The sequence below is a fragment of the Sulfurimonas sp. genome (assembly GCF_029027405.1).
Classification (GTDB): domain Bacteria; phylum Campylobacterota; class Campylobacteria; order Campylobacterales; family Sulfurimonadaceae; genus Sulfurimonas.
Map to the genome: position 1 here is coordinate 461372 of NZ_CP093396.1, position 57671 is coordinate 519042.

Genomic DNA, 57671 nt, shown 5'->3' on the forward strand with positions numbered 1-57671 from the left:
TTAAAGCCGAGGCAAAAAAGTTAGCTAAAGAATTTGGTTTTAACTCACTTAGATTTCATTCAGCAAACTCGGCATCTCTACTTAGAACTTTAGATTTTAATGAAGATATGGCAAGGGTTGGCATCGCTGTTTATGGTTGTCTAGATGCTAATGAAGAATTATTACCTGTTCTTTGTTTGTACGCAGATAAAATATCTTCAAGAGATGTCAAAAAAGGTCAAAAAGTCGGCTATGGAGCAACTAAGATAATTGAAAAAGATTGTACCGTTTCAAACTATAACTTTGGTTATGCTGATGGATTTTTTAGAACACTCTCAAACAACTTTACAACTCCAGATGCAAAAGAGTTAGTTGGAAGAATATCTATGGATAATAGTTCATTTATTAGTGAAGATGAAAAACTTTTAATTTTTAATGATGCACGAGTTGTTGCTCCATTGGTAGGAACTATATCTTATGAAATATTAACATCTTTAAAAGCAGATTTAAAAAGAGAGATAACTTAAGGTAAAATCCTGCTACTCTGCCTTGTTAGCAGTTTATATTTCAATGTCTAGTACAATTTTAACTTGTTTATCTATCTCAAGTATCTCTTGATAAGTAAGTTTAGTAAGGAAACCTTCCAAGATTCTTTGATTATCTAAAGCTCTTATTTGGTCACATAGGACATCACTTGTTTTATCTAACTTATCTCTTTTAGTAATTCTATATCTTAAAGGGTAAGCATTATCTATTAAAACAGTTGAAATTGGTAAAATAATAGTTGTAGGGTGTTCACACTCATTTAAAATATTTGTTTGATAAATTAAAACAGGTCTTATTTTGCCAACTTCATTCCCTTTTTTAGGGTTAAGTTTAGCTAGATATATTTCACCTTTTTGAAACATTATAGACCATCATTTACAGTAGGTTCAAATTCCTGAGAGATTTTTAAACTCTCTTCTCTTACTTTAAAAGAAGCATTTTTTATTTGTTCTTTAAGTCTTTCTTTTTCTAAGGCATCTTTATAGTAAACAACTGCTTTTCTAATTAAATCACTCTTCGTTGTATGTAAAGTCTTAACCATATCTTCTAATGTGTTATAGAATGTATCATCGGATTTTAAAGTAATTGTATGCATAATTCATCCTTTTTCTCTTATTATAGAACAAATTATCTTAAAGTAATATTTTAGTAATACCGTAGTGCTAACGGTTGAGAACAAAAAAATGTTCCTTTATTAAGATTTTCTAAACATTGCTCAATTTCACTAGCTGGTTGATTACGACAGTTATATTCTGCCCCATATTGTCCACTCTGTTTTGTTATATCTTTTGTATTTTACACCTTAAAAGTAGAGATTCGTTCATAAGGGTGGCAATTCATGTTCATCATTAGCAATTTTGATGGCTAATTTTTTATTTTCAATACTTATATTAATATGTTCCATTAGTTTGTGAACAAGTACTTTTCTATTTTTAGAATTTTCTTTTTGTATTTTAATAGCTATTAAATCTTTACCTTGGCAAGTTTTCTTTAAAGCCTTCCAAGTGTTTATATTATCATTATTAATCACACTTGCTAATAATAAGGAAGCTTTCTTTTCATTTAAAGAAGCTAATGTTATTTTGTTTATTTTCATATCTGAATCATGATTATCTTTGCTAATGTGCGATACTCTTTCTTGTTCTGTAGTTAAAGATTTCTTATATAAAAAAATAAATTTATTTATCTCTTTACGTATTTTATTAAATTTAGTCTGATTGCATTCAAGTGCAAATAAGTTTGTAGATATTAGTGCTATTATTAAGAGAGAGAGTGTTTTTATTTTTAAGTTCATATATTTCCTTGTATTTTTATAAATAGGCTTATTAAAACTTCCAAATAATGTAGCCTTTTGGATATAACGGCAGGGGCTGAGCTCTAAACGAGCAACCAACCAATTGTAGTATTCCGCTACGCTACATACAACAATTGGCAGGAACCCACACTAAGCCATCATCCAGAAATCCATAAGTGGATTTATGAAGTATGACTTACTGGAGCTCAGCCCCTGCCGTTGTACGTTTCCGTTCCGCGGGAACATACAACTACTTAATCAACAAACACTATAGCGAAAGTAGACTTAATATAGAAAAACAAAGGAACACCTAGAGTGTTCTATTTAAAATCAAAGTTAATCAATTCTATGATAAATTGCCATATTTTTAAAGTTTGTTGATATTTTTTATTACTGAATTGTCAATTATTTGGACATTAGTGTAGATTGATTTATTAAATTTAAGAATTAAAGATATAGATATAGATTTGGATTTGATAAAGCGTATGTTTGGGATTCTAAATCGTTAAAAGAGAGATAGTTTAAAAGATGTCACTAAGGTAAAATCCTTCTACTTTGCCAATATCTACTCTTCCAATACGGATTGCTCATACTAGAAATGCTAACTCCATTTTTTTGTGAAGTATGCATAAACTTGCCTTTTTCTATAACTATACCAGCATGGCGTGAGTTATAGCCTGTTTTAAAAAAAACTAAATCTCCTTCTTTAGTGGTATTTTTACTAATAAGATAACCTTTTTTTACTTGATCTTTTGTGGTTCTAGGAAGTCTTATGCTAAAAGCATCTCTATATACTATTTGAATAAGAGAAGAACAGTCTAAGCCATTTTTATTAATTCCACCATATTTGTATGGCGTGTGGTACCACTTTTTATACTCATGATATAGAGCAGTTGTTATCCAGTTTTGTTTTTTAGGTTTGTATTTTGGTTGTTCTTTATTCTTTATAATTTTTGAGGAAGTTGCTGGCTGTGAGTGTTGTCTCAGTGTTCGTGAAGAGCATCCACTAAAAAGAAGAAGGATAGATGCTATGAGTAAAAGTCGTAGCATCTCAAGAGTTTATCTTAACTATTGCATTGGAAAATATAACTCCATCTACTCCAATAATTGCTAATTCTTCTAACTCACTTTCATCTTCTACCTGAATTAATATTTTTGCATCAAAGAGGTAGTCATTGGCGATATTTTGAGCTGTTTTTGCTAACTCTTTAGGGATTACAATAAAGGAAGTTCCTAAAGAGGAAGCATATATAATTTGAGTTATATTTTTTACTCCAAGAGCTAAAGTTATTTCATTGCTTGTAGCATGATTGATAGTTTCTAAATTATCTTCACTAAAATTAAGAAATATAGTTGAGTTAGGAGGTGTTTTAGATATAGCATCTATGTTTGTTACATGGTAAAAAATATCGCTTTGTATAAATCTATGTCCATATATCAACATTATGATTTCTCCACGCACTCTTTTGAGCAATAGTATTTGTTGTTACTCAAAATTGTATCATCAAGCTCGCAGTAGATGCCACACTCTTTACACTCTATCATGTCATTACTCTGTTTATCTTCTTTCTTGCGAGTTTCTTTTTTTTGTGCTACTTTAGGTTTTTTCTTAATAAAAACAAAGTAAACAAAGGCTATTACTCCTATTACAACTAGATATTTTATCATTATATATTTTCTCCAATAAGTAAGTAGTGTCTATTTTTAGTTTTTATAATTTTATGTTTAATGCTATCATTAATTTCATCATAAACTTTTTCGCCTTTATAAAAAAGGAGTTTAGAATTTTCATCTCTGAAGTTTTTACTTAAATCTAGCAGCATATTTGTATCAGTTACTGCTCTTGATGTGATAAGCTCAAAGATTTCACTCTCCATTTCCTCAACTTTCATTTTTACAACTCTAACATTTTTAAGACCTAAGTCAGCTTTTATAAATTGCAAAAAACCAGCTCTTTTTTTTAGAGGTTCTACTAAAGTAACTTCTGTTTGGGGCATAGCCATTGCAAGTATCATTCCTGGAAAACCAGCACCAGTTCCAATATCTAAAAGATTTTTTGTTTTCTCTAAAAAAGTAAGAGGAAAAATAGCATCATAGATAAATTCATCTATAGTTGATTCATCTTTAGCACCTGTTAGGTTATGAATTTTGTTCCATTTAAAAAGATGTTCTTTGTACTTTTGAATATTATAAAAAAAGTCATCTGGTAGTTCTATGTTTTCTTGTTCGATAGTAGTTTTTAGGTTCAATTTATTGCCTTAAAATTATGAAAATATACTTTTAAGTGATTTAAATAAACCACCTTCTTCAACTAACTCTTTTATAAATTCATCATAAGTTATTTTGTTTCTATCTAAAAATCCTTGAAAATATTTCAGCGAATCATGTGTTCCATCTCTTTTTTCTATCTCTAGAAGTTTTTCATAAACAAGAGTCATTTTATCTATTGCTTTTTGTGGAGGTGCTTTTCTAAAAGATGAAAAAGCAATGATTTTATCTGTTTTATGATCTCTTATCATCTCAAAATCTGCAACAACCCAATAGTAGCGTCCATCTTTGGCCAGATTTTTAACAACAGCAGTAATGCCTTTACCTTTTAAAAGTCTATCCCACAGCATTGTAAATACTGCTTTTGGCATGTCAGGATGTCTTAGGATGTTATGTGATTGACCTATAAGCTCAGACTCTTTATAGCCAGATACTTTCATGAAATAATCATTAACTTCTATAATGATACCTTTTTTATCTGTTTTAGAGATTATGTATTTTTTTGTACTAAATTTTATTTCAGTATTGATCGGTGTTGGTCGTGTCAAAGTAGGTCTCCTGAAAAAATTTAGATTATTATATACTTTTTTAAATAAAATTATGTAATAATATGAACAAAATAAAATAAATGTGAATATAATGGATAAAGAAAAAACAGTAGAATCATTTCAAAATGCTAAAAAAGTATATGAGGAACAGATGGAAAAACTTGAAGTTGCAATGGATGGATCAAATATAAAAATACCAACAGCAGCCTTGCAAACAGCCTATGTTTTTGGTAAATGGCTTTACCTTGGAAATGATGATTTAAGGTCAATATTAGGCTCACTTTTTTATGATAAAATTGAAATACTTCATGTCAGATGGCATGAAGAATATATAAAGACATTTGATATTTTTTTTCAAAAACAAAAAAAAGGTTTCTTTCAAAACGCATTTGGAAATTCAAAAGTAAGTGGAATGGAACTAGAAAAAGCAAATAGTTACTATAAAGAACTTAAAGTAATTACCAAAGAACTTATAAAAACAATAGATTCTTCTGAGCGAAGATTAGGTGCTTTAGCTGAGTCTAAATTTAACTAAAATTACAGTAGATGCCCAAGTTCATCTTTTTTTATATTTAAATAATCTTCATTGTGAGTATTTGATTTCATAATTATAGGAACTCTTTGTACAATCTCAATATCACTAATAGAACTAATTTTATCTGGATTATTTGTAAGTAATTTTATTTTTTTTATGCCAAAGTGATGAAGTATATATGTAACCATCTCATAAGTTCTCTCATCAGTACGAAAGCCTAGTTGATGATTTGCTTCTACTGTATTTAGTCCATCATCTTGAAGAGCATAAGCATTTATTTTGTTTAAAAGACCAATATTGCGTCCCTCTTGTCGTAAATAAATAACCATTCCATTGGTTTTATTTGCCAGATTTAGTGCGTATTCAAGTTGTTCTCCGCAATCACACTTTAAACTACCTATAGCATCTCCTGTTAAACATTCTGAATGAACCCTAACTATAGGCACTTCATCTAAGTTGTCTTTATATATTACAAGATGTTCTTTTGCCCCTTCTTTAAAGGCTTTTACTTTGAAGTGACCAAATTTTGATGGTAAGTTTGCTATTTGTGAAATCTCTATATTCAATTAATGTACCCTAATTTAAACATTCAACCCAAATTATGCGAATAGAAGATTAAAACTTTACCTATCATTGCACACTAGGCACATTCATTGAAAATTTACACCACCAATAAGGTGGCTTAAAATTTTCACTAAACACCCCTAGCATACAAGCATAGGCAAATTTTATAAATCTCTATTGCATAATCTGGGTTAAAACGATAAAATAAATTTTTCAAAATTATAGCTAAAAAAGGTTTATTATGTTTCAAAGATTTCGTAGAACTCGTTTAAATAATCATCTTCGTGCCTTAGTAAGAGAAACAAATGTGAGTGTCAATGACTTTATTTACCCACTTTTTGTTCGTTCTGGTGAGAATATTAAAACAGAAGTAGCATCTATGCCTGGAGTATTTCAGATGAGCTTAGATGAAATTTTAAAAGAGTGTGGGGAGTTGAAAAAGTTAGGGCTTTATTCTATTATTTTATTTGGCATTCCTGATGTAAAAGATTCTATTGGTTCTGATTCTCTTTGTGAACATGGAATTATTGCTTGTGCAATTCGTGCTATAAAAAAAGAACATCCAGAGATGTTTGTTGTTACAGACCTTTGTTTTTGTGAATATACAGACCATGGACATTGTGGAATTATAGATGCTGAAAATGAAACAGTAAATAATGACGCGACTTTAGAAATATCAGCACAGCAAGCTCTTATACACGCAAAAGCTGGAGCAGATATGATAGCACCTTCGGGAATGATGGATGGAATCATACAAACGCTTAGAAGTGCGCTAGATGCTAATGGTTATGAAAACTTGCCAATAATGGCATACTCTACAAAATTTGCATCTGGATATTATGGACCATTTAGAGATGTTGCAGAATCTACTCCATCTTTTGGAGATAGAAGCTCTTATCAAATGGATCCAGCCAACAGAAGAGAAGCTATAAGTGAATCTATTTCAGATGAGGTACAGGGAGCAGATATACTTATGGTAAAACCTGCTCTTGCTTACTTAGACATAGTTCGTGAAATCAAAGATAATACTTCACTTCCAATGGCTGTTTATAATGTAAGTGGCGAATATGCCATGCTGAAAATAGCAGGGTTAAATGACCTGATTGATTATGATAGAGTTGTAATGGAAACCATGGTTTCTTTTAAAAGAGCAGGAGCAGATATAATTATCTCTTATCATGCAAAAGAAGTTGCTAAAATGCTTCAAAAGCAAAATTAGGGTATAATAAATGCTTTTTTTAAAAAAGAATTTTAGTCAAAGGATTTTCATTGCGACATTTTTTAACATTACAAGATTTTACTAAAGAAGAGATATTAGAAATTATTGATATTTCCCTTGATATAAAGAAAAATCTAAAATCTAAAATTTATAAAAAAGAGTTAGAAAATCAAACACTTGCAATGATTTTTGAAAAAAGTTCAACAAGAACTAGAGTTAGTTTTGAAACAGGTATGTCACAGCTAGGTGGTCATGCTCTGTTTTTATCAAACCGTGATATTCATTTAGGTCGTGGAGAACCTATCAAAGATACAGCAAGAGTAATCAGTTCTATGTGCGATATGGTAATGATTAGAACTTTTGAGCAATCAATGATAGAAGAGTTCGCAAAATTCTCAAAAGTACCAGTTATAAATGGTTTGACAGATTCTTTTCATCCTGTACAACTTTTAGCAGATTATATGACTTTAGTGGAATATGAATCTAGTGAAGATATTGTTTGTGCTTATATTGGTGATGGAAATAATATGACTCATTCTTGGATGATACTTGCTGCAAAACTTGGTTTTGAGCTAAGAATAGCAACCCCAAAAGGTTATGAAGTTGATGAAAATATCTTACAAGTTGCACTTCTTTTAGCAAAAGAAAGTGGAGCTGTTATAAAAACTATGCATGATCCTTGTGAAGCAGTTAAGGGTGCTAGTGTTGTTACAACAGACACTTGGACTTCAATGGGAAAAGAAGAAGAAAAAGAGGATCGTATAAATATTTTTAAAGGTTTTATGGTAAATGATAAGATGATGCTCTTAGCAAAAAAAGATGCTAAGTTGTTGCACTGTTTACCGGCATATAGAGGATTAGAAGTTAGTGAGAAAACTTTTGAAGAACATTCAAAAATTATTTTTGATGAAGCAGAAAATAGACTTCATGCTCAAAAAGGATTAATGGTTTGGTTGGATAAACAAAGATAAACTCTTTGTTTAAATCCATCCTTTTGAATCTTCTAAAATCACCTTATTATTTATGTTATAAACTTCAATAAGTTGTGAAATTAAGCTTGTCCCTTGATTGAAGTAATTATTTGTATTTAAATTAATATTTTTTTCCTCTAAAACATCTTTTTTTGTTAAAGATATATAAGTTTTAGTCGCTTGTTCAATTTGAGCAAGTTTGATAGAAATATTTGTATTAAATTTTTTGCCATTTTTTGATAATACATTTTGCATATCTGCCAGTAGAGTTGAGCTTAAGATTTGTATCTCATTTATAATAGCTAGCATCTGAGCATTTTGTTTTGGAGTAATTTTTCTTTTTGCAACAATTCCAGAACCCATTCCTCTCATTTGTCCAACATACTCAGTAAAAGGTAAAATCACTTCCATCATAATAGTTGATAGTTCCTGACCTAAAGGATTTAACTCATTTGAACCACGCTTAGAAACACTTTGTGCAAGCATTAAAGTTTGTTCTATTAATTCTGTATATTTGCTAAATACACCAGCAGGTTCTCTATTAAATGCTACTCTATTAAGTGATATTAATGATTGAGATATTGAAGTTGCTCTAGAGTTTATAATAGGGTCAGCAGCTAATGGAAGTGACTCCATTATTCCGATTGCTTTCTTCATATCTTTTCTTGTTCCATAGACTAAGAGCATAGAGGTTGTATTACCATTTAGGTAATTGTTTGTTAAACCTCTTGTTTTTTGAGTTGCTATTACTAAGTCTTTAAGAGCACCAATGTATTTTGAGTTTTCTTTTTGCCCAGAATTACTAAATAAAGATTTTGCATTTAGTGTAAATATCAAAGTCATTACTAGAAGAAGTATACGCATGATTTTATCCTTAGTCGTTTAAATGCCACATTGTATCACTTTTTTTTGTTAGTAACTAATTCCGGTCACATTTCTTATTGTTTCTATCATTGGAGAGGCTATTTCTTTGGCTTTTTTTGAGCCAAGATTTAAAATGTCTCTAACTTCATCTTGATTTTTTTCATAGTAAGAGCGTTTTTCTCTAAATTCTGCAAAATATTCCCACATTACTTCCCCAAGATATAGCTTGAAATGCCCATGACCTTCTTTACCATTCTTGTATCTATTTTGAAGTTCTACAAGTTCATTTTGATTTAAAAATAGTTTTGCCATATTGTAAACATTACAATTTTTATATTCTTTTGGCTCTTCCATGGCTACATTTTCAGTTACAATTTTTTTGATAGTTTTTAATTGCTTTTTTTGCTCACCAAAAATATTTACAATATTTCCATAACTCTTTGACATCTTTTGTCCATCAATACCTGGAACAGTTTGTACTTCTTCTTGAACTCTAAACTCTGGAACTGTTAAAATATCTCCATATTTATTGTTAAACTTTATTGCCACATCTCTAGCGATTTCAACATGTTGAATTTGGTCTTTTCCAACAGGAACTATCTCAGAACCAAAGATTAAAATATCTGCTGCCATAAGAACAGGGTATGAAAACAATGAGTGATTTGTAGCTTGTCCTCTGGCAGTTTTGTCTTTGTAACTATGCGCTCTCTCAAGCAATCCCATTGGAGTGAATGAAGATAAAACCCAGTATAACTCAAGTACTTCTTTTACATCTGACTGAACCCAGAAGGTTGATTTATTTGGGTCTATACCAAGTGCTAAAAAATCAGTTGCACACTGCATGGTAAGTTCACTTAATCTTTTTCCGTCATTTATACTAGTTTGCGCATGATAGTTTGCTATAAAGGCAAAAGTATCATTATCCTTTTGCGCATCTACCATCTGTTTTATAGAGCCAAAATAGTTTCCAATATGTAAATCACCAGATGGTTGAATACCAGTTAAAACTCTTTTCATATTTTAAAATCCTAAATTAATTTCTTGTATTATACCAATCTCAGCTTTATTCTGTTATTATAAAAGTATATATATAGTGGCTATGAGCTACTAAATAAAGGATTTATTATGAATGTACAAATTCGCGCAAAAGATATTACTCTTAGTGCTAACAACAAAGCACACATCGAGTCTGCTATTGAAGGTTTTTCAAAATATACACTGGATATAACTACGGTCAATGTTAATGTTAAAGCTGAAAAAAAAGGTATTTCTATTGAGTTTGATATTCATATCGCTCATGCTTCACCTGTTGTAATAAACCAAGCAGATGATAACCTAGATGCTGCTATAGATTTAGCAATTGACAGAACTTCAAAAGCTCTTCGTCGTTTACACACAAAGGTTATTGAGCATTCTAATGCATCTATAAAAGATTTAGAAACTCTTGACACCTAGTTTATTATTTAGGAATCATATTTGAAATATTTAGTTTTATTATTTTTATTTTTAAGTTTGAGTGCAGATAAAGATTATTCTCTTAGATTTGCTCATGGTAAAGTTACAGATAGTACCTTCGGAGAAGTTCTATTTTTAGATATAAAGCCATATCCCGAGGATTTAAAAGTAACTGCCTTAGATGGCGGTTATGCTTTAAAAAAACGGGCTTTTGATTTACCTTTTGATATTTATGCAAGAGCAGGTTTCGCTCAGTTTGATGAAGCAGGTTTACAAGATGATATATACGAAGGAACTCTTTATCTAAAAGCTTATTGGAATATAGATTTTTTAAAAAATCGAGTTAGAATAGGTTTAGGTGAGGGTGTTTCATATACAAGCGGAATCCTTTATGTAGAAAAAAAAGAGGCAATAGACAATAATGACAATAATTCTAAAATCTTAAACTATATGGAAGTAAGTGTTGATTTTGATTTAGCAAAACTTATACGCTATAAGCCTTTAGATGAACTATACCTAGGTTTTACCCTAAAACATCGTTCAGGTGTCTTTGGTTTAATAAATGATGTTGAAAAAGGTGGTTCTAATTATTATACTTTTTCAATAGAGAAGAATTTTTAATTAGATGAATATTATGGATTATTATTTATGGATAGTTGTATTTCATATTATGGCAGTTATGTCATGGATGGCAATGCTTTTTTATCAACCAAGATTATATGTATATCACACAGAGCATAAAAACAAACCAGATTTTGTAGAAGTTATAAAAATTCAAGAATATAAAATGTACAAGTACATAGGACTTCCTGCAATGTGGGCAACGGTAATTAGTGGAATTTGGATGCTATTTCTTAGACCTGATTTATTAGAAGGGGATATATGGATGTACGCTAAAATCTTAGTAGTAATTTCCCTAATGGCATATTCATTTTCTTTAGAATATTATAGAGTAGAGCTAGAAAAAGAAAACTATTCTAAAAGTGGAAACTTCTTTAGAGCTTATAATGAAGTACCAACTGTATTGTCTTTGTTAATTGTAGGGTATGTAGTTACTAAAACATTTTCTTTTGCTTTTACTTTTATAACATTGGCAATTGGGGCTTTTGTGATTTACAGAGTGATAAAACAAACACCTAAAGATGCATAGAAGGAACTATTTTCCTTCTACTTCTCACCTTTCTTTTTAGCTTTAAAAAGAACTGGTGTTCCAGTAAAGTTAAAAGCTTCTCGTAGTTTATTTGTTAAGTACCTTCTATATGTAAAGTGAAGACCACTTGGTTTGTTCATAATAATTGCAATTTTTGGTGGTCTTGTTTCATACTGCGTTGCGTAGTAAATTCTTATAACTTGCCCACTCACACTTGGTAGAGTATGTCGTCTTAGAGCTTTTTCTACAACTTCATTTATTTTTGAAGTGGAGATGCGTTGAGAGTAGTTTTCATTTATCTCTAAAATCATCTCATGCAGTTTATCAACTCGTTGGTGTGAAAGAGCAGATAAAGTGATAATAGGTGCATAAGCTAAAAATTTAAATCTATCTCTAACTTCTTTTAGGATTTTATCATGTTCCTCTTTTTTAGAAATGTCCCATTTATTTAAAACGATGATAGATGCTAATCTGTTGCTATCAACTAAACCAGCAATCTTTTCATCTAAATCTAAAAATGGCTCACTAGCATCTAGAACAATCAGAGCCATATTCGCACTTTCTAGCATCTCTGTTGTTCTCATCAGAGCGTACTTTTCAATGCCTAAAATCTTACCTCTTCTTCTTAAACCTGCTGTATCAACAAAGGTTATTTGTTTGTCTTTATAATTTACAGTTTCGTCAATTGGGTCAATAGTAGTTCCTGCAACACTACTTACAACAGAGCGTTCTTCTCCTAAAAGGGCATTTAAAAGTGAACTTTTTCCAACATTTGTTCGTCCGATAATTGCAATTTTGATGTGATTTACATCATTTTCATCAAACTGTTTTATTAAATCATTTTGAGCAAAGATAGAGTTGTCTACTTCTTCACTTTCATCCCAGTAAGTAAATCCATCATCTTCTTCATCTGTATGAGAGTATTTAGCAAAAAAATCATCATCACTAATCTCATCTTCTGTGATTTTAGTTAGCTCTTGTTCCTCGCCATCTTCTTTTACGATATCACTATCTGGAACTTTTGAAGCTATCCATTCAAGCAGTTCAACTGTGTTTCTGTTGTGTGAAACAGAGATTCCAAATATAGCATCTGTACCAAACTCATAATAATCCCAAAGTTTTTCTTTCATTTTGTCGTTGTCAATTTTGTTAACAACTAATGCCATATCTTTACCCATAGATTGAAGTTCGTAAAAAAGTTTTTTATCTTCTTCTTCAGGAATGCCTTTTCCATCAACCATATAGAGTATGATATCCGCTTTGTAAGCAGCTTTAAGTGACATCTCTTTTATCTTATCAAATAACTCGCAACCCTTATCTAATCCACCTGTATCAAGAAGTTCAACTTGTTTATTTATAATAATTGTGTTTCTTCTTTTCACATCTCTTGTTGTTCCAGCTTGCTCTGATGTTATTGCATCTCTTTTTTTGATTAGTCGATTAAAAAGTGAGCTTTTTCCAACATTTGGACGACCGATTATTGCGACTTTTTTCATGAGTTAGAACCTTGTAGTAATAGAAGTAGAAATATTTGTGGAAGTATAGCTAAAAAAAAGTTTTTTTGATTGTTAGCAAGCTTAGCTTGCTAACGGATAACGGAAAGAATTTAGTCTATTACTATCCATACAAAAAGTTCACAATTAGTCAGTTGGAAATTCTTTATCTAGGCCTTCTAAAGCATTTTTAGATTGAAATTGTTGCCATAGAGCTTGGTCATTTTTAAAACTTGTTTTAACAGCTTTTTTAACTTCACCATTTACAGTAGCTTCAGGAACTGTAACTAATACATATAAATTACCAGATGGTGAAGTCCAAGTATCTACAAGCTTTGAACCTTGTAAGTCAACTTTTGCTATTTGCTTTGAAACAGCAGTATTTACTTGATCTACAGTTTCTCCATCAGCAACACCAGTTGTACGAGTGAATGTTTCAACTTTGTCTTTTACTTGAGACTTGATTTGTTGAACTAAATTACTTCTGCCATCTGCTATAGCAATTTTTCTCATATGACCCATACCAGCAACACTCTTGTGAGCGATACCAACACCAGCATAATTACCTTCAACCATAGGGACACAAGTCCATTTCGGAGCTAAAACATTTTCTTGTTTGCAACGGAAATCCGCTTCTTCTTTTAGTTCTGGGGCTGTACTACTACAACCTGTAATTGTTGCAACTACTAAACCTGCTAATGCGATTGACGATAAAGTTTTGATCATTTTGATCTCCTTTTTTATTATGCTTGATTATACTATTAGTAATCTTATAACAATTTTTATTAACTATGTAATTTCTTTCATATTTACTTGAAATTATGTTTTTTGTATAGGCACTAGGATTCCATTATTTTTAACTACTTATAAATACTAATTGGAATATCACTATGGGCTTCGATTAAGTCTCTTTTTATATGTTACATTAGATTGTTAGTTTATAAAAATATTTTAAAATTTATAGGAAGTATAAGTTTATATTTGATATATTATGTTAATTTTACTAAATAAGGTACATTATGGATAATTCAATTTTTATGACAATTAAGGGTAGTACACAAGGTTCCATTTCAGAAGGTGCTTTTACGCCTGAATCTGTTGGTAATATTTATCAAAATGGTCATGAAGATGAAATATTTATCAAGACATTTAACTATGGTTCTGCTGTTCCTGTAAACACTGCAACAGGTCAGCCTTTTGGAAGAAGAACACATGAGCCTTTAAGCATTGTAAAATATTTAGATAAAAGTTCTCCTCTTCTAGCTGAAGCTTTAAATAAAGGCGAAACACTTACTAACATAGAATTAAAGATTTATAGAACTGCTTATACAGGCAAACAAGAACATTTTTATACAATTGCCCTGGAAGATGCAATTGTTGTAGATATTAATGCCTTAAACACTGAAGAAGAAGGTATTTTTGAAAATGTTAACTTTGTATATAGAAAAATATCATTACGACATGAAATTGCTAGTACATCTAGTTCAGATGATATTAGAATGGGTGTTGATGGTTAATGAGCTGGGTTTATAGTCAATCTACTGGTTTTTTAAAACATAACGGAAAAGTGGTATTTAAAGATGGTTATTCGGGTAAAGGAAACTATAAAAATAAACCTGCAATGCAACATATTGCCGATAAAGGTCCCATACCTAGAGGTTTATATACAATCCAAAGTCCTAGATACAGTGGTGTAACAGGACCTTATTCTATGCCTTTAGTTCCTAAAGGGCATAATGCTTTAGGAAGAACATTCTTTCAAATTCACGGGGATAAAATAAGTGATCCAGGAAATGCATCTACCGGATGTATAATTTTAGGAAAAACGATTCGTCAGAAAATTTGGAAAAGCTTAGACCATACATTAGAGGTAGTTAGATGAAAATACTTTTAACAAATATTTTATTCATTTTTAGTTTACACGCTGAACATGCTTATGATTGTAGTGGTATTAATAATTACGCAGCAAGAACAGTTTTAAATTTTGAAAAGAGGCATATATATGAAATATAAGACCATACTGATAATATTCGTTTTGTTTTTTTCAAATGTATTAAACGCGAGTGGAATGCTATCAGGAGAAGTGTTATTAAGTGAAGTAAATGCAAGTGGAGTACAAGTTATCAAAGGTATAGCTCCAAACGGTATAGAGTATTTAGAAACAAAAATAAAATCGCATACAGGAGCACCAATAAACGAAGGGTCTTGTGGGGAGATAAGCTACTGCTATAAAAAAAATATTTATATTGTGTATACCACTAATTTACTTGGTCATGGCTATGAGTTATCTAAAAACCAAGCAAAAAATATTAAATGTATCAAAACAAATAAAAAAATTATAGGCAAAAATAAACTTGGTCTGTATATTGGCATGACAAAGACAACTCTTGAGACATTGTTAAAAGTTAAAAAAATAAAAAATAAACAAACAATTATCTGGATAAAAGAACTAGAGGACAATGGTACTAAATATGACCGGCAAACATATTTAAAACTATTATTTATAGAAAATAAGCTTGTATATTTATCAGTTTTTACAACCGAAACAACATAGTAGGGGGGGTGTCATAAAGCTTAAGGTAAATGATTTATTAAACAAAACTGTATTAGATAAACAAATGAATGAAAATGAAATATGTAAGTTACTACATGGTAGATTTTTTGTATATTTTATTAAGTTAAGTATCTTTAACGACCTTGACCTATACCAACGGCACTCTTGTGAGCGATACCAACACCAGCATAATTACCTTCAACCATAGGGACACAAGTCCATTTCGGAGCTAAAACATTTTCTTGTTTGCAACGGAAAACCGATTCTTTTTTATTATGCTTAATTATACTATTAGTAATCTTACAACAATTTTTATTAACTATGTGCTTTGATTAAATTTTAGTATAATACTTTTATGAAATATTACTCTTATGAAGATTTTAAATGTGACACAAAAAAGTTACTATTGAATGTAAAAGCATTTGAAGCGGAAGTTATAGTTGGCATCGCAAGAGGTGGACTGACCTTATCTCATGCTATTGCTGAAGGTTTAGATATTCGTGAGGTTCAAACTCTACGAACAGAACTTTATGATAAAACTTGTAAAAGAGAGATGCTTAGTATTTTCGGAGATTGTAATTTTCAAAATATTTCTAGAGTTTTAGTAGTTGATGATATAGCAGATAGCGGAGATACTTTAAAAGCTATCATGGAACATTTAAGAGCAAAATACAAGAATATAGACTTTAAAGCAACTACACTTTTTTATAAAAAAACATCTGTTTATGAGCCTGATTTTTGGGTAAATGAAGCAGATGAATGGATAGACTTTTTTTGGGAACGGGATTTTAAGGTAAACGCACTTTAGCTTAAATTATTTTTTGACCTTTTTTATCATCTCATAGGCCTGATTTATTTCTTGAGTTTTTGCAGTTGCTTTTTGCATATAATCTTCACCTTTGTTTTGAGATTTTATGATGTCTGGATGATATTCTCGTACAAGTTTTCTGTATGCTTTTTTGATAACACTCATTTCATCACTCTCGTGTACACCTAAAAGTTTATAAGCATCTGCGATATTTGCTTTAGGGTGGATATTTTTCATCATTTTCTCAAACTGGTCAAATATTGCATGGTAAGCATTTGGGTCAAACTCAAAAGCTTGTGCTATTGTTTGTAAAACATCATCTTCACTTTGAGAAACTTCACCGTCAATGAAGGCTAGTTGGATTAAAAAGCCCATGAACTGTTGTTCTTTCGCTTTATCTCTTTTTATCGCTTGACCTAGAGCTTGAGCCACTTCTTCCAGGTTATCACTTCTATCTTTTTCTTCATCAAAAATCTGTTTAAGTATATCTTTTGTTTTGCTTGGTTCTGGAAAAACTGCAGAAATATCATCAAACATTATGCCAACAAGCTGGGCTTCGAGTGCATCAACTTTTCCATCTGCCTTAGCAACTTTTGCAACTAAAGCTACAAAAAGACCTAAATCACTTTTTTGTAAAGATTCTTTAGAAACAGAGAAGTTTTTAAAAGCTTCTTGAGAGTAGTTTGTAAAACGAGCGTAACTTTTAAAAACTTTGTATAAAATGTATCCAATGATAAATAAAATTATTAAATTACTCATGATTTTTCCTATGTAGATTAGTTTATTTTGTGATTATATAAAATGCAAGTTAATAGATGGGTATAATTGCATCTATGAAACTAATAAAAAATTTAAATAATGGCGTAAAGTATATGCTTATGGCATCTTTTACTTTTGCCATAATGGGTGCATTAGCAAAACTTGCATCTGGACATATGTCTTCACTCGAAGTTGTGTTTTTTAGAAATATATTTGGTGTCGCTCTTATAAGTTATGCAATATATAAAAAGCCAATGACTAATAGCGGAGGGAAACCTTATTTACTTCTTTTTCGTGGAACCATGGGTTTTACTGCACTTCTAGCATACTTTTACAACATAGCAAATATACCGCTAGGAGATGCCGTAACCTTTAGTAAAACAGCTCCTATCTTTACTGCTATTTTTGCTTGGTTTTTTTTAAAAGAAAAACTTTCTACTTCTGCTTGGTTTGCGGTGTTTATAGGATTTGGCGGTATAGTTCTTATTACTCAGCCAAGTAGTATGGGTTTTACTAAGTATGATTTACTTGGTATATTTAGCGGAATTGGAGCGGCTTTAGCTTACACTTCAGTTAGAGAACTTAGAAAGTTTTATGACACAAGAGCCATTGTTTTATCTTTTACTCTTGTGGGAACTATTGGACCGATAATCCTTTTTATACTCTCAGAATTTATAACAAATCCAGACTTAGATTTTATGCTTGGTAAGTTTATCATGCCAACTGGCATTGTTTGGTTATATGTTGTTGGGCTTGGTATTTTAGGAACTTTTTCTCAGTATTTTATGACAAAAGCTTATGGCGAAACTAAGGCAGGAATAGTTGGAGCTGTAAGTTATACAAACATCATTTTCGCTATTTTTGTAGGTCTATTATTGGGTGATTCTTTACCAACTATGACAACAACCTTTGGAATTGTTTTGATTGTTTTTGCCGGTATAATGGTTGCAAAAGCTAAATAGGGTTATTCTCTATTTTTCCAGTAATTTGGTTTTCTGTTGAGTTGCATAACGGCTAAAATAATAATCTCGTCGTCTCTTTGGTAGTAAATAACTCCAAATGGAAATCTATTTGTTAAACATCTTCTTATATCTTCATCTAGCTTTTGCCAAGCAGTTGGAAACTCTAAAACTCTTTGTATTGTTTTGTAAACTTCGTATGCAAACTCTGAACCAAGGTCTTCTTTGCATTCTTGATAATAATCAACGGAAGCATTTAATTCTAGTTCAGCATCCGGATGAAAAGAATATGTCATTTATGAATTGAGTCTTTTAGATATTTTTTTGAAAACTTCATCTCCATCAACAAGGGATACATTGTTGGATTCAATATCAGTTTTTCTTTGGTTCACTTCTTTTATCCATAGTGCATCTATAGAAGAATTTGCAGGTGTTATACTAGCTAATATTTTATCAACAATTTTAGTTTTTAAATCTATTGGTAAAATATCTATCTCATCAAAAAGTTGTTCTTGTTTTAAAGCCAACATAATAAACTCCTACTTTTATATATACACCATTATATCAAAATGATATATATTTTAATAAATAAAATTTATTGAATCTATTTTATTAAGAGTTACACCTAGGGAAAGGTAGAACGAGAAATGATTTGTTACACGAACCAATCTCTAATATCTTTATATCCTTTATTGCAGATAAGATTATACATTTGAATTTTATTAATAAATGAATTTGAAAATTTTTCTTCTTGTTCGTGAGGTAAACCACAGTTATCAGGATTACTATAAATTACATGATACCTACAATATAATGGTCTATATTCATATATTGAACATAAATCATTTTTTAAAAAAGGACAATTATTAGTATGCTTATTTGAAATCTTATTATTGTTTGTATATTGTATTTTAGTCATTTTGGAGATATAATTTGCTTCCAACTCTGTAATTTGAATATCCATCTTGCAACATCTAGAGCATCCTTTAGAACAACTAATAACTTTATCTTGAGTTGAAACTATTTTATCAATATATTGATATATTTCTTGTAACAAGTTAATATTATCTTTATTTAGAGATTGAAGTTTCGGTTTTATATTTTCAAATTCAAATACTAATGATTGTGGCATTGGTGGTATATTTTCAGGTAAAATTTTAAACTCCTTTGTATAACTATTTATTCATTCTGATTATAGTGAACTAATACTTAATATAAACAAATAAAATATCCTCTTTAAAGTGATAACTAATTTATTTTTGATGCTTAATTATCATCTTTTCAATGTCCTTTTAAGACAGAAATAACCATTATGTGGACATTATATTAATATAAACTAGCAGTATATCAATTAAAGGAGATATGATGTTAGTTCAAAGTAAACTACCGAATTTTCTAATCTGCAAAATAGTGTAACAAACTCTCAAAAAGATAAACTGATAGGTCATTCAAGTCAAGATATATCAGATACAAAAAAAGAATTAATCACAAATTATATAACAAATGCATCTACCCTTGTAACAGCAACATTGGGGAGAAACAGTTATGGAACTATTATCGATATTGAAGCTATTACAGAAGAGAAAATTATAGAGTTTAAACAGGTAAATATAAAAAGAAAAGTAGAAGTGGCATATCCTTTGGGTAGTTCATTCTAGTGGTTTATTATATCTAGTGAAATGAAAATCTATATGCTTGTGGCTAGAGCTAAATAACTTTAGATTAATTCCAATATGATATAATCTTTCTTTATTTTATGGGAGAATATATGACATTATTAACAGGACCTTGTGTCATTGAGAGTGAAGAAAATATTTTTAAAATAGCTAAGTCGTTAGAGAAATATTATAATGATGATGCGATTGATTTTTATTTTAAAGCTAGTTTTGACAAAGCAAACAGAACATCATTAGAGAGCTTTCGTGGGCTTGGGATGGAAGAAGGTTTAAGAATTTTACAAAAAGTAAAAGATGATTTTGGATACAAAATTGTTACTGATGTGCATGAATCTACTCAAGTAAACGCTGTTGGAGAGGTAGCAGATATGTTACAAATCCCTGCTTTTTTATGTCGTCAAACTGACTTGTTAGTTGCGTGTGCAAAGACAGAGCGTAAGATTAATATTAAAAAAGGACAGTTCTTAAGTGGAGATGCTATGCTTTATCCAGTTTTAAAAGTGCTTCAAACTCGTGGATGCTCAGATGCTACTTATGAAAACTCACTAAAATATGGTGTTTACCTTTGTGAGAGAGGAAACTCTTTTGGTTATGGAAACATGGTTGTAGATATGAGAAACTTAGTAACTATGAGAGAATTTGCACCAGTGATTTTTGATGCAACTCACTCTGTTCAGATGCCAACAGCTAAAGATGGTAAAACAGGTGGAGATAGTTCAATGGTTCCATACTTAGCATCTGGAGCAGCTGCGGTTGGTGTCGATGGATTCTTTATGGAAACACACTTTGACCCAAGTGTAGCTTTAAGTGATGGACCAAATATGGTCAAACTTGAAGAGTTAGAAGCTTTAATAAGCAAAATCAAAAAAATACAAGAAATATAAGGAATATAAATGAAGTTAGTTGAAGGTAAGTTAAAAGTAATAAACGGCAAAAAAATTGCGATAGTTAGCACAAGATGGAATCACTTTATAGTTGATAGATTGGTTGAAGGGGCAGAAGATGCTTTCAATCGTCATGGTGGAAATGAAGATGAATTAACTCATGTTTTAATCCCTGGAGCGTTTGAACTTCCAATGGTTGTTGACCAACTATTATCTAGTGGAAAATATGATGCAATTTGTGCTTTAGGTGCAGTGATTCGTGGAGCAACTCCTCACTTTGATTATGTTTCTGCAGAAGCTACAAAAGGAATTGCTACTATGAGTTTAAAGTATCAAAAACCAGTTTCATTTGGTCTGCTTACTACTGATACAATCGAACAAGCGATAGAAAGAGCTGGAACAAAAGCTGGAAATAAAGGTTTTGAAGCGATGACAACTGTTATCGAGATGCTAGACCTTTATGAGAATATTTAATGGCGACTAGACATCACGCTCGTATGGCTGTTGTAAGCCTACTTTATGCTTATGATTTGGGAAATGGAAATATTGCCGAACATACAGATGAGATTTTAGAAGAAAAAAAAATTCGTAATAAACAAAAAGATTTTGCCTTAGGACTTTTTTCAGGAGTAATGGATAATCTTGAAGCTTGTGATAAGGTAATAATTGAACACTTAAAAGAGTGGGATTTCCAAAGATTAGGGAGCATAGAAAGAGCTACTCTTAGACTTGCTACTTATGAGATTTTATTTGGTGAGTTAGATTCTGCTGTTGTTATAAATGAGGCAGTAGAAATTACAAAAGCTTTTGGAACTGAGCAATCTCCAAAATTTATAAATGGTGTGCTTGACGCCATCTCAAAAGATAAATAAAGGCATGGATAATATAACAACAAAAGCTGGACAATGCAAAAAAGGTTAAGTAATGAAGAAGCCCTTGATTTAATCAAAAATGCTGATTTAAAAGAACTTGGTCGCTTGGCAAGTGCAAGAAAAAAAGAGCTTCACCCAAAAGGTATAACTACCTTTGTAGTAGATAGAAATATAAACTACACCAATATCTGTTGGGTTGATTGTAAGTTTTGTGCTTTTTATAGACATGAAAAAGATGTAGATGCTTATGTTTTAACATTTGAGGAGATAGATGCCAAGATAGATGAACTTTTAGAAATAGGCGGAACTCAGATATTATTTCAGGGTGGAGTGCACCCAAAGTTAAAAATAGAGTGGTATGAGGATTTAGTTGAGCATATTCACACTAAGTATCCGAGTATTACTATTCATGGATTTTCTTCTATTGAGATTGATTTTATAGCTAAAGTTTCTCGCATTAGCGTTGAAGAGGTTTTGGAGCGTTTAAAAGTAAAAGGTCTGGCATCTATCCCTGGTGCTGGAGCGGAGATACTTAGTGATGAGGTTCGTGATATTATAGCACCAAAGAAAATAGACTCAAAAGTTTGGATAGATATACATAGAAAAGCTCATAAACTTGATATTATGTCAACGGCGACAATGATGTACGGAACTGTTGAAAGCGATGAAGACATAATAAAGCACTTTGAAATGATTAGAAAACTTCAAGATGAAACAGGTGGTTTTAGAGCATTTATTATGTGGAGTTTTCAGGGTCAAAATACTGAGCTTTTACGACTTATTCCAGATATGGAGAAACCAACTTCTAACCGATACTTAAGACTTTTAGCTGTTGCTAGACTTTACCTGGATAATGTGCCTAATATTCAAAGTTCTTGGGTCACTCAAGGAGCATATATCGGACAAATGGCACTTAGATTTGGGGCTAATGATTTAGGCTCAACTATGATGGAAGAAAATGTTGTAAGCAGTGCAGGGGTAACAAATACAATGGCAAAAGAAGAGATGATAGAGCTTATCCGAGATATAGGTGAAACACCAGCTGTGAGAGATACAGCTTACAAAATACTAAAGAAGTTTTAATGAAATACCTTTTAATATTACTAATGACAGGACAGATGATAATGGCAACAACAATACAATATATGCAAGTAGATGGGTTGAAAATACCTTTGATTTTTGAAGAAGATAAAAGACTTCCACTTGCAACAATGCAGTTTGTTTTTAAAAATAGTGGAACTATAACGGACACAACTAAAGCAGGTTTAGCAAGATTTAGTGCAAGAGTTATGAGTGAAGGAACGAAAAAACTTGGTTCGTTAGCATTTGCTGAAGTTTTGGAAAGTAAAGCTATTCATATATCTGCATCTGCAGGTAAAGAAACTTTTGTTATGGAAGTTGGAGCATTAAAAGATGAGTTTAACCAAGGACTTAAATATTTTGCTTCTCTATTAGAAGACCCAAACCTTTCAGATGAGGTAATGAGCAAAATCAAAACAACAACAATAGGCTCACTTAGTGCAAAAGTAAATGATTTTGACTATGTAGCATCTAATGAGTTAAAAGCACTTTTATTTAAAAACACACCTTTAGCAAATCCATCTTCTGGAACTATAAAAAGTGTTCAGAGCATAAAATTAAATGATGTTAAAGCATTCTTAAAAGAGCATTTAGTAAGTTCTAGACTTATTGTAGTTGTTGGTGGAGATGTAGATATACAAAGTGTAAAGGTTAAAATAAAAAATATTATAAAAGCTATGCCAAAAGGTGAGATGAAAGCTTTAAAACATTATGAAGTTAGTAAAAAAGCTACTCAAAACATCTTAAAAAGAGATACAAAACAAGCTTATGTTTATTTTGGTTCACCTTACAATATGAATGTTGATTCTAAGGATTATTATAAGGCGAGAGTTGCAACTTTCATCTTAGGAACAGGTGGTTTTGGCTCAAGACTAATGGAAGAGATAAGAGTTAAAAAAGGTTTAGCATATTCTGCTTATGCAAGGGTAAGTGTAAGTAAATCAAGTTCATATATGACAGGTTATTTACAAACAAAACTAGAGTCACTTGAAGAAGCTCAAAAAACTGTTAAAGAAGTTGTAGCTAAGTTTGTAAAAGATGGTGTTACAAAAGAAGAGTTAGAGCAAACTAAAAAGTTTCTTTTAGGAAGTGAGCCATTAAGAGTTGAAACTATGGGACAAAGACTTAACAGAACTTTTATGGAGTTTTACAAAGGTCAAGAGTTAGGACATTCAGCACTAGAACTTAAAAAGATAAAAGATTTAAAACTAAAAGATTTAAATGAGTTTATTAAAAGTCATAAAGAGATTTTAGAGATGAGTTTTGCGATAGTTACAAAATAGTTTAAAAATATGACAAATTGCAAAGTTTTTAAGGAGTTATCGGTTTTTTCTTTATAATTGTATTGTCACCACCAAAAGGTGGGACAAAATCAGACTTAGGAGGTTAAGATGTATATTCTTAACATAATCCTGAAAGTAATAACTATTATTTTTATAGTAGTTAAGCTGTTCAAGGAATTATACTAGAGGTAATAGCCTCTAGTATCTTAAGGCTGATTATAACACAAAAAGGAAAAATTATGCAAACCATCGAAGATATAGTTTTTGTTTTAATTATAGTTATTTTAGTATTTATGGTTGGAAATCTTCATGTAAGATTGAAGAAATTAGAAGATAAAAAATAGTAGTTGTCTTATGAACCTCACAAAAGATATTCAAACAAAATTTTCAAAACTAAAGATAAACTCTTGGTGTGAACTCTCTCTTATGATTCCACATTCTTACGAAGACTTAACCTTAAAAGATAGTATAGATATGGGCAAGGCTCAACTCATAGATGCTAGTGTTGAGTCGGTTTTTCGTGCGCCAAATACAATCCAAATAACTTTTTATGCACACAACTTAGGACACACTATAAATGGAGTTTTATTTCGTCCAAAATCTTATATGATGCATCAGTTTAAAGTTGGAGATAGAGATTATTTTTATGGTATTATTGACTGTAAAGTTGGTAACTGTAGTATGAGTATGCCAAGAAAAATAACAACCATGGGTTCTATAACTCCAAAATACAAATCAACTCTCAGAAATGATGTTATGCTTCGTTTAGTGCAAAATAATCTTACTTTAGAACTACTAAAATCAGAAGGCTTAAAAGAAGAGATAGCACTTGAAGTATTAAAGCTTCATTTTCCTACTTCTATGTATAATCTAAAAGAATTAGATAAGAAAAGTATAGATGCTATGAAATATTTAGAACTTTTTGTTTATATGAAACTTTTAGCATCTAAGAGAAGATATTTCGAGCCATTAGTAAGAGTAGATGCAACTTATGATGATTGGACTTCATCGTTACCTTTTAAGTTAACTAAAGAGCAGATGCAAACCATAGAAGATATAAAAAATGATTTTGCAAAAGATGTAGCTTCAAAACGAATGATAGTGGGTGATGTTGGTAGTGGAAAAACTATGGTTATTCTAGCATCTGCATATATGATGAGAAAAAGTTGCTCAATTTTAATGGCACCAACAACATTATTAGCAAATCAACTATTTGAAGAAGCACAAAAATACCTTCCAAATCTCAAAAGTGTTTTGGTGACTAACAAAACAAAAAAAGTAGATTTAAGTGAGTATGATTTTATCATAGGAACACACGCTCTTTTATATAGAGAACTGCCACCTGCTGGTTTGGTTATGGTAGATGAACAGCATCGTTTTGGAACACAGCAAAGAAATATGTTAGAAAAACTTGTTGGTTCTAAAGAAAAAAAACCACACTTTTTACAGTTTAGTGCAACACCGATTCCAAGAACACAAGCGATGATTGAAACTGCTCATATAGATGTAAGTTTGATAACTACAACTCCTTTTAAAAAAGATATAACTAGTGAAGTGATTCATAAAAATGATTTTTCTGAGTTACTAGAACGAATAAAAAAAGAGATAGCTAAAAATAATCAAGTTCTTTTAGTCTATCCATTAGTTGAGCAAAGCGAGGTTATAGAGTATCAAAGCATCGATGAAGCTCGTGGATATTGGGAAAAAAACTTTGATGATGTATATGTAACGCATGGCAAGGATAAACATAAAGAGGAAGTCTTGCTTGAGTTTAGAGAAAAAGGAAGCTTACTCATAGCTACAACAGTTGTAGAAGTAGGTATATCTCTTCCAAGGCTTAGTACCGTTGTTATCGTAGGTGCTGAGAGATTAGGTCTCTCAACTCTGCACCAACTAAGAGGTAGGGTGAGTAGAACAGGACTAAAAGGGTATTGTTATTTATATACAAATCAAAGTTCATCAGATAGGCTTGATAAATTTGTAAAGACTATAAGCGGTTTTGATATAGCAAATTTGGATTTAAAATTTAGAAAAAGTGGTGATTTGCTTAGAGGAAGTTCTCAAAGTGGAAGTCAGTTTAAGTGGATTGATTTAGCACTAGATGAAGATGTTGTACGAGCGGTAAAAAAGGACTTAATATAGTCCAAATTTACCATCGTTTCTTTTGTAAAGAACACGAGTTTTACCTTCGTTATCTAAGAAGATTTCAAACATTTTGTTACTATCTTTTAGGTCTGTTAAAACATCTTCAACTTCTCTAGGTTTGTAAAGGTCAAGTTCAACTGGCACGATCTCATCTTCGCTTGCCTCTGCTTCTTCTTTTAAGTTTATATTTTCAGCTTTGATTTCATTTAAACCAACTTTACGATGTCCAACATCTTTGTCATGCATACGACGAATTGCTTTTTGAGCTCTACTTGTTGCCATGTCAATAGCAGCATATAAGTCATCATCACTCTGTTTTATGACAATAGTGTTTTTGTGTGCAAGGTTTATAACAAACTCAACTGTTGAGTGTTCTTTACCTTTTTTTGTTTGTGCAGATGCTATTACATTTACAGATATAATATCCATCTTATACTTGCTTAGTGTTTCTATAGAAGTTGTCATGTGAGTTTTTATTGGCTCAGTTAGTTCTAGTTGTCTTCCTGTAAGGGAAATATTCATAAAAGAATCCTTTTAATATTTAATTTTGAGATTATAACATTAAAAGGTTTATGTAAAACTATAATTTTTGAAGGCTTCTTCTAAAATATCTTATAGGCTCTGTTGTTCCAGCTGGATTTGCTGTTACTGTTATGTCCATAAGTACAGTACCATTAGTCTCAGCATGGCTTGTATTAAAATAGTCAACTCCATGTGGTACTGCTGCTGTTGTGCACGGAGAAGGAGCAGTATAAACATAATGCAAACTTACATTAATATCATAGATGTCATTATGTTTAAAATTAAGATCCTTTAGTTTACATGGGTCTACTTGGGATATCTTTAATAAAGCATATTCAGCAGCACTATGGGATAGAAGTATGGACTGTTCATATAGATATAAGTCTGTCGTTCTTTTTGATGTTTGAGTTGCAAGGGATAAAGATAGAGCCATAACGGTAGCAATAACAACAAGAACAATTATTGCCATCATCATTGCCATACCGTTTTTAGAAGTTTTTTTAATTTGAGAAGTTCTTAAAAGATAGTTTTTTCTTTGCATATTGAATACTCCTCATTTGTTAATAAACTTTTGACACATACTTGAATTTTTATTAAAGAGCTAATTGCTCTAAATTGAAATGAACTTACATTTTCCATAATGATACTTTTATTCCCATCTGTATACCTTTCACCTTTCCATGGTCTATAATTATACCAAAGAGTTAAGTCTCCACTTTTTGTTGTATCACTATAATTACGAAGTTCTACCGCATAAGCTGTCCAAGATAATTTATAATATTCAAAAATAAGAATATCTGTAAAGACATTTGCCCCTGTATTAGGAACAAAATGCATTCTTTGCCCTGGTACAAATGCTATTGGATGCATACTATGATTTTGATCTGTTATAAGAGTAGAAGTAGAAGGAGTACCATATCCCCATGCATTTGTTGTAAGAGATGAGCCAATAAAATAAATAGCACTGTCATTAATATCTGCCCTACCATAAGATAAGATCTTTATTAAGTCAGATACCGCTGTCGTATTCGTTTCTTTTGAGACTAATAAATTTTCATTAGAGTCATCTAAATCTATAATACCACTCCAGTAAGGAAGTCTATCGCCACGAAAACCATCTTCATCTGCACTTATCCATTCAAGAACAGTAGCATTCACATCCTTGGATGCTCCTTGTAAGGGAACCATTGTGGATAAAGTAGTATTTCTGACTATTACAGAGTCTTTTATACGATACTGAAGTCTTTTTGATACAAACTCAACGGCATATTCACTATTTGATTGTAACTCATGATTTATTTTTGAAAATATAAAGTTGTTATATGCTTGAGCTAAAAATTCCACACCAAATTTTGCTAAAATTGCCATAATTACAATAACAAAAACAAGCTCCATCATTGTAAATGCTTTTCTTATTATCATGGATAAGACCTTCTTGCATAAGACACTTCACCAATATTAGCACTGTATGTTCTTAAGACAGTTACAATATTGGTAGTATTCTTGTCTAGTATAGTTATCGTAATTTCTTTGAGGTTTGGATTATTTGGGTCATACTTGTTAAAGGTTGCGTTTGACTCAACAACTAAGATAGAATCATATAACTTTTTATAGCCTTCTGCCGAGCTATTTGCATCTAAAATAAAGATATGTTCTTGAGGGTGTGCAGCCACATTTAGTGAATCATTAAAGACAGTACCTATGTAGGGACGAGTGCTTAAATCATTTAAGCACTTTCTATTGATATGTCCTTTTCTTTTGTTTGGTGTAGCAGCTGAGCAATCATTATTGCCCCCCACAACTACATTAACTACTCGAGCAAATTGTGGATCAAAAGTTGCGGTTTGTGCATCATTCATACTGAACTCATCCCATCTGTATGTAGTTGCCTCATTAAGACCTGCTACTGATGCAAAAATAGCTTCTTGTACTTGACTATTGCTGATTGTTTTAAAAGTAATCTGACTTATCATAGGTAAGGACATAACTGAAATAGATATTATGACAATAGCAAATATTAACTCAATAAGCGTAAAAGCATATCTTACCACATTGTTCTCCTATTTGTTATCCCCTTAGCTTTGGTTTTAGTAGTTGTAGAGTTCTCAGCTTTACCATTCCAAGCACCATCTTTTCTAAACTCAACTTCAAATTTATTGTGTGTAGCATTTTCATTTAATTCGTCATAAATTAGCCAATTAGTCGCATTATTCTCCATGGTTGCTGTATATGGGTAAGTTGTTCCAGAGTACTTTAGATAATACTCAAAATTAAATACATCAGTACTTCTTTTAGGAGTATCATTATTAGATACAGAACTAGCTCCTTTTTGACTAATTGCTCCAATAATTCCGTCATTATTTCCTTCTCTATGCCATGAGTTAGCGAACCATCTTGTATCGCCTGTTCCCTTATTATCAAATGCAGGTACAAAAGCAGAATTATCACTATAGACTTGATATATAAGTCTTGGATTATTTGCATCTGGTTGTGATTTGGTAAAACAAGGCTTTGCATAACAAATTTTAGTTATAGCTCTTTTTGGACCTTGTGCTCTACCGTAAAACATGGTTGCATTTACATCTTTTATTATATGAGAGCCATCTGTACCTATTTTTAAAACAGTAGTTTGATCAGAAACATTTAAATCATTTATGCTGATAATAAATGGATTTCTTGCTTCGTTGTTCTTTCTTTCAAAGTTAAACTTAATTCCAAAATTTCCGCTACCGTTATGGTCACTTGTAAATGCTTCTGTTGGTGGTATGAGAAGAGTAATATTGAGATCAGATAAAGGTTTTTTAATCATTAAGGGAGTAGTAGTAGTAGTATTAAAATCTTTGAATATGATATCGCCAGTAGGGGAAGAAATATTTGAATTGCCTCTCGATAAAGTATAGGCTATGCTTATATTTACATCACTAGCATAACACTCTTTTGAATAATTTTTTGTTATATTATTATCCTGATTTTGTGCTTCTGCAGTAAATATTAGACTTGCTCCCATTTTTTCTAAATCATTTGAAAGGTATGTAAAACCTGTCGCACTATTGTGATTGATCTTAGATGGAGGAGTTGTGATCTTAAAATGGTGTGGTTTTATAAGTAAGTTAACAGTATTTGGGCTTATAAACCTATCTATATCTAATGTGTCATTTTTATCTACAATTGCAAACTCTTTATCCCTATTTTCTTTAATTGTAAATTTATATTCACCAACATCAGAAAGAGTATATGTATGTGAATCCATTCCATCGGCAAAAGCATAAGCGGATTTATTTATGTCCCTAAGGTCTACAGTACTACAATTTTTATTACCAAGTATTAGAGTTATAGATGTATCTAAATCATTAAAAGAAGTGTTATAATCAGAAGCTGGGTTGTCATTAAAATCATTTGCAAGGTAGCTTATATTTGTATCTTGGGCTTTTACTATTAGCTTCCCACCACTTGGAACGCCATCTACACTAGATAAAGAAAAGTTTTTTGGTCTAATAGAAAACTCATTTGAGTCTGCTACTCGACATTGACCTTTTGGTTTTCCTTTTGAGTCATATTTTGCGCCACATGTGGCTTTTCTATTTATTCCAATACCCGATACATCCCAGCATTTAGTCCAGTCACTAGCAGCTAAAGCACAATATTTAAATTGAAATGAAACTACTTTGTGGACATTATTTACAGACGATAGTGCATCAGTAAGTTTTATAACGCCTCGTTTATTCTGTTTAAGATCAAAGTACTCAGTTTTAGGATCCTGATTCCACGAACTAATATTACCAATGTACCCGTAGTAGTGTAAATCAGTTGTTTCTCTCTTTAAGCCATCGTCTTCTACTTTTACTAAAAATACTCCAGCATTTATATTTTGATCATTAACTATAAGAGTTCTATCTTTACTAAGTAGTAATATATCAAAATCCTCTTTTTCTTTAAAAATTTTTGTAGTTATATTTAAATCTGTTGGTGCGTTTATTGGGTAGTTGGTATTTTTATTTACTGTTAGAGAACTAAGATGTTTAATAACCGTAAATGGACCATCTGTAGCTCCATAACGACTAACTCCAAGGTAGTTATCCCAAGACATACATAGATAATCATAATATGAGTAGAATGCATTATTGTCATCATTATGATAAACATTACCATTGCTATCAGAAATAAAGTTAAGCCAAGCATCTTGTTTATAGTTACCATTTGGCTCATAGTAAACATCTCTCTTTACACTTGCTCCACCCCCACCAATACCAGGAGCGGTTACACTATACTCTACAGTACTACTCTTGGTTAAGTAGTTACCTGCACCAACATCAGCTATCCACCATTGATCACCATTTGATATAGCTGATAAAGTAGGGTCAGATGGATTGTTTGCTATCATATCTTGGAGTGTAGTTCTCCATCCCATAATGCCCATAGTCCAATCATCAAGGGGAACAGCATTTTTAGTATAGTCTGTACAAGTAGAAGCACCTGAACTTGTTCCAGAATTCATACATCTTCCCTGCATATTGTTTTGCCAAGAAGTATGTTTGCCATCAGCAGCATGGTTTCCATTTTGTGGAAAATAAAGTCCAAATGGCCCATAAGGCCAAACCTCGTTATAGCCTTCTGGTGTAATATAGTATTCTTTTGATGGTTTATTGGTATATATTTTATATTTTTCACGGATAGTACCTGTATAGTTTATCCATTCAGATTTATTCTCAAATAAATATGCTTTTGTTCTTTGAAATGTATCTTTTGTATTTGGAACAAAAAATAAAAGACCAAGTTGAGAACAAGTATCATGATATACATTTGGATTTGCGCGAACCTGTGTCATAGTTTTTATATCATCTTTGGAATTAGTTACTTTTGCATCAAGAGCCATAACAAATGTCCAAGCTTGTTTAATAATTTCTTGATATTTACAATATGCTACAAATGGTCTAAATTTTGTTGTAATTGTGTCCCCTTTAACTCTTCCACCTTTGTCTGGGTCTATCCAAAAATAACCGTTTGAAGCACCACCTAATGTTGGCAGATACAAAGGGGCATCTGGAACCTTTTGAAAAATTTCTCTGCAAGTCTCTTCAAGAATTTCAGTGTTGTAATCTCCCGTAGTTGATCCGTTTGTTGTTCCTTTGATAGCTGGATATGTTAAATATTTATATGTATCTAATAGTTTAAGTTGCATTTGTTCAACTTTACATCGTCCGTTTGTATAATCAAGTGTATTTATTTTAACAGCTTGATTCCATGCACCTATACGAAGTTTATTAGGATCACAATTTGATAAAGATGTATTAGTCCAGTCAATGGAAAATGGAGTACCTATAAGGTTTATATTACTAAAGTGACCTTGATTATTGCTTGAGCCTTCTGCTAATGAGTTTGGGACTACTTTAACAGTGCTTCCAGATATAGATATCTGTAAAAAGTTAAATGAATTTGCTGCTTCCTTTCTTCTAGACTTATCCGCTTGTTTATAGTAGTTGGCAGAAGGTGAGTCATCTTCAAAAACAAAGTTGTTATAGTTATTTTTAAGAGGTAATGCAATCAACTCTCTTGGTGCTCTAGGACTATTTATATCACAATAAATTTCGTATGAATTAGAGTCATCTCCACCATCTGGGTCAACAATATGAAATCCTTCAGTTAAGGAATTTAGTTTACAAAAACTAGGGATACATGCAGTACATGTTCTAGATGTTCCAAGATATTCATTTTTAGCCTTTTCATTTGCGTAAATTGTTGCTATCGCACTATCACTAAGTGCTATGCTGAATATTTTGACTTCATCTATCAAACCATTAAATGATGTACCATTATTTAGTGTTGTACCAATTGTAAAAGGAGTACGCCTAGCATTTGCCAACCTACCAGTTGGTGTAGTATTTGTACTTTTTACTCCATCTATGAAAGTAGTGAGTGTAGCTCCATCATATATAACTGCAATAAAGTGCCAGTTGTCTTGTGTAATGCCTGATCCAATGTTACCTGTAAAATCTGTTATGGCATCTATGTACACATGTAAACTGCCATCTGAATTAACACCAATTTCTAAATTGTCATTTCTTGTTTGAGAAGCTTTTGCAAAGATGGTGTTTGCTGTTCCATGAGAAGAAGTTGCAGGGTCAAATCCTTTGGGCATTATCCACCCTGTGATAGTAAATCTATTATTTGATCGACCAAATATATTGTTAAAGCTATTACCCATTGAGATATAATCATCATTACCATCAAAAGAGGCACTAGAACATATTGTAGAATTACTATCTGTTGATACTCCATTATAACTTTGTCCATGTGAAGTGCCAACAGAGTCTATAACCTCATTGGTAAAACTTTTGTATGAACATTCATCAAAGCGATACTCTGCTTTAAGTATAGAGGCAGTAATTTGAAGATAATCTAGTTCTATCTGTTCATTATTATCAGTTGTGTCAGGGTTTAGAGTTAAAAGTATTCTGCCATTTGCATCTGTATTTGCTGTAAATGATCTTATATATGTTCCATCTAATACAGAATAACTTTGTATTTGACTACCATTTACTGATATATCAAAAGAATCCTGACTACCTCCAGAGTCTTCCCATCCACCAGAAGTTCTATACTTTATGTTAAAAGTAACTGTTAGGTTGGCATAAGAAACTCCAAAATCATAAGTTTTACTTGCTGTGTTATCTCTTGTGATAAGCAACCATCCAGAAGTTGCTGAAACTCCAGTACCAGTGTAGCCGTTGGTACTATTATCAAATGTGTCATTTGATAGTTCAAAAGCAGAAAGAGAAGTAAAAAATAAAAAAATTAGTAGCAGGAAAGAAAATTTTGTATTAAAAGTTTTCATAACAGACTCCTTGAAGTAAAAATTGTTAGTGCAACGAAAAAAAAGGCTCAACACCGAGTAAATTCATTTGCATGTATTATACTACTATAAGTGAAAAAGAAATCTTAAAGTAAATAAAATGTGAAGTATACTCGTCTTTTATTTATCTAAAAAAGTAGAAATTTTTTCAGCTATGCCATACTCTGTTGATTCTGCTAGTATTATTTGAGCAACTTTATTGTTATCAGTGTTAAAAACTAGTGGACCGATGAAATTTATGGCAGAGTTTTCTATTGGAGTTTGTATAAGAACAATATTTAAAATCATTAGGTTTGATTTTTCATTAATCTCTAGTTTTTCTTTTATATGAGTAGGAACTTCAAAATCATACTTTCTTAGAACAAAAGGGTCGATAAGAGTAAAAGAGATATGTTCCTCTTCAACTGAACGCATCTTCATAAAAATATCATCTATCTTTTGCAACTCAACTTGTTTTATATTGTCAAATCCTAAAAGAGGCACACAAATGTCAAACTTCATAAAAAACCTTTTGTAAATATTTGTTATTGTATCACTTAAAGCATAAAATGTACCTAGTTTAATAAGTGTTATATATCTTTTAGATAAAATACAAACTTACTATTAGAGGATATTATTTATATGAAATTTAAAAAAAGTTTTTTACTAATTTTGTTTGCGTCATCTTTGTTTTTTGGCGGATGTTCAAAAGAATTAGAAGAGTATAACAAACCCGCGGTTTACTGGTATGGAAAAATAATTGAAAACATTTCAAAAAGAGATTTAGAGCAGGCAGATGAATATTATAGTTCTCTTCAAGGCGAACATATAGGTTCACCACTTCTTCCAGAAGCTACTATGATTTTAGCTATTGCACATATGCACTACGAAGAGTATCTGTTGAGTGAACACTTTTTAAATGAGTATGTAAAAAGATATGCAACTGTAAATGAAAAAGAAGATGCAGACTTTTTAAAAATCAAAGCAAAATACATGGCCTTACCAAATCCAAGACGAGATCAAGCACTTATAGAAGAAGCGATAAAAGAAGCGCAAAATTTTAAAAATAGATATCCAAACTCTATGTACTATAGTGTTGTAGATACGATGCAAACTAGACTTTATATGGCTGAAGCAGCATTAAATGAAACAATTGCTGACCTTTATGATAGGCTAGATAAGCCAAAAAGTGCTCAACATTATAGAGCTATAAAGCCACAGCCATGGATAAAGTGGAATGAAATTGATAGAGCAAATACAGCTTGGTATAGAGAGTGGTTTGAAGGAGATGGAACTTCTAGTTGGTATGCTTTTATGATACCAGACACAAAAAGTGTTGTTTCAAGAAACTCGGTTTCTGATAATTCTTTAGAAAAACAAACAAAAAAACTTACTTCTTTTCAAGAAAGTGAATTAGAAAAAGCGAAAGATTTAAGAGATAAAGACATCTTAAGTGATGCAGAATATCAAACATTAAAAGAAAAAATATTAGAACTTTAAAAGATTAGGATTTTATATGAAACTTAGTAATTATGGAGATTTTCCAGCAGATATACCAGTTATAGCAGAAGATGAACTTTTTTTATACCCTTTTATGATTTCACCACTTTTTTTAAGTGACGAGAGTAACATAAATGCCGCAACAATAGCAATGGAAGACAGCTCTTTAGTTATAGTCTGTCCAACTAAACCCGCACAAGAAGGTGAGAGAGAATATGACTCTTTATATGATGCAGGTGTAGTTGGCTCTATTATGAGAAAAGTAGCCTTACCAGATGGGAGAGTAAAAGTTCTTTTCCAAGGACTCGCACGTGCAAAAACTTTGCATCAAGTTAACGACAATCCACTTATAGCAAATGTTGCAATACTAGAAGCTACAAATGTGGAGTCTTTAAAGATAGATGCCATTCTTGAAATAGTTAGAGAAAAGGTTAGAACACTTTCTGGAGTTAGTAATTATTTCCCACCAGATTTACTTCGAACAATAGAAGAAAATCATGACCATAATCGTATAATAGATTTAATATGCAGTAGTGTAAAGTTAAAAAAAGAACAGGCATATACACTTTTTGTTGAGGTAGATACGGAAAAAAGATTTCTTCTTTTAATAGACTATCTAATGGATGAAATAGAAGCGAATAAACTTCAAAAAGAGATAAGAAGTAAAGTTCATACTCATATAGAAAAAGTTAATAAAGAGTACTTTTTAAAAGAGCAATTAAAACAAATTCAAAAAGAGTTAGGTACTGATACCGATAGAGATGAAGAGATAGAAGAGTATCGTAAAAAATTAGAAGATAAAAAAACAAAAATGGGCGAAGGTGCCTTTAAAGAGATTTCCAAACAGATAGATAGATATTCAAGAATGCACCCTGATTCTTCAGATGCTTCTATGACTCAAACATATTTAGATTGGACGCTAGAGATTCCTTATGGAGACTTTGCAAAAAAAGCACTTAAAATCCAAGATGTGCAAACACAACTAAATGAAGATCACTTTTCACTTAAAAAACCAAAAGAGCGAATAGTTGAGTATTTTGCTGTAAAAGAATTACTTGAACTTAGAGGCTTAGGAAGTGACAGTGCAGGAGCAATCCTATGTTTTTCAGGACCTCCAGGAGTTGGTAAAACTTCTTTAGCTAACTCAATAGCAGAGGCTCTAAAACGCCCACTTGTTCGCATAGCACTTGGTGGACTTGAGGATGTAAACGAGTTAAGAGGTCATAGAAGAACCTATGTTGGTGCAATGCCAGGACGAATTACACAGGGACTCATAGATGCTAAAAAGATGAACCCTGTAATTGTTTTAGATGAGATAGATAAAGTTGCTCGTACTGGTAGAGGTGACCCTACAGCAGCTCTTTTAGAGATATTGGATCCTGAACAAAATAAAGAGTTTAGAGATTATTATCTCAATTTTGATATTGATTTAAGTAAGGTAATTTTTATAGCAACTGCCAATGATGTTGGACGAATACCAACACCACTTCGGGATAGAATGGAGTTTATAACTATAAGTTCATATACACCACAAGAAAAATATGAGATAGCTTCAAGATATTTACTTCCACAAGAGTTAAAAAAACATGGCTTAAAAAAGAGTGAAGTTAGTATCTCAAAACCTGCATTAAAAGAGCTGATTCATAGTTATACAAGAGAAGCAGGGGTTAGAAATCTTCGCCGTCGTATTGCAGACATGAGTAGAAAAGTGGCTCGTCAGATGCTCGAAGATTCTTCAATACAAAAAGTTGCAGTATCTTTGAAAAATTTAAAAGATTTCTTTGATAAAAATATATTTGAAATTGAAAAAACTACTAAAGTTCCTGTTGTTGGTGTTGTAAATGGGTTGGCTTGGACAGCAGTTGGTGGAGATGTTTTAAAAATAGAGAGTATTCGCATCAAAGGTAAAGGCACTATGCAACTCACTGGTAGTCTTGGTGATGTGATGAAAGAGAGTGCAAGAATTGCAATGAGTGTTGTTAAAACTCTTATAGATACTAAAAAATTAAAAATAAATCCTAAAAATGTTCCTCTTACATTTAAAGAAAAAGAAGACAATATGAAAATAGATGTGAGCGAAGTTTATAGACGATATGACTTGCATATTCATGTTCCAGATGGAGCTACTCCAAAAGATGGGCCAAGTGCAGGCATAGCTATGGTGAGTGTTATATCTTCCATACTTAGTGGAGATAAAATTCGCTCTGAAATAGCTATGACAGGAGAAGTCTCTTTAAGTGGTGATGTTCTTCCTATTGGTGGGTTGAAAGAAAAACTTATTGCTGCTCATAAGGCTGCCATGAGTATAGTGTTAATCCCACAAAAAAATTATGAAAGAGATTTAGATGATATTCCTAAAGAGGTAAAAGATTCTTTACAAATTATAGGTGTTAGTAGAGTGGAAGAGGTACTTAAGTATATTTTAGTAAAGGAGTCGTAAAGACTTCCCTAAACTAATACAGTTGAGATTTTTTCAAATAAATCAGCATTTCTGATTGGTTTCATTAAGAAACTATTTGCTCCAAATTCTAAAGCTTCACTTTTTTTCGTTTCATCTGTCGTAAGAACTATGATAGGAAGCTGTCGCAGATTGTCATCAGCACGAACAACTTTTAGCATCTCTATACCACCCATAACAGGCATGATTATATCTAGTAAAATAAGATCAATATCATCACGAGATTTTAAAATACCTATCGCATCTGAGCCATTTTTAGCCTCTAGAACCTCTTTAATATTTTCGTTTTTCATCAGCATTGATTTAAGTAACTTTATATTTATCATATCATCATCAACAGCTAAAATAGTTAAGTTGTTTTTTAACATTCTATATTATCCTTAAATAAATTTTTCAAATATTTTACGAAGTGAATGTTTATTCACAACATTAATAATTGTTTCATCAACATACTGAGTATGCATATGTTCTTCTTCCCTGCTAATAAGAATTAGCGCAGATGATAAAGCTTTTTCTTCACTTGTTCTTTTTATGTCATTTGATAATTTTTCTACTTTCAGACCTTCTAAACCAATATCAAATATAACTAGTTTATAAGAATTAACTTTAGTTAACTCACTTAATTCTTGTGCGGATTGAGCCAATTCATAAGAGTAGCCTATAGTTTTTAATAGTTGAACATAAAGTCTTGACTCAAATTTATGCTCTTTTGCAAGAAGAATATCTGCTTTATATGTTTTCTTTTTAGCAACTTTTACTTTTTTTGGAGCTTGTTTCGGTTCTTCTATTTCTAATATTTTTTGTGTATTATCAACAATAAAGTCAGCTAGAAAGTGATTTAATAAAGATATTATTTCAGGGCGTATTAATGGTTTAGTAGTGTATTCATCAAGCCCAGCTTCTAAGAAACGCTCCCTGTCTCCTTTTAAAGCATTTGCCGTAAGTGCTATGATTGGAATATGTGCTTGATTGTAGTCTTCTTCATATTCTAAAATTTCAGCAGTTGCTTCTACTCCATCAAGTATAGGCATCTGAATATCCATGAAAATTAAATCATAATTTCCATCTTTTCTTTTTTGAAATGCTTCAAGCCCATTGTTTGCTATATCAACATTAAGTCCGATATCTTCTAGTGTTCTTTTAATTAGTTTTTGATTAATTATATTATCTTCTGCTATTAAAACATTAGCTTGGAATCGTGAAGTTTTTTTGTTGAATTTTTTATGAGTTGATTTTTTAGATTCAAAACCTTCAGATGAATAATTTTCAAGAGTTTGTTTAACTTTTGAGATATTTAAAGGTTCATAAATTGTTTTAAAAATATCAAGATTAAGAGAATCTACTTTTTTCATAAAATATGTTTTAGTTAAAAGTACTAGTGCTTGAGGTAAGTTTGAATATTGTAAAAGTAGATTTTCTTGAGTGTAATCATAATCAATAAAGACTAAGTCGTAATTAACTTGTCTTTGAAGTGTTTCAAGTTCATCAATATTTTCAAAAGCAGTATATCTAACACCATAAAAATCAAGATACTCTTTTAAGTAAATATCTTGTCTTTTTGCTTTATGAGAGTTTTTTAGAACAAGTGCATTTAGATTTGAATATATACCCTGAGAACTTTCATTTAGCGTTTCAACTCTTTCAAAATCTATACTAAAGAAGAATGTTGTTCCATCTCCTGCTTCACTATGAAGGTCAAGTTCTCCACCCATAAGCTCAATAAATCTAGAAGAAATTGTAAGACCAAGACCTGTACCCCCGTATTTACGAGTAATTGATGTATCCGCTTGTGAAAAGGCTTCAAAGATTTTAGCTTTTTGCTCATTAGTCACACCAATACCACTATCTTGAACTTCAAACCTAATTCTTGTTTGTCCTTCTTGATCACTTTCGATAACTCTAATGTCAACATTAATAGAGCCAGAACTACTTGTGAATTTAACAGCATTTGAAAGTAAGTTTATTATTACTTCTTTAATTTTAGTAGGGTCACCTTTTAATGGATTCTCTAGTTTAGGGTCTATAAAACAACCAAGATCAATATGTTTTTCACTTGCACGAACGGCATATACTTCAACAGCACTTTCAAATTCACTAATCGGATTAAAGACGATATCTTCAATTTCTAGTTTATTACTCTCAATCTTAGAAAGGTCAAGAATATTATTGATAATTTCAAGAAGGTTTTCAGAAGATTTTTCAATAATTTCAACAAACTCTGTTTGCTCTTCACCTAAGTTTGTATCTTTTAAAAGTTCTGTAAATCCAACAATGCCATTTAAAGGAGTTCTAATCTCATGTGACATGTTGGCAAGAAACATTGATTTTGCTTCACTTGCTTCTTGAGCAGACTCTTTATCTTCTCTTGTTTGCTCAATAATTCTTTCAAGTAAATTATAAGCTTGAGTTGTTCCCTCTGCTGTATGAAGATTGATAACAGTAATCTCTTCATCTTCACTAGCCGCATCTTCTGCAACTCTTTTTAAAACTTCTTCAAGATTTTTTATATTTTTTGTAATCTCACTAGAAAGAAAATAACCAAGAAAAGCTAGTATTACTGAAATTAGCCAAAGGGACACAGTTAAGCTTAGAATTTGTAAAGCTGTTTCTTTAACTTTAACAGCTCTTTTATCCATTTCTTGTAAAATTAAATCTTCTGCATTTGAGATGATATTTATTTTTTCTGAGTGCATAGCAAACCATTTTATGGCACTTGCGTTATATTTAGTACTTTTGCTACTATCAACTATAGTTGCTCTTTCGGCATTGATTTTTTCATATAATTCTATAGACTCTTTACTCTCAAAAAGGGCGTCTAATTTAGAAAGGAGTTCTGGATTATGAAGTGTTTTATATGATAGTACATCTGCTTTACCAACAACAGATATCCATCTTTTTAAGTCTTTTTTTGTTGGAGCTAAACCACGAGAGATAATATATGACATAAAACCTCTCTCTATGCCACTGTACTCTTTAGCGTCAACCATTTCTATATATATAGTAAAAAGTTCATTTATGTGTTGGTCTGTTTGATTTTGAATAAGCTTTTCTAGTTTAGTAATTAGTTCTTTTTGAATGCCGCTATATATGACTGTAAATGCTTTGTCGAATTTAATATTTTTATCATCAACTAATTTTCTAACATCTTTAAGTCTAAATAAAATATTTTCTATAGATTTGATATTTATGCAACCTATACAGTTTTCTTTTCCAGTTTTATGAGCATGTAAGGCTTTATTGTATTTTGAATCGTTTACATATAGATTTATTTTATTATTAACTATGTTTCTTTGAATCGATAAAGATTGAAAAGTTGCTTTAGATGAATCGCCAATATACATAGCAGTCATTCCACGCTCTCTAGCAATATTGCCAATGATATCATTTAGCTGAGTATTCTCTGATAATTTATTGTGAATTAACTCTGCTTTTTGATAGTTATTGTATGAATCATAAAGATAATAACTTGCTAATGTAATCAAAATAAAAATTGGAAAAAGACTGATTACTGTTAATCTATTTTTTAAACCTATCTGCATTTTTTAATCCTCACTTATAGATAACTGTTTTAAAGTAGTGCTAATTTTAGAAATAAGTTCTTTAGCTTCATCTGAATTTTTCGTATTTATAATAGATTCAAGATTTTGCATTACAGTAGTAATTCGCATGTTCTCGCTAATACTTTTTAGTTTAAGAGCAGTTTTTTTCCATAATTGTGAATTGTTTTGCTTAATCGCATCATCAATGACGGAACAAGCATTATTTCCTTCACTTATGTAATCATCAAACAAAATATTATAATCTGCTGCATCAATCCCAATTTCATTAGCAGCAATAGTTTTACTAGAAGAAGAATAGTCAATTTTTTCAATATCCTGAGTAATTTCTAATTCTTCTTCTTGTTCTTCTAAGTCTAAAATCAATTCTTCTAGAATAGGTTGCTTAGAAGGTGCTTTAGTAAGTTCAGGTATATCAGGCATATTTATTTCTAAAAGTTCTTCAAACTCTACTTTTTCTTCATCTTTAAAGCTAAGAATTAAATCATCATCCTCTTCATTCTCCTCTTCATTCTGTACGATGTTAGCTTGTTTGAAAGTTTTACCGGACAGTTTTTCAATAATCATGTAAAGTGTGTTTATATTTGTTTGAATTTTATTAATATCACTAGAAGTATTGATGGTTGTTAATACTTCAAAAGCATCTTCTATACGAAGATTTGCAGCAACACCTTTTAATTTATGAGATAGTATTTTAACATTATCGATATCATTATTATTTAGTGAATCTTGTAGAGGCGTCTTAAATTCTTCTGCTTGGTTTATGAAGTCTTGAATAAATTCTTCTATTAAGTCAACAGGAAGACCAAGTTCTTCAGATGCTAGATGTGGGTCATATAAATAATCAGAACCAACATTAAGCACCTGAGATAAAATAACAGGTCTATCTTCTACAATAGGTTCTTTTTTCGTTATTGTTTCTTCTATTTTTATTTCATGTTTAATTTCTTCAATCTCATCAATTTCTAAAAGTTCATCTTCAAAATTGATAGCTCTTTCTTCATAGATATCATCAACTACCATTGAATTTTCTTCTAGTTGAGGAGCACCTATTTCATAAGGGTCATGTGTAACTTCTACTTCTTCAACTGCTTCTGTTGTTTGTAATAATTCTTTTTTATTATTTTTGCGTTCTTTAAAGGTGTCATCAAACTTAGAACTTGCAAAAATAGCACTTTTTTCACTAGATGCTATTGGGGCAGGTTTTTCAAGTACATCATCAGCAACTTTATCATTTTCATTATGAGTTAGTACTCTTAAATTTACAAGGTTGACTAGGTAGGCTTTCCGAGTAGGGTCATCAACTAAATAAGCTGTCTTTATATCTAGCGTACATTTAAAGTTTTTACCATTTACGTGAATTATAACTTTTGACTCTTCACTTCCTTCTGCGCAGTTAACAAAATCTATCCAATGAACATGTTTAAAGTTATGAACAAAGCCTGGTGTTTTAATAAAAAGGTCGGCAAAATCAGCTGACTCAGATCTTAGTTGTGCAAAATCAGAGAAGCCTAGGACTTTTAAGTCAATCTCATCAATTCCTAAAAATTCTTTTTGATAGTTGTAAATTAACATTAATTTCCCTTAGTTTTGAGTATTTTTCTATAAAGTTCATCACTCTCTTCGATATCTTTTCTTGGAGCGTTCTTTCTTGAAGCAATATAGCCAGTGATCTCGTTGTTTTTGTTAAATATAGGTGTTATTTCGGTATATACCCAATAATACAAACCATCTTTACGGAGGTTTTTTACTAAGCCATTCCACGATTCTCCACTCTCAATGGTATTCCACATTTTTGCAAAAATAGACTTTGGCATATCAGGATGCCTAATTATATTATGATTGCTTCCAACAAGCTCACTTACTTTATATCCTGAAACATTACAAAACTTTCGATTTGAAAAGGTTATTATGCCTTTTAAGTCAGTTTGACTTACGATAGCACTTCCCTCAAATATGTACTCTTCATTAACAGGTGTTACATTATTCATAAAACATACCTCACAATATTTGGGGTCTATAATATCATAATAGAAGCAAATTTATACTTATTTATAAATATTTTTTATAATTTTTGCATCTTTTATGTTTAAAACTGAAGATAGTTCTTCAAAACTAAGTTTTTTTAAAGCTTCAAATGTTGTGAAATGATTTAAAAGTTTTTTTATTTTTGCTTGTGAGATACCTTTAAGATTTAAAAGTTTACTCTCTTTATCTAGGTTTAGTTTTGTTTTTTTATGAAATGTTATTGCGCTTCTATGTGCTTCATCTCTAAGGTTTTGTGTCCATTGAAGTCTTTTATCTGAGTTTTTTAACTTAAAACTTTCATTTTTTGTATGAATAGTATCATTTGCCTTACCTTTTGCTCGATGGCTTTTCGCATCTATTTTTTCTTTTGATATAGCGATAACATCTATAAAAGCTCCAGATGAAGCAAGAATTTCAGATGCTAACTTTAAAAGAGTTGTACCTCCATCAATTATCCATAAGTCAGGAGGAGATTTTTTAGAAAAACTTTCTGCTCGTCTAGTTAATGTTTCTCGCATTTGAGCATATTCATCTTTAGCATCTAGATGATAAGTTCTATAACTTTTTTTATCAAAAATTCCATCTTCATAGACAATCATAGCCCCAACAGTAGCGACTCCTGAAATATGTGAGTTGTCAAAAACTTCAACTCTTTTTGGAGTTCTGTTTAAAAATAACAACTCTTTAAGTTCATCTAATATTTTTGTATTTAATGTTTTTTTGTCTTTTTTAAGTAGCTCTTTGGCATTTAAAATTGCTAAGTCAATAAGTTGTTTTTTCTTTCCTTGTTTGGGTACGCTCAAAGATGCCTTTTTATCAAAAATAGTGCTTAAATAAGTTCGTATTGCATTGATGCTTTCAAATTCTAAAGCAACTAAAATAGGAGCAATTATTGGTGGTTTTTCTTTTGTATAAAAGTCCAATATTGCGCGTTGATAAAGTTCATCTTCATCTATCCCCTCATTTAGTTGAATATAGTCGTGAGTTGATGATATTATCTTCCCATCTCGCATAAATAGCCTGACAATTACTGCTCTTGAATCAGAGTTCTGTAAAACGAAGATATCGTAGTTTTCATTTGTCGCAAAGTCTATCTCACTTTTAATTTGGGAACGAGAAATCTTTTCTATCCTATCTCTAAGTTCTCCAGCTTCTTCAAAGCGTAAACTTTGAGCATACAGTTCCATCTGTTCTTGAAGTTTTTTGATTAAGTATTTTTTATTTTTTATAAGTTTAATAGCTAAATCTAACTCTGTTTTGTATCTTTCTTTGGAGATTGGAAGCTCACAAGGACCGAGACATTTATTTATTTGATGATATAAGCATAATTTTTTTGAAGTAAGAGAGCCTTTTTTTTGGACAATTTTACAAAGTTCATATATGGATTCTAAAATATCTCTAGCTCCAACAGAGTAAGGACCAAAATATTTTACATTTTTAGCATCTATGATTTTTCTTGTAATCTCAAATCGTGGATATTTTAGAGAGTTATCTATATAAATATATGGGTATGTTTTGTCATCACGCAGTAAAATATTGTATTTTGGATTCAACTGTTTTATAAGAGAATTTTCAAGTATGAGAGCATCATGCTCAGAGTTTACTACTATATAGTTCATAGAGGTTGTTTGACTTATCATCTTTTGTATTCTAAGTGATAGTTTGGAGCTAAAGTAGCTTTTAACTCTATTTTTTAAGTTTTTTGCTTTTCCTATATAAAGCAAATTTCCATTTTTATCAAAATACTCATAGATGCCAGCAGATGAAGGAAGTTGCTCAACGGTTTGTTTAAGAGTCATATTTTGTTTTTTTGCTATACTTTCGAATATTATATATCTTAGAAAATTGAGGTTTATATTGAAGAAAAGTAATTATTTTATAGGTATATTTCATCTGCTAATTATAGCGATGTTTATGTTAAGTGTAAATGGATGTGGATATAAGGCATCTCCATATTATGAAGAAGAAGCACCCCAAAGTGATGAAAATGTTAAATTTATAATAAAAGAACAACAAAAATAATGCAATATGATGTCATAATTATAGGAGCAGGAGTCGCTGGACTCTATGCGGCTTCACACATCCCAAAATCAAAAAAAGTTCTTATCATTAATAAGAGAGAAACATTTAAATGTAATAGTTTTTATGCCCAAGGTGGAGTTGCTTTTGCAAAAAATAATGATGATATACCGCTTCATATAAAAGATACTATTGATGCCGGAGCAGGTTTATGTGATGTAAAAGCAGTAGAAACTTTAAGTCAAAAGTCAAAAGAAGTTATAGATGATTTGATAGCTGCTGGATTTAAATTTGACACAGATGAAAACGGTGAACTACTTTATACTAAAGAAGCAGCTCATTCAACACAAAGAATCCTTCATGCAGGAGGAGATGCCACAGGTAGGCACATGCACTACTTCTTGTTGCAACAAAATAAGCATATATTACTAAGTGATGCGAGAGTTGTTGACTTACTGATAAGGCAGGGAATTTGTTATGGAGTTACAGTACTGCAACATAGAAAAAGTAAAAATATCTATGCAAAGGATGTTATAGTAGCTAGTGGTGGTGTTGGTTCACTTTTTGAGTACCATACTAATGCACCATGCATTAGTGCTGATTTGCAAGGACTTTGTTTAATAAAGGGAATAGAGCTAGAACACATGGAAATGATGCAGTTTCATCCTACTGTATATGTAAATAGTAATAATGCTCAAAAACAACTCCTAACTGAGGCTTTACGAGGGGAGGGTGCTACTATAGAAGATGAAGATTCGAAAAGATTTTTGTTTGAGTATGATACTCGCGGAGAATTGGCTTCTAGAGATATAGTAAGTAAATCCATTTACGAATATTCTCAAAAAACAGGTAAAAAAATATACTTAAATTTTCAAAATTTTGATTATCACTATTTTATGCAACGATTTCCTAACATATATAATAACTTACAAGATATAGGTTTTGATGTCCCAACTCAAAGAGTACCAATTTCTCCAGCTTTTCATTATGCGATAGGCGGTATAAAAACAGATTTAAATGGAAAAGTACCAAATATTGATGGTCTGTATGCTGTGGGAGAGGTTGCATCTGTTGGAGTTCATGGAGCAAACAGACTTGCTTCAAACTCTCTTTTAGAAGCTTTAGTCTTTGCAAAAGAAGCAGTTATTGATATTTTGCAAAATTCTAGAACAAAAGAGATGATAAAGTTTGAAGTATGTGATGAAGTGATGAGTTTCAAAGAAGATAAAGCAAAAAAGAACTTATTGCGTTCTATAATGTGGGAGAAAGTGTCGATTGTAAGAACAAAAGATGGATTAAATGATGCTTTAGAGCAAATTAATGCTCTTTTGAAAGAAAATATTGGTAGACTATTGAAATTTCGTTTACTTACGGCAAAAGAGATTATTCGTTCTGGTTTATCTAGGGAAAAATCTCTAGGGGTACACACAATTATTTAAGGAGATGTGATGTTAAAAATTTTGTCGCTACTAGGTTTAACTAGTGTAGCAGCATTTGCAACGACTTCTGCCCTTGCAGAAGGTCATGCGGTTGATTTGGCGATGGAGCCATTTGGTTGGTTATTGTTAGTGATATTTGTAGTAGGGTATTACTTTATTGCAGCAGAAGAAAAGTACAATATAAATAAGGCTAAACCAGCCCTATTTACAGGTACTTTTATGTTTATGCTTTTGGGTGGATATTATGCGGCTAATGGTTTAAACTTCGCAGCTTTTGATACAGAAATTGCACATCTTATTTTAGAAATAGCAGAAATTTTCTTCTTCTTGTTTGTTGCGATGACTTTTATTGAAGCACTTATAGAGAGAAATGTTTTTGATGCTTTAAAAGAAAAATTACTTGGTGCTGGATATAACTATAAACAGTTATTTTGGGTAACAGGTATTTTAGCTTTCTTTATTTCACCAGTTGCGGATAACCTTACAACAGCTTTGATCCTTTCAACAGTTCTTTTGACTATTGAAAAAGACAACAAAGCTTTTCTTATTCCAGCGGCTATAAACATAGTTGTTGCAGCAAATGCTGGTGGTGCTTGGTCACCATTTGGAGATATCACAACACTTATGGCATGGTCCGCCGGTAAAGGAACTTTTGTTGATTTCTTATTTTTATTTCCTGCTTCTATTATTGGTTGGAGTATTACAGCATTTCTTCTTTCTCGTTTTGTTCCAGAAGGTCAACCCAAAAAAGTTGAAGGTGCAGAGCCAGTTCATATCCATCGTGGTGGAAAAGTAATTATATTTTTAGGAGTATTTACTATCTTTTCGGCAGTTATGGGTAAGCAGATAATGCATCTACCTCCAATGTGGGGGATGTTATTTGGGCTTTCACTTTTACAACTTTATGCATATAGACTAAAAAAATATCATGATCATGATATTCAAATATATAAGTCTGTTTCAAAAATTGAAAATGATACGCTACTGTTTTTCTTTGGTATCTTAGCTGCAGTTGGTGCTTTACACTTTGCAGGTTTCTTAGGTCACGCTGTTAAACTGTATGAGATGTTTAATCCAACTTATGTAAATATTGGGGTAGGTTTCCTTTCTGCAATTATTGATAATGTTCCTGTTATGTCAGCTGTATTAAAAGCTTCTCCAGATCTTCCTCTTGCTCAATGGATGCTTGTTACTCTAACTGCTGGTGTTGGTGGTAGTATGATTAGTTTTGGTTCTGCTGCTGGTGTTGGTGTTATGGGTAAACTTCATGGCATCTATACTTTTGGTGCACATATGAAATATTCTTGGACAATTGTGATTGGTTACTTCGTATCTGTTACAGTCTGGTATTTTCAATATGAAGTATTAGGCATTGGTGGTTGATTCTATTTAACCATTAGTTCTCACGCATTGCGTGAGAATATCTACCTCCATATCTACCCTCTAAATTCTAAATTAACCTAAGTTATTGTATTCTTTCACACTTATTTATCATATCTATTAAAAGGTTTTTTCAATGACAAATGTTAATATTATAGTTTTAGATTTCGGTTCTCAATACACTCAACTTATAGCTCGTCGTCTTCGTGAAGATAAAATTTATTGTGAAATTCTCCCGTATCATACATCAGTAGAAGAGATTAAATCAAAAAGTCCTAAAGGAATTATTCTTAGTGGTGGTCCATCTTCTGTTTATAATGAAGACGCTTATGAAGTAGATAAAGGTGTTTATGAAATGGGTCTGCCAATCCTTGGAATCTGTTATGGTATGCAAAGAATTGCAGTTGATTTTGGTGGAAGTGTAGTTCGTTCTAATCACCATGAGTATGGAAAAGCAGAATTAAGTATAAATAATATGGGAGAAAATTGCTCCCCGCTTTTAAAAGATTGTGATGATGATGCAGTTGTATGGATGAGTCATAGTGATAAAGTTGATGAACTTCCAGCGGGCTTTACTCCTATCGCAACTTCTGCTAACTCTCCTTATGCTGCTATCGCAAATGAAGAAAAACGCGTTTATGCAATGCAGTATCATCCAGAAGTTCAACACTCCGAAGAAGGTTATTTAATGCTTCGTAATTTTGCAAAAAATATTTGTGGAATTACTGAAAAATGGAAAATGGAACATTTCTTAAAAGAGCAAATCAAAATAATTCGAGAAAAAGTTGGAACTGGTAAAGTTCTTTGTGGCTTAAGTGGAGGAGTTGATAGTTCTGTTGTTGCAGCAATGCTTTATGAGGCTATTGGTGATCAGTTGATTCCAGTGTTTGTTGATAATGGACTTTTAAGAAAAGGGGAGAGAGAACAAGTTGAAGAGGTATTTAAAATAAATCTAAAAACTCCTTTAATTACAGTAGATGCCGTTGATAATTTTTTAGGAAAGCTCAAGGGTATAAGTGATCCAGAGCAAAAAAGAAAAATCATAGGACATACTTTTATAGAAGAGTTTGAAAAAGAAGCTAAAAAACATGATGGAATTAAGTTCTTAGCTCAAGGTACTTTGTATCCTGATGTTATTGAGTCTATCTCTGTAAATGGACCATCTGAAGTAATTAAGTCTCATCATAATGTTGGTGGTCTTCCTGATTGGATGGATTTTGAACTAATAGAGCCACTTCGTGAACTATTCAAAGATGAAGTTCGTAAAATTGGTTTAGAACTTGGTCTTCCAGAGGGTATGATTAACCGTCATCCATTTCCTGGACCTGGGTTAGCTATACGAATTATGGGTGATGTTAATGTACCTGATTTAACTATTCTTCGTGAAGCAGATGTTATCTTACTAGATGAGTTAAAAGCTAGTGGTTACTATGCTAAAACTTGGCAAGCATTCGCAGTTTTACTAAATGTAAAATCTGTTGGAGTTATGGGTGATAATAGAACTTACGATAATACTGTTTGTGTTAGAGTTGTTGAAGCTGTTGATGGAATGACTGCAACATTTGCTCACCTTCCACATGAGTTATTAGAAAGAATAAGCAGAAGAATTATCAACGAGGTTGATGGTATTAACAGAGTTGTTTACGATATTTCAAGTAAGCCACCTGCAACAATAGAATGGGAGTAGAGATTTAAATCTCTCTTCTTATGACAAGACAAATTTATCTCTTTGCTACATCAAAACATGAAAATGCAATAAGCGTAAAATCTTTAGAAGTTAAGTTTTTAAAACCTTCTATTGATTTTAGTGATTACGACTACCTCATAATTACTTCAAAACAAACAGTTAAAGCACTAGAACAATATGATAAAAAAGATTTTATAGATATACCCGCTTTGTGTGTATCTAAAAAAACTGCTGCATCTTATGAAAACTTTGGTGGAAAAATTTTAGATATTGGTGATGGTTATGGCGATAATCTAGTTAAAAATATAAAAGAAAAGTCTAAAGATAAAAAGTGGCTTTATTTAAGAGCAGAGCTTATAGCATCTGACTTTGTACTTAGATGCCAAAATGATGAATATGATATAGATGAAGAGATTTTATATGTAAGTGAGTGTTCACAAGAAGTGCTAGATGTGAAGATTTGTAAAAATCCAACTCTAATTTTTACTTCTCCTTCTGCTATTACATGTTTTTTAAAAACACACACTATTGGTTCAGATGCAAAAGTAGTTGTGCTTGGAAAAACTACTGCAAAATCCTTACCTGAAAATATAAAATACTGCGTATCTCAAAAAACATCTATTGAGAGTTGTATGGAATTAGCGATTACACTTTAGCTATAAATCAAGAATTTTTTAGTATAATATATTCATAGTCTGAGTAGTTCGATATATCGTAATTATGAGGGTTCTACATTTTCAATTAGTGAACAAGTAGAGTTATTGTGTGTCGGTGTTATCGTTTGAGATATGTTAACTCTGTCAAGATAATGTGGCCAATATATTTCTCTCTCTTCACCCAAATTCGGCTTTTAGAACCAAGCCTGTGCGAAACGGCTACTTGGGCTTTTATAACTTTTAACTAGGAAAACAATCAATGAAAATATTAATACTAGGCGCTGGTGGTAGAGAATATTCTATTGCAAGAGCAATTTTAAATGAAAAACAAGAACATGAATTATTTTTTATGCCAGGAAATGGCGCTACAAAAATATTAGGTACAAATTTAGATATTAAAGATTATAACCTTTTAGCAGATTTTGCAAAAGATGAAAAAATAGACTTAACAATTGTTGGTCCTGAAGCTCCACTAGTAGATGGAGTAGTAGATATATTTAAAGCAAAAGATTTAACAATTTTTGGACCAAGCAAAGAAGCTGCTCAACTTGAAGGCTCAAAAGTATATATGAAAAACTTTTTAGCAAAGTATGAAATACCAACTGCAGCCTATATAGAAACAGATTCTATAGAAGATGCTTTTAAATTTACAGATACTTTATCTACACCAATTGTTGTAAAAGCAGATGGATTATGTGGTGGTAAAGGTGTAATTATTGCACAGACTCATGATGAAGCAAAAGTTGCAATAAGTGAAATGTTAAGTGGAAAAAGTTTTGGAGATGCCGGACTTAAAGTAATAGTTGAAGAGTTCTTAGATGGTTACGAACTTTCAATGTTTGCTATTTGTGATGGAGATGATTATATTTTGTTGCCTGCTGCACAAGACCATAAAAGACTTTTAGATGGAGATGAAGGACCAAATACTGGTGGAATGGGTGCTTATGCTCCAACACCTTTAGTAGATGAAGAGCTTTATCAAAAAGTTAGAGATAGAGTTATAGTGCCAACATTAGATGGAATGAAAAAAGAGGAAGCACCTTTTGAAGGAGTTCTTTTTATAGGTATCATGGTTGTAAATGGTGAACCAATTACATTAGAGTTTAATGTTCGTTTTGGCGACCCAGAATGTGAGATACTTATGCCTCTTATGACTTCGAGTGTTAGCGATATGTTTTATAAAGCTGCTACAAATAAACTAAGTGAGATAAAAGTAGAATTTTCATCTCAATATGCGGTCGGTGTAGTTATGGCTAGTGGAAATTATCCTTATGGAAGTTCAACTCCTGCTGAGATAATTTTAGATGATGTTAAACACCAAGAAATAGAAGATTTCACCCATATATCTTATGCTGGAGTAAGTGAGCAAGATGGTAAACTTTATGCTGATGGCGGAAGAGTATTAGTTTGCGTTGGTTTAGGTGATAGCATTAAACAAGCAAGAGATAGAGCGTATCTTAGATGTGGACAAGTTCACTATATGGGTAAAAAAATCAGAACAGATATAGCTTATCAAGCTCTTTAGGAGAAAATTTAGTGAATGAAGAGATAGAGAATAACCTTCATCGTGAAGGTATTGTTTTAGCACAAAATAAAAAAAGAGCTATGGCATTTTTTGTAGATGAGATGCTTCTTTCTTTTTTACTTGTAATAGCCTTATGGGATTCCTTTGAAAATGCACAAACTGTAGAAGAGTTGATAAATATAACAAATACTTTTGTTCTAGAATATATGTTAATGAAAATTGTGTATCAAGCTTTTTTTATAATGCAATATGGTGCATCCCTTGGAAAAATTCTTATGAAAATAAGAGTAATCGAAGTAAATACTATGCAAACACCAAATGTAATTGTTTCTCTTAATCGTTCTATTTTTCGCGTTATTTCAGAGATGATTTTATATTTAGGTTTTTTGTGGGGACTACTTAATCCAGAACGACAAACATGGCATGATATAACAGCAAGAACCTTGGTTGTAGATGCTTAAACTCCTATCGTTAGTTATACTTTTAACTACTTATCTTTTAGCAGATTCAAAAGTTGAAATTTATGCAACAACGATGGAATCTTCTAAAAATGTGGTTAATGCATCTGGTGGAGTGACAGTTGTATATAAAGACTACTTCTTAAGTGCAGACCGAGCTATTTATAATAGAAATACTGGAGAATTAGAGCTTTTTGAAAATGTTCGTGCAAATCAAGGCAAAGATTATCAACTTTTAGGTAAATATGCAAAATTAAATATAGCTAAAAAAGAGCGATTGTTTAAACCTTTTTTTATGCTTGATAAAAGTTCACAGGTTTGGATGAGTGCTGATGAAGGTTGTGCCGTAGACAAAGATTTTAGTATAAAATCTGGAGTAATGAGTGGATGTAACCCAAATGACCCACTATGGAAAATGCACTTTTCTTCAACCTCATATAATTCAGATACTAAATGGCTTCATATATTTAACGCAAGAATTTTTATTTATGACATTCCTGTTTTTTATACTCCTTATTTTGGTTATTCACTTGATACAAAAAGAAGAACAGGACTCCTCTCTCCTGCTATGGGTATTTCAGATACAGAAGGGTTTTATTACGAACAACCTATCTATATAGCGGAACAAAGCTGGTGGGATTTTGAACTAAAACCCCAAGTAAGAACAAATCGTGGTGTAGGTGGATATTCGACATTTAGATTCATTGACTCTAAGGTTTCAGAGGGTGAATTTAAGACTGGTTACTTCTCAGAAAAAGATGATTATTTTAAGAAACAAAATTTAGCGCATGATTCACACTATGGATATAATTTTCTTTATAACAACACTGATGTGATTAACCAATGGCTTGGAACAAGTTTTAAAGGTCAATCTGCTTTGTATATGGATGTAAATGGTATGAATGATGTTGATTATATAAATCTTTCAACAAATGATACTACGGAGAATGTTACATCAAGTCAAGTTTTATCACGAATAAATCTTTTTTACAATACTCAAGATAATTATTTTGCTACATATTTTAAGTATTATCAGGATTTAACTAAAGTTAGCAATGAAGACACTTTACAAAAAATTCCTACTTTCCATTATCACCATTATTTAGAAACATTTTTTGATGATCATGTATTATATAATCTAGATATGCAGACTAATAATATATATAGAGAGGTTGGAAAACATGTAACTCAAACAGATTTAACAATCCCTTTAACAGTTCAAGGAAGTTTATTTGATGAGTATTTAAATGTTTCTTACAAAGCATATTTTTATGCTCAGCATTCAAAATTTAGCGGAACAGAAGAAGTTCCTAGTGGGATTTATGAAAATGGCTATTTTGCTAGAAATTATCATATATTATCAGCATCTACACAAGTAAGTAGAGCATTTGATAGTTTTACTCATGTTGTAGGTTTTGGTTCAAGATATACAACTGGTGGTTCGGAATCAAAAGATGGTTTTTATAAAGATTATCAAGAATTTTGTTCTAAACCAATAAATAAAGATTCAAAACAGTGTGAATTTTATAATATAAGTGATATAGAAGAGCAACTTCAACTTGATTTTACTCAGTACATTTATGATGAGTCAGGTTCACAAATTGTTTATCATAGAATTGCTCAAAGTATCTCTTATGATAAGGCTCAAAGTAGTGTTGGAGAACTTGAAAATGAATTTGATTATCAAATAACAAAAGGGATAAAGTTTTACAATAACTTTTTTTATAATTATGATGAAAATTCATTTTCAAAAATGTATAATCAAATTTCTTATAATGGAAGTGGCTTTAATATTGTACTATCTCATCTATATAAAGACACATTCTTAGCACCAACATCAACTACTACACCTTACACAAGTTATATTACTTCAAGTGCAACTTATGAGTATGATAAACATTATTCGTATAATATCAGATATAATTATGATTATGAAAGTGGCTTGAAAAAGAGTGCAGAAGTTGGATTTTTATATAAAAAAAGATGTTGGGATTTTGGTTTGAGATATATTGAGAATAATAGACCAATTTTGAATGATAATGGTTCAAGTTCTATATATGATAGATATATATATTTTACAGTAAATTTAAAACCAATGATGGCATCTGGTGGTGCTCCACTTTTTGATTATAAATTACCTCAAACCATGGAAGGATTATGAGTAATGAAAAAGTACAAACATATACTTAAAAATAGAGAAGATGCAGCAGAACAATTAATAGACATATTGCCAATGCAAAAACTCAAAGATGAATCATGGAAAATGGTAGCTGTTTCAAGTGGTGGTTTAGAGTTAGCTCACTTTATAAGAAAAAAACTTCCTAATAAGATAGACTTTCTTTTCTCAGAGTCTATAATGGCTCCAAATAATGATACTTGTGAAGTTGCTAGAGTAAGTGAAAGAGAAGAGATAGTCATAAATGAGAAGTTAGTAAAGGCATTTGATATAGGATATGATTATATTTATGGCGAAGCTCATAGAAAACATGAAGAACAAATTTTAAGTTATGTTTATCAGTATAGAAAAGGAAGACCTTTTCTATCTGTTAAAGATGAAATAGTAATACTAGTAGATGAAGGAAGTGAAACAGGTCTCAAACTGATGACAGCATTAAAAACAGTTTTGGCAATGAAGCCAAAAGCGGTCTATATAGCTGTTGCTGTTTTACCCAAGGATACACTTGATTTATTAGAAGCGTATGCTGATGAAATATTCTTTTTACACGATATAGGTGATTATGTAGAAACAACACTTTATTACGAAGAATTGCCTATTGTTGATGAAGAAAAATTAGAAAAATACTTAGAGGAAGAAAAATGAAATATGATGTAAATTTAGAGTTAGAAAATAGAGTAGAAGATTACTCGTTTGGTGATGTTGCAAAACAAGCAAATGGTGCCGTTTGGCTAAAGTCTGGTGATAGTGTTATTTTAGCAACGATTGTTATTGATGAAACAGAAATTGTTAAAGAAGATTTTTTACCCTTAACAGTCCAGTATATAGAAAAAACATATGCCGCAGGTAAAATTCCTGGAGGTTTTTTTAAAAGAGAAACAAAACCAAGTGATTTTGAAACTTTAACATCTCGTATAGTTGACCGTTCACTTCGTCCTCTCTTCCCAAAAGGTTTTGGGCATCCAACTCAAATAACTATAATGGTATTTAGTGCAGGTTCAGATGCTGATTTACAAGTTTTAGCATTAAATGCAGCATCTGCCGCTCTTTATATTTCAGATATAGATATAAATACCTCAGTGAGTGCAGTCCGTGCTGCAAAAGTAGATGGAGAGTTAGTCTTAAATCCAACTCTATCTCAGCTTAAAAACTCAACTCTAGATTTATATCTTTCAGGTACAAAAGAAGATCTGTTAATGATAGAGATGCGTTCTTTATCTTCAAAGGAAGTAGAAATCCAAGATAACTTTGTACTTGATCCTATGATAGACCCAGTTTTAAGTGTACCGAGTATATCTGTTCATACTTCAAATGCTTTAGCAGAAGATGAACTAATAGGTATATTTGAAAAAACACAAGAACTTCTTTTTGAAACAAACTCTAAATATGAAGATGCATTTACTCCGCATAAAAAAGAAACACCACAGCTTGAGTATAAAGCACATTTAATTAATGAAGATATGGTTTTATATGTAAGGGATAATCATTTAGCAGATATAGCCGATGCTATGAACCAAATGGCTAAAAGTGAACGCTCAACAGCACTTAGACAACTTAGAAAGAAAATCATTGTTCTTAAAGACGACTGGGATGAGTTAGAACTTAAAGATGCGATAGAAAAAGTAAAAAAAGAGCAAGTTCGTTCTCAAATCTTAAATGAGAGAGTCCGTGCAGATGGAAGAAGTTTAACAGAAATTAGACCAATAACCATAGATACAAATATTTTACCAAAAGCTCACTCATCATGTTTATTCACTCGTGGACAAACTCAAGCTTTAGTAGTTTTAACTATGGGTAATTCAAAAGATGCACAAATGTTTGAAAGCCTTACTGACAATGGAACTCAAAACGAAAACTTTATGGTTCATTATAACTTCCCAGGTTTTAGTGTAGGAGAAGCTTCTCCAATTCTTGGAACAAAAAGAAGAGAGTTAGGACATGGAAATTTAGCTAAAAGAGCATTAGAACCAATCGTTGACTTAGATGGACAAACAGTTCGTATAGTTTCTGAAATCTTAGAGTCAAATGGTTCATCTTCAATGGCAACAGTTTGTGGTGGTTATATGGCTCTAAAAGCGGCAGATATAGACACAAACGAGATTGTTGCAGGTATTGCTATGGGTATGGTTAGTGATGGTGATAAGTATGCTATTCTTTCGGATATAATGGGACTTGAAGATCATGATGGAGATATGGACTTTAAAGTAACAGGTTCTAAAGATGGAATCACTGCAATGCAGATGGATATTAAACTTGGTGGAATTTCTTTAGATATTTTAAAAGAAGCACTTTATCAAGCAAAAGAAGGTAGAAGTCATATAATCGACATAATGCTAGATGCTGAGTCTAAAATAGAGTTTAACGATGGAGTTTTACCAAGTACAGACTTTTTTCATATAGACCCAAGTGTAATTGGTGAAGTTATTGGTCAAGCTGGTAAAGTTATTCGTGAAATAATTGAAAAGTTTGAAGTGGCTATTGATATTGATAAAAAAGATGGAAAAGTAAAAGTTACAGGTAAAAATAAAACAGGGGTATCTGGTGCTAGAGAACATATAGAAGGCATCGCAAATGCACCAAAAATTGAAAAAATTAAGTACCAAGTAGGTGATAAGTATGAAGGTACTGTAAAGAAAATTGTTGATTTCGGAGCTTTTATAGGTCTTCCTGATGGCACAGATGGGCTTCTTCATATATCTAAAATCTCTGATCAAAGAGTTGAAAAAGTAAGTGATGTTTTGAGTGAAGGTGAAAAATTAACAGTAGAAATTTTAGAATTTAAAGGTAATAAAATCTCTTTAGGTCGTGCTTAGAATTTTTATAAAAGAGTATTTGTCTATGAAAGTACTCTTTGCTCCATCTACTTTGTTATAATTATATTTTCTAAATTTATCTCTTTACAGCTTTTACATATACCTTTATAAATAACATCTGAAACACTATATCCTTCAAGCTTTGTAGGCAAGATACTTTCTAAACATTCTATATGATTACAGGTATTGCAGATAAAATGAGAGTGTGGAGAACCTTGTATCTCATAGTATCTTTTTTTATCATTTGACTCAAAACTATTGACAATAGAATTGCTTTCAAATTTTGAAATGTTTCTATAAAATGTTGCTTTGTCCATATTTATTTTATGCTTTATATCTTCAAATGATATAGGTTTTTTTTCTCTATCAAGTATTTCTAAAAGTTCTTTCCGAGCAGATGTAAGTTTTAAGTTTTTTTCTTCAATAATATTTGTTATTTGCATAGTAGTATTTTAGCATTTTAAATCTTTAGCATATCTAAATGCGACTAAGTTGCATTTAAGTTTTATGCTAGTACAATTTGAGTTAAATTTAATTACAAGGTATTCAGATGAAGAAAATCATATTGCTAGTTTTTATACTTTTTAATGCTCTTGCTTTTGCAAAGCCTGCCATAGTTGTTAGTATCCTTCCAGAAAAAACTTTTGTACAAAAAATCGCTAAAGAGATGGTAGATATAACTGTAATGGTAAACCCAGGAAGTTCGCCACACTCTTAT

Annotated in this window: 61 protein-coding genes (2 of these 61 running past the window's edge); 32 read left to right on the top strand and 29 right to left on the bottom strand. The window is 31.4% G+C overall.

Annotation, left to right across the window (positions count from 1 at the left end):
* Window positions 1-506: the 3' portion of an alanine racemase gene (locus MOV42_RS02370; protein ID WP_324172216.1), read on the top strand. 496 nt of this gene lie to the left of the window's left edge; the window shows 506 of its 1002 coding nt (coding positions 497-1002); its start codon lies off the left edge, out of view; the stop codon is at window positions 504-506.
* Window positions 507-539: 33 nt separating this feature from the next.
* Here the strand turns inward: MOV42_RS02370 and MOV42_RS02375 are convergent, their stop codons facing one another.
* The 8 genes from MOV42_RS02375 to MOV42_RS02410 all read right to left on the bottom strand — a co-directional run bounded on the left by MOV42_RS02375 (window position 540) and on the right by MOV42_RS02410 (window position 4635).
* A complete protein-coding gene (locus MOV42_RS02375; protein ID WP_324172217.1) occupies window positions 540-887 on the bottom strand; it encodes a type II toxin-antitoxin system PemK/MazF family toxin in 348 nt (115 codons plus the stop codon).
* Complete coding sequence (locus MOV42_RS02380) at window positions 887-1120, bottom strand: DNA-binding protein (protein ID WP_324172218.1); 234 nt, start codon at window positions 1118-1120, stop codon at window positions 887-889. The genes MOV42_RS02375 and MOV42_RS02380 overlap by 1 nt, the downstream gene beginning before the upstream one ends.
* A 225-nt stretch (window positions 1121-1345) precedes the next feature.
* Window positions 1346-1819, bottom strand: a complete 474-nt coding sequence (locus MOV42_RS02385) for a hypothetical protein (protein ID WP_324172219.1) — start codon at window positions 1817-1819, stop codon at window positions 1346-1348.
* Between the two features lie 534 nt (window positions 1820-2353).
* Window positions 2354-2869, bottom strand: coding sequence for a C40 family peptidase (locus MOV42_RS02390; RefSeq protein WP_324172220.1), 516 nt, complete (start codon window positions 2867-2869; stop codon window positions 2354-2356).
* A gap of 1 nt (window position 2870) precedes the next feature.
* Window positions 2871-3263, bottom strand: a complete 393-nt coding sequence (locus MOV42_RS02395) for a hypothetical protein (protein WP_324172221.1) — start codon at window positions 3261-3263, stop codon at window positions 2871-2873.
* A complete protein-coding gene (locus tag MOV42_RS02400; protein WP_324172222.1) occupies window positions 3263-3487 on the bottom strand; it encodes a PP0621 family protein in 225 nt (74 codons plus the stop codon). Before MOV42_RS02400 ends, MOV42_RS02395 begins: the two co-directional genes overlap by 1 nt.
* Window positions 3487-4068, bottom strand: coding sequence for a 16S rRNA (guanine(527)-N(7))-methyltransferase RsmG (gene rsmG / locus MOV42_RS02405; RefSeq protein ID WP_324172223.1), 582 nt, complete (start codon window positions 4066-4068; stop codon window positions 3487-3489). The genes MOV42_RS02400 and rsmG overlap by 1 nt, the downstream gene beginning before the upstream one ends.
* 15 nt (window positions 4069-4083) lie before the next feature.
* Complete coding sequence (locus MOV42_RS02410; protein ID WP_324172224.1) at window positions 4084-4635, bottom strand: PAS domain-containing protein; 552 nt, start codon at window positions 4633-4635, stop codon at window positions 4084-4086.
* Between the two features lie 91 nt (window positions 4636-4726).
* On the opposite strand from MOV42_RS02410, the gene MOV42_RS02415 reads away from it, so the two are divergent.
* Window positions 4727-5170, top strand: a complete 444-nt coding sequence (locus tag MOV42_RS02415; RefSeq protein WP_324172225.1) for a hypothetical protein — start codon at window positions 4727-4729, stop codon at window positions 5168-5170.
* A 2-nt stretch (window positions 5171-5172) separates the two neighbouring features.
* On the opposite strand, the gene ribA is transcribed toward MOV42_RS02415, so the two are convergent.
* Window positions 5173-5736: a GTP cyclohydrolase II gene (gene ribA, locus MOV42_RS02420; protein ID WP_324172226.1), complete on the bottom strand. Its 564-nt coding sequence runs from the start codon at window positions 5734-5736 to the stop codon at window positions 5173-5175.
* 239 nt (window positions 5737-5975) lie between these two features.
* On the opposite strand from ribA, the gene hemB reads away from it, so the two are divergent.
* Both hemB and argF read left to right on the top strand, forming a co-directional pair.
* A complete protein-coding gene (hemB, locus tag MOV42_RS02425) occupies window positions 5976-6953 on the top strand; it encodes a porphobilinogen synthase (RefSeq protein WP_324172227.1) in 978 nt (325 codons plus the stop codon).
* 50 nt (window positions 6954-7003) lie between these two features.
* Window positions 7004-7924, top strand: a complete 921-nt coding sequence (argF, locus tag MOV42_RS02430; protein ID WP_324172228.1) for an ornithine carbamoyltransferase — start codon at window positions 7004-7006, stop codon at window positions 7922-7924.
* A 9-nt stretch (window positions 7925-7933) separates the two neighbouring features.
* On the opposite strand, the gene MOV42_RS02435 is transcribed toward argF, so the two are convergent.
* On the bottom strand, window positions 7934-8788 hold the full coding sequence (locus MOV42_RS02435; RefSeq protein WP_324172229.1) for a nitrate- and nitrite sensing domain-containing protein: 855 nt from the start codon (window positions 8786-8788) through the stop codon (window positions 7934-7936).
* 48 nt (window positions 8789-8836) lie between these two features.
* Window positions 8837-9805: a tryptophan--tRNA ligase gene (gene trpS, locus MOV42_RS02440; protein ID WP_324172230.1), complete on the bottom strand. Its 969-nt coding sequence runs from the start codon at window positions 9803-9805 to the stop codon at window positions 8837-8839.
* Between the two features lie 108 nt (window positions 9806-9913).
* Between trpS and hpf (MOV42_RS02445) the strand changes: the two genes are divergently transcribed.
* From hpf (MOV42_RS02445) to MOV42_RS02455, 3 genes are read left to right on the top strand one after another with little or no spacing between them, the layout of a single operon-like run.
* Entirely contained in the window at window positions 9914-10243 is a 330-nt protein-coding gene (hpf, locus tag MOV42_RS02445) for a ribosome hibernation-promoting factor, HPF/YfiA family (RefSeq protein ID WP_324172231.1), read from the top strand.
* A gap of 21 nt (window positions 10244-10264) precedes the next feature.
* Window positions 10265-10864: a hypothetical protein gene (locus MOV42_RS02450; protein WP_324172232.1), complete on the top strand. Its 600-nt coding sequence runs from the start codon at window positions 10265-10267 to the stop codon at window positions 10862-10864.
* 13 nt (window positions 10865-10877) lie between these two features.
* On the top strand, window positions 10878-11393 hold the full coding sequence (locus MOV42_RS02455; protein ID WP_324172233.1) for a CopD family protein: 516 nt from the start codon (window positions 10878-10880) through the stop codon (window positions 11391-11393).
* Between the two features lie 17 nt (window positions 11394-11410).
* On the opposite strand, the gene der is transcribed toward MOV42_RS02455, so the two are convergent.
* Both der and MOV42_RS02465 read right to left on the bottom strand, forming a co-directional pair.
* Entirely contained in the window at window positions 11411-12889 is a 1479-nt protein-coding gene (der, locus tag MOV42_RS02460; protein ID WP_324172234.1) for a ribosome biogenesis GTPase Der, read from the bottom strand.
* 144 nt (window positions 12890-13033) lie between these two features.
* The gene (locus MOV42_RS02465) at window positions 13034-13612 is read right to left on the bottom strand and encodes an LPP20 family lipoprotein (RefSeq protein WP_324172235.1); all 579 of its coding nucleotides are present in this window, start codon (window positions 13610-13612) and stop codon (window positions 13034-13036) included.
* A gap of 293 nt (window positions 13613-13905) precedes the next feature.
* Between MOV42_RS02465 and MOV42_RS02470 the strand changes: the two genes are divergently transcribed.
* The 4 genes from MOV42_RS02470 to MOV42_RS02485 all read left to right on the top strand — a co-directional run bounded on the left by MOV42_RS02470 (window position 13906) and on the right by MOV42_RS02485 (window position 16248).
* On the top strand, window positions 13906-14403 hold the full coding sequence (locus MOV42_RS02470; RefSeq protein ID WP_324172236.1) for an Hcp family type VI secretion system effector: 498 nt from the start codon (window positions 13906-13908) through the stop codon (window positions 14401-14403).
* A complete protein-coding gene (locus MOV42_RS02475; RefSeq protein ID WP_324172237.1) occupies window positions 14403-14768 on the top strand; it encodes a tlde1 domain-containing protein in 366 nt (121 codons plus the stop codon). The genes MOV42_RS02470 and MOV42_RS02475 overlap by 1 nt, the downstream gene beginning before the upstream one ends.
* Before the next feature lie 120 nt (window positions 14769-14888).
* Window positions 14889-15440, top strand: coding sequence for a hypothetical protein (locus MOV42_RS02480; RefSeq protein WP_324172238.1), 552 nt, complete (start codon window positions 14889-14891; stop codon window positions 15438-15440).
* A gap of 355 nt (window positions 15441-15795) precedes the next feature.
* The gene (locus MOV42_RS02485; protein WP_324172239.1) at window positions 15796-16248 is read left to right on the top strand and encodes a phosphoribosyltransferase; all 453 of its coding nucleotides are present in this window, start codon (window positions 15796-15798) and stop codon (window positions 16246-16248) included.
* A 6-nt stretch (window positions 16249-16254) separates the two neighbouring features.
* On the opposite strand, the gene MOV42_RS02490 is transcribed toward MOV42_RS02485, so the two are convergent.
* Window positions 16255-17007, bottom strand: a complete 753-nt coding sequence (locus tag MOV42_RS02490) for a TerB family tellurite resistance protein (protein ID WP_324172240.1) — start codon at window positions 17005-17007, stop codon at window positions 16255-16257.
* A gap of 56 nt (window positions 17008-17063) precedes the next feature.
* Between MOV42_RS02490 and MOV42_RS02495 the strand changes: the two genes are divergently transcribed.
* Window positions 17064-17969, top strand: a complete 906-nt coding sequence (locus tag MOV42_RS02495) for a DMT family transporter (RefSeq protein WP_324172241.1) — start codon at window positions 17064-17066, stop codon at window positions 17967-17969.
* 2 nt (window positions 17970-17971) lie between these two features.
* Here the strand turns inward: MOV42_RS02495 and MOV42_RS02500 are convergent, their stop codons facing one another.
* The 3 genes from MOV42_RS02500 to MOV42_RS02510 all read right to left on the bottom strand — a co-directional run bounded on the left by MOV42_RS02500 (window position 17972) and on the right by MOV42_RS02510 (window position 19098).
* Window positions 17972-18262, bottom strand: a complete 291-nt coding sequence (locus MOV42_RS02500; protein WP_324172242.1) for a type II toxin-antitoxin system RelE/ParE family toxin — start codon at window positions 18260-18262, stop codon at window positions 17972-17974.
* Window positions 18263-18496 (bottom strand): addiction module protein, encoded by a 234-nt coding sequence (locus tag MOV42_RS02505; RefSeq protein ID WP_324172243.1) that lies wholly within the window; start codon window positions 18494-18496, stop codon window positions 18263-18265.
* 125 nt (window positions 18497-18621) lie between these two features.
* On the bottom strand, window positions 18622-19098 hold the full coding sequence (locus MOV42_RS02510) for a YkgJ family cysteine cluster protein (RefSeq protein WP_324172244.1): 477 nt from the start codon (window positions 19096-19098) through the stop codon (window positions 18622-18624).
* A 397-nt stretch (window positions 19099-19495) separates the two neighbouring features.
* Here MOV42_RS02510 and MOV42_RS02515 point away from each other — a divergent pair, with 397 nt between their 5' ends.
* From MOV42_RS02515 to recG, 7 genes are all read left to right on the top strand, one after another.
* Entirely contained in the window at window positions 19496-19624 is a 129-nt protein-coding gene (locus MOV42_RS02515; RefSeq protein ID WP_324172245.1) for a hypothetical protein, read from the top strand.
* Between the two features lie 110 nt (window positions 19625-19734).
* Window positions 19735-20526 (top strand): 3-deoxy-8-phosphooctulonate synthase, encoded by a 792-nt coding sequence (kdsA, locus tag MOV42_RS02520; protein ID WP_324172246.1) that lies wholly within the window; start codon window positions 19735-19737, stop codon window positions 20524-20526.
* Window positions 20527-20535: 9 nt separating this feature from the next.
* Entirely contained in the window at window positions 20536-21000 is a 465-nt protein-coding gene (ribE, locus tag MOV42_RS02525) for a 6,7-dimethyl-8-ribityllumazine synthase (protein WP_324172247.1), read from the top strand.
* Entirely contained in the window at window positions 21000-21398 is a 399-nt protein-coding gene (nusB, locus tag MOV42_RS02530; protein WP_324172248.1) for a transcription antitermination factor NusB, read from the top strand. The genes ribE and nusB overlap by 1 nt, the downstream gene beginning before the upstream one ends.
* A 33-nt stretch (window positions 21399-21431) precedes the next feature.
* Window positions 21432-22481 (top strand): dehypoxanthine futalosine cyclase, encoded by a 1050-nt coding sequence (locus MOV42_RS02535; protein ID WP_324172249.1) that lies wholly within the window; start codon window positions 21432-21434, stop codon window positions 22479-22481.
* Window positions 22481-23761: a pitrilysin family protein gene (locus tag MOV42_RS02540; protein ID WP_324172250.1), complete on the top strand. Its 1281-nt coding sequence runs from the start codon at window positions 22481-22483 to the stop codon at window positions 23759-23761. The genes MOV42_RS02535 and MOV42_RS02540 overlap by 1 nt, the downstream gene beginning before the upstream one ends.
* Before the next feature lie 354 nt (window positions 23762-24115).
* Entirely contained in the window at window positions 24116-25903 is a 1788-nt protein-coding gene (gene recG, locus MOV42_RS02545) for an ATP-dependent DNA helicase RecG (RefSeq protein WP_324172251.1), read from the top strand.
* Here the strand turns inward: recG and hpf (MOV42_RS02550) are convergent.
* From hpf (MOV42_RS02550) to fliW, 6 genes are all read right to left on the bottom strand, one after another.
* Window positions 25895-26428: a ribosome hibernation-promoting factor, HPF/YfiA family gene (hpf, locus tag MOV42_RS02550; protein ID WP_324172252.1), complete on the bottom strand. Its 534-nt coding sequence runs from the start codon at window positions 26426-26428 to the stop codon at window positions 25895-25897. The genes recG and hpf (MOV42_RS02550) overlap by 9 nt on opposite strands.
* A 58-nt stretch (window positions 26429-26486) precedes the next feature.
* The gene (locus MOV42_RS02555; RefSeq protein WP_324172253.1) at window positions 26487-26969 is read right to left on the bottom strand and encodes a hypothetical protein; all 483 of its coding nucleotides are present in this window, start codon (window positions 26967-26969) and stop codon (window positions 26487-26489) included.
* Window positions 26945-27850, bottom strand: coding sequence for a prepilin-type N-terminal cleavage/methylation domain-containing protein (locus tag MOV42_RS02560; RefSeq protein ID WP_324172254.1), 906 nt, complete (start codon window positions 27848-27850; stop codon window positions 26945-26947). Before MOV42_RS02560 ends, MOV42_RS02555 begins: the two co-directional genes overlap by 25 nt.
* Window positions 27847-28479, bottom strand: coding sequence for a type II secretion system protein (locus tag MOV42_RS02565; protein ID WP_324172255.1), 633 nt, complete (start codon window positions 28477-28479; stop codon window positions 27847-27849). The genes MOV42_RS02560 and MOV42_RS02565 overlap by 4 nt, the downstream gene beginning before the upstream one ends.
* A complete protein-coding gene (locus MOV42_RS02570) occupies window positions 28473-33260 on the bottom strand; it encodes a LamG domain-containing protein (protein ID WP_324172256.1) in 4788 nt (1595 codons plus the stop codon). The genes MOV42_RS02565 and MOV42_RS02570 overlap by 7 nt, the downstream gene beginning before the upstream one ends.
* Before the next feature lie 138 nt (window positions 33261-33398).
* Window positions 33399-33779 (bottom strand): flagellar assembly protein FliW, encoded by a 381-nt coding sequence (gene fliW / locus MOV42_RS02575; RefSeq protein ID WP_324172257.1) that lies wholly within the window; start codon window positions 33777-33779, stop codon window positions 33399-33401.
* A 120-nt stretch (window positions 33780-33899) separates the two neighbouring features.
* Between fliW and bamD the strand changes: the two genes are divergently transcribed.
* Together bamD and lon are read left to right on the top strand one after the other, a co-directional pair.
* Window positions 33900-34757, top strand: coding sequence for an outer membrane protein assembly factor BamD (gene bamD, locus MOV42_RS02580; RefSeq protein ID WP_324172258.1), 858 nt, complete (start codon window positions 33900-33902; stop codon window positions 34755-34757).
* A gap of 16 nt (window positions 34758-34773) precedes the next feature.
* Window positions 34774-37197 (top strand): endopeptidase La, encoded by a 2424-nt coding sequence (gene lon, locus MOV42_RS02585; RefSeq protein WP_324172259.1) that lies wholly within the window; start codon window positions 34774-34776, stop codon window positions 37195-37197.
* An 8-nt stretch (window positions 37198-37205) separates the two neighbouring features.
* On the opposite strand, the gene MOV42_RS02590 is transcribed toward lon, so the two are convergent.
* From MOV42_RS02590 to uvrC, 5 genes are read right to left on the bottom strand one after another with little or no spacing between them, the layout of a single operon-like run.
* Window positions 37206-37583 (bottom strand): response regulator, encoded by a 378-nt coding sequence (locus tag MOV42_RS02590; RefSeq protein ID WP_324172260.1) that lies wholly within the window; start codon window positions 37581-37583, stop codon window positions 37206-37208.
* 12 nt (window positions 37584-37595) lie between these two features.
* Window positions 37596-40754 carry a response regulator gene (locus MOV42_RS02595; protein ID WP_324172261.1) on the bottom strand — a complete coding sequence of 1053 codons (3159 nt, stop codon included), beginning with the start codon at window positions 40752-40754 and terminating at the stop codon, window positions 37596-37598.
* 3 nt (window positions 40755-40757) lie between these two features.
* Entirely contained in the window at window positions 40758-42347 is a 1590-nt protein-coding gene (locus MOV42_RS02600) for an Hpt domain-containing protein (protein WP_324172262.1), read from the bottom strand.
* Complete coding sequence (locus tag MOV42_RS02605; protein WP_324172263.1) at window positions 42347-42763, bottom strand: PAS domain-containing protein; 417 nt, start codon at window positions 42761-42763, stop codon at window positions 42347-42349. Before MOV42_RS02605 ends, MOV42_RS02600 begins: the two co-directional genes overlap by 1 nt.
* Window positions 42764-42820: 57 nt before the next feature.
* Complete coding sequence (gene uvrC / locus MOV42_RS02610; RefSeq protein WP_324172264.1) at window positions 42821-44599, bottom strand: excinuclease ABC subunit UvrC; 1779 nt, start codon at window positions 44597-44599, stop codon at window positions 42821-42823.
* Window positions 44600-44657: 58 nt separating this feature from the next.
* Here uvrC and MOV42_RS02615 point away from each other — a divergent pair, with 58 nt between their 5' ends.
* From MOV42_RS02615 to MOV42_RS02660, 10 genes are all read left to right on the top strand, one after another.
* On the top strand, window positions 44658-44822 hold the full coding sequence (locus MOV42_RS02615) for a hypothetical protein (protein WP_324172265.1): 165 nt from the start codon (window positions 44658-44660) through the stop codon (window positions 44820-44822).
* Window positions 44822-46258, top strand: coding sequence for an L-aspartate oxidase (gene nadB, locus MOV42_RS02620; protein WP_324172266.1), 1437 nt, complete (start codon window positions 44822-44824; stop codon window positions 46256-46258). The genes MOV42_RS02615 and nadB overlap by 1 nt, the downstream gene beginning before the upstream one ends.
* Window positions 46259-46267: 9 nt before the next feature.
* Window positions 46268-47641 (top strand): sodium:proton antiporter NhaD, encoded by a 1374-nt coding sequence (nhaD, locus tag MOV42_RS02625; protein ID WP_416385442.1) that lies wholly within the window; start codon window positions 46268-46270, stop codon window positions 47639-47641.
* Window positions 47642-47774: 133 nt separating this feature from the next.
* Window positions 47775-49325 carry a glutamine-hydrolyzing GMP synthase gene (gene guaA / locus MOV42_RS02630; protein ID WP_324172267.1) on the top strand — a complete coding sequence of 517 codons (1551 nt, stop codon included), beginning with the start codon at window positions 47775-47777 and terminating at the stop codon, window positions 49323-49325.
* A gap of 20 nt (window positions 49326-49345) precedes the next feature.
* Entirely contained in the window at window positions 49346-49981 is a 636-nt protein-coding gene (locus MOV42_RS02635; protein WP_324172268.1) for a uroporphyrinogen-III synthase, read from the top strand.
* A 259-nt stretch (window positions 49982-50240) separates the two neighbouring features.
* Window positions 50241-51506 (top strand): phosphoribosylamine--glycine ligase, encoded by a 1266-nt coding sequence (gene purD / locus MOV42_RS02640; protein ID WP_324172269.1) that lies wholly within the window; start codon window positions 50241-50243, stop codon window positions 51504-51506.
* 11 nt (window positions 51507-51517) lie between these two features.
* Window positions 51518-51967, top strand: coding sequence for an RDD family protein (locus MOV42_RS02645; RefSeq protein WP_324172270.1), 450 nt, complete (start codon window positions 51518-51520; stop codon window positions 51965-51967).
* Window positions 51960-54125, top strand: a complete 2166-nt coding sequence (locus MOV42_RS02650) for an LPS-assembly protein LptD (RefSeq protein ID WP_324172271.1) — start codon at window positions 51960-51962, stop codon at window positions 54123-54125. The genes MOV42_RS02645 and MOV42_RS02650 overlap by 8 nt, the downstream gene beginning before the upstream one ends.
* 3 nt (window positions 54126-54128) lie before the next feature.
* Entirely contained in the window at window positions 54129-54785 is a 657-nt protein-coding gene (locus MOV42_RS02655) for a phosphoribosyltransferase (protein WP_324172272.1), read from the top strand.
* On the top strand, window positions 54782-56953 hold the full coding sequence (locus MOV42_RS02660) for a polyribonucleotide nucleotidyltransferase (RefSeq protein WP_324172273.1): 2172 nt from the start codon (window positions 54782-54784) through the stop codon (window positions 56951-56953). The genes MOV42_RS02655 and MOV42_RS02660 overlap by 4 nt, the downstream gene beginning before the upstream one ends.
* Window positions 56954-57000: 47 nt before the next feature.
* On the opposite strand, the gene MOV42_RS02665 is transcribed toward MOV42_RS02660, so the two are convergent.
* Window positions 57001-57396 (bottom strand): Fur family transcriptional regulator, encoded by a 396-nt coding sequence (locus MOV42_RS02665; protein ID WP_324172274.1) that lies wholly within the window; start codon window positions 57394-57396, stop codon window positions 57001-57003.
* A gap of 107 nt (window positions 57397-57503) precedes the next feature.
* Between MOV42_RS02665 and MOV42_RS02670 the strand changes: the two genes are divergently transcribed.
* Window positions 57504-57671, top strand: partial view of a metal ABC transporter solute-binding protein, Zn/Mn family gene (locus MOV42_RS02670; RefSeq protein ID WP_324172275.1) — the 5' portion only. It continues 693 nt past the right edge of the window; the window shows 168 of its 861 coding nt (coding positions 1-168); it begins with the start codon at window positions 57504-57506; its stop codon lies beyond the right edge, outside the window.

Excerpts from the sequence above, each read along its gene's own strand:
- MOV42_RS02375 (WP_324172217.1), bottom strand. The coding sequence starts at position 887 with ATGTTTCAAAAAGGTGAAATATATCTAGCTAAACTTAACCCTAAAAAA.
- MOV42_RS02380 (WP_324172218.1), bottom strand. The coding sequence starts at position 1,120 with ATGCATACAATTACTTTAAAATCCGATGATACATTCTATAACACATTA.
- MOV42_RS02385 (WP_324172219.1), bottom strand. The coding sequence starts at position 1,819 with ATGAACTTAAAAATAAAAACACTCTCTCTCTTAATAATAGCACTAATA.
- MOV42_RS02390 (WP_324172220.1), bottom strand. The coding sequence starts at position 2,869 with ATGCTACGACTTTTACTCATAGCATCTATCCTTCTTCTTTTTAGTGGA.
- MOV42_RS02395 (WP_324172221.1), bottom strand. The coding sequence starts at position 3,263 with ATGTTGATATATGGACATAGATTTATACAAAGCGATATTTTTTACCAT.
- MOV42_RS02400 (WP_324172222.1), bottom strand. The coding sequence starts at position 3,487 with ATGATAAAATATCTAGTTGTAATAGGAGTAATAGCCTTTGTTTACTTT.
- MOV42_RS02415 (WP_324172225.1), top strand. The coding sequence starts at position 4,727 with ATGGATAAAGAAAAAACAGTAGAATCATTTCAAAATGCTAAAAAAGTA.
- hemB (WP_324172227.1), top strand. The coding sequence starts at position 5,976 with ATGTTTCAAAGATTTCGTAGAACTCGTTTAAATAATCATCTTCGTGCC.
- MOV42_RS02435 (WP_324172229.1), bottom strand. The coding sequence starts at position 8,788 with ATGCGTATACTTCTTCTAGTAATGACTTTGATATTTACACTAAATGCA.
- trpS (WP_324172230.1), bottom strand. The coding sequence starts at position 9,805 with ATGAAAAGAGTTTTAACTGGTATTCAACCATCTGGTGATTTACATATT.
- hpf (WP_324172231.1), top strand. The coding sequence starts at position 9,914 with ATGAATGTACAAATTCGCGCAAAAGATATTACTCTTAGTGCTAACAAC.
- MOV42_RS02455 (WP_324172233.1), top strand. The coding sequence starts at position 10,878 with ATGGATTATTATTTATGGATAGTTGTATTTCATATTATGGCAGTTATG.
- der (WP_324172234.1), bottom strand. The coding sequence starts at position 12,889 with ATGAAAAAAGTCGCAATAATCGGTCGTCCAAATGTTGGAAAAAGCTCA.
- MOV42_RS02465 (WP_324172235.1), bottom strand. The coding sequence starts at position 13,612 with ATGATCAAAACTTTATCGTCAATCGCATTAGCAGGTTTAGTAGTTGCA.
- MOV42_RS02470 (WP_324172236.1), top strand. The coding sequence starts at position 13,906 with ATGGATAATTCAATTTTTATGACAATTAAGGGTAGTACACAAGGTTCC.
- MOV42_RS02475 (WP_324172237.1), top strand. The coding sequence starts at position 14,403 with ATGAGCTGGGTTTATAGTCAATCTACTGGTTTTTTAAAACATAACGGA.
- MOV42_RS02480 (WP_324172238.1), top strand. The coding sequence starts at position 14,889 with ATGAAATATAAGACCATACTGATAATATTCGTTTTGTTTTTTTCAAAT.
- MOV42_RS02485 (WP_324172239.1), top strand. The coding sequence starts at position 15,796 with ATGAAATATTACTCTTATGAAGATTTTAAATGTGACACAAAAAAGTTA.
- MOV42_RS02490 (WP_324172240.1), bottom strand. The coding sequence starts at position 17,007 with ATGAGTAATTTAATAATTTTATTTATCATTGGATACATTTTATACAAA.
- MOV42_RS02495 (WP_324172241.1), top strand. The coding sequence starts at position 17,064 with ATGGGTATAATTGCATCTATGAAACTAATAAAAAATTTAAATAATGGC.
- MOV42_RS02500 (WP_324172242.1), bottom strand. The coding sequence starts at position 18,262 with ATGACATATTCTTTTCATCCGGATGCTGAACTAGAATTAAATGCTTCC.
- MOV42_RS02505 (WP_324172243.1), bottom strand. The coding sequence starts at position 18,496 with ATGTTGGCTTTAAAACAAGAACAACTTTTTGATGAGATAGATATTTTA.
- MOV42_RS02510 (WP_324172244.1), bottom strand. The coding sequence starts at position 19,098 with ATGCCACAATCATTAGTATTTGAATTTGAAAATATAAAACCGAAACTT.
- kdsA (WP_324172246.1), top strand. The coding sequence starts at position 19,735 with ATGACATTATTAACAGGACCTTGTGTCATTGAGAGTGAAGAAAATATT.
- ribE (WP_324172247.1), top strand. The coding sequence starts at position 20,536 with ATGAAGTTAGTTGAAGGTAAGTTAAAAGTAATAAACGGCAAAAAAATT.
- nusB (WP_324172248.1), top strand. The coding sequence starts at position 21,000 with ATGGCGACTAGACATCACGCTCGTATGGCTGTTGTAAGCCTACTTTAT.
- MOV42_RS02535 (WP_324172249.1), top strand. The coding sequence starts at position 21,432 with ATGCAAAAAAGGTTAAGTAATGAAGAAGCCCTTGATTTAATCAAAAAT.
- MOV42_RS02540 (WP_324172250.1), top strand. The coding sequence starts at position 22,481 with ATGAAATACCTTTTAATATTACTAATGACAGGACAGATGATAATGGCA.
- recG (WP_324172251.1), top strand. The coding sequence starts at position 24,116 with ATGAACCTCACAAAAGATATTCAAACAAAATTTTCAAAACTAAAGATA.
- hpf (WP_324172252.1), bottom strand. The coding sequence starts at position 26,428 with ATGAATATTTCCCTTACAGGAAGACAACTAGAACTAACTGAGCCAATA.
- MOV42_RS02555 (WP_324172253.1), bottom strand. The coding sequence starts at position 26,969 with ATGCAAAGAAAAAACTATCTTTTAAGAACTTCTCAAATTAAAAAAACT.
- MOV42_RS02560 (WP_324172254.1), bottom strand. The coding sequence starts at position 27,850 with ATGATAATAAGAAAAGCATTTACAATGATGGAGCTTGTTTTTGTTATT.
- MOV42_RS02570 (WP_324172256.1), bottom strand. The coding sequence starts at position 33,260 with ATGAAAACTTTTAATACAAAATTTTCTTTCCTGCTACTAATTTTTTTA.
- fliW (WP_324172257.1), bottom strand. The coding sequence starts at position 33,779 with ATGAAGTTTGACATTTGTGTGCCTCTTTTAGGATTTGACAATATAAAA.
- bamD (WP_324172258.1), top strand. The coding sequence starts at position 33,900 with ATGAAATTTAAAAAAAGTTTTTTACTAATTTTGTTTGCGTCATCTTTG.
- lon (WP_324172259.1), top strand. The coding sequence starts at position 34,774 with ATGAAACTTAGTAATTATGGAGATTTTCCAGCAGATATACCAGTTATA.
- MOV42_RS02590 (WP_324172260.1), bottom strand. The coding sequence starts at position 37,583 with ATGTTAAAAAACAACTTAACTATTTTAGCTGTTGATGATGATATGATA.
- MOV42_RS02595 (WP_324172261.1), bottom strand. The coding sequence starts at position 40,754 with ATGCAGATAGGTTTAAAAAATAGATTAACAGTAATCAGTCTTTTTCCA.
- MOV42_RS02600 (WP_324172262.1), bottom strand. The coding sequence starts at position 42,347 with ATGTTAATTTACAACTATCAAAAAGAATTTTTAGGAATTGATGAGATT.
- MOV42_RS02605 (WP_324172263.1), bottom strand. The coding sequence starts at position 42,763 with ATGAATAATGTAACACCTGTTAATGAAGAGTACATATTTGAGGGAAGT.
- uvrC (WP_324172264.1), bottom strand. The coding sequence starts at position 44,599 with ATGACTCTTAAACAAACCGTTGAGCAACTTCCTTCATCTGCTGGCATC.
- nadB (WP_324172266.1), top strand. The coding sequence starts at position 44,822 with ATGCAATATGATGTCATAATTATAGGAGCAGGAGTCGCTGGACTCTAT.
- nhaD (WP_416385442.1), top strand. The coding sequence starts at position 46,268 with ATGTTAAAAATTTTGTCGCTACTAGGTTTAACTAGTGTAGCAGCATTT.
- guaA (WP_324172267.1), top strand. The coding sequence starts at position 47,775 with ATGACAAATGTTAATATTATAGTTTTAGATTTCGGTTCTCAATACACT.
- MOV42_RS02635 (WP_324172268.1), top strand. The coding sequence starts at position 49,346 with ATGACAAGACAAATTTATCTCTTTGCTACATCAAAACATGAAAATGCA.
- purD (WP_324172269.1), top strand. The coding sequence starts at position 50,241 with ATGAAAATATTAATACTAGGCGCTGGTGGTAGAGAATATTCTATTGCA.
- MOV42_RS02650 (WP_324172271.1), top strand. The coding sequence starts at position 51,960 with ATGCTTAAACTCCTATCGTTAGTTATACTTTTAACTACTTATCTTTTA.
- MOV42_RS02655 (WP_324172272.1), top strand. The coding sequence starts at position 54,129 with ATGAAAAAGTACAAACATATACTTAAAAATAGAGAAGATGCAGCAGAA.
- MOV42_RS02660 (WP_324172273.1), top strand. The coding sequence starts at position 54,782 with ATGAAATATGATGTAAATTTAGAGTTAGAAAATAGAGTAGAAGATTAC.
- MOV42_RS02665 (WP_324172274.1), bottom strand. The coding sequence starts at position 57,396 with ATGCAAATAACAAATATTATTGAAGAAAAAAACTTAAAACTTACATCT.